Genomic DNA, 55,733 nt, shown 5'->3' on the forward strand with positions numbered 1-55,733 from the left:
TCGATGGCCGCCTGGAACGTCGCGGGCCGGAACCCGCCGCCGGGGCGACAGTCGGCCGCGCGGTTCCCGGCGCACCAGGTCGTACCCTCCGGAAAGACCGCGACCGACCGGCCGGCGCGCAGCGCGTCGGCGACCCGGCGCACGGTGGCCGGCAGCGCCCGCGGCCGGGACCGGTCCACGAAGACCGTCCCCGCCGCCGCCGCGAGCAGGCCCACCACCGGCCAGGAGCGGATCTCCCGCTTCGCCACCATCCGGCTCGGCGCGACCGCCAGCACCGCGAGGACGTCCAGCCACGAGACATGGTTGGCGACCAGCAGCGCGCGCCGCCGGGGCAGTCGGCCCCGGATCACCAGCCGGACGCCGAAGGCGCGTGCGGTGCCTCGGGCCCAGCCGCGGACCGCCGCCCGCCTCTCCGGTGCCGGCAGCACGGGCAGCAGCACCACCAGGCCCGCCCCGGCCAGCAGCATGCCGGCGGCGGCGACCAACCGGAGCACCCGGCGGGCCGCCGACACCGTGGGCACCTCGCCGGCAGCCGGCAGGCACCCCTCGTCGCAGCCGGACGAGGGCCGCCAGAGGTCGTGCGGCGCGGCGGTCACCGCTCCTCCCCGCCCAGGAAGTGCCGCAGGTAGCGCGGGTTCATCCGGTCCAGCGAGAACAGCACGTAGAAGTCCGCGACCCCGAAGTCGGGGTCGTACGACGGCTCGCCGCAGATCCACGCGCCGAGCCGGAGGTAGCCACGCAACAGCGGCGGCACCGCGGCGCGGCCGGCCGGATCGGAGGCGGCCACCGGGCCGGCGGCGACGGCCGACTCCGCGAACCACGGCCGCAGCGGGCGGACCCGCAGCGGAGGCGGCGCCAGGTGCCGGGCCCGGGCCTGCGCCCACACCTCGGCCACCGCCCGGCCGCCGTCGGCCACCGGCACGGAGGCGCAGCCGCCGAGCCAGCGTGAGCCGCGCAGGTGCAGGTACCGGGTGATGCCGGCCCACATCAGGTTGATCACCGCGCCCGAGCGGTGATCCGGGTGCACGCAGGAGCGGCCCGCCTCGACCAGGTCGTCGCGGAGCGGGTCGAGCGCGCCGAGGTCGAACTCGTCCTCGGCGTACCGCCGGTTGGTGCGGCCGGGCGGCAGCAGCCGGTACGTACCGACCACCTCGCCGGTGCTCTCCTGGCGGACGATCAGGTGGTCACAGTGTGCGTCGAAGGGGTCCACGTCCAGCCCGGCCTCGCCAGGGCGGAGGGTGGCGCCGAGCTCGGTGGCGAACACCTCGTGACGCAGGCGTTGCGCGGCCGCGACCTGGGTCGGGTCGTCGGCGATCAGCAGGGTGTATCCGCTGGTCGTTAGGGGTGCGCCAGCGGCATGCAGAACGGCCATGGGATCTGTGTAGTGCCCGGGGTTGCCATCGGCGGTGACCCCCGGTGTCGATCGGGTGAACGCCGGCCGGCGGATGCGCCCGACAGCGGCCGTGCGAGGCTGCCGGACGGACCCGGCGACGGCGCCGGCACGCCCCACCGGAGGTCGACGATGCGCATCGAGTCCCGCTACAACGGGCCGTCCGGCTCCGGCAACGGCGGCTGGAGCGCCGGAATCTTCGCCGCCGCGGCGGGCGGCCCCGGCCCGGTCGAGGTGACGCTGCGCCGGCCACCACCGCTGGACACGGCGCTGAGCATGGTCGACGGCGAGGTCCGTGACCCGGCCGGCGAACTGGTGGCCGAGGTGCGCCCGGCCGAGGCGGTGGACGCCGTCGTACCGCCGGTCGACCGGGACACCGCGATCGACGCCGCAACCCGCTACCCCGGCCTGGTCGAGCACCCGTTCCCCGACTGCTACGTCTGCGGTCCGCACCGAGCCGACGGGTTGCGGATCTTTCCTGGCCGCCTGCCGGACGGCCGGACCGCTGCGCCGTTCCGTGCGCCCGCGCAGGTCAGCGACGCCACGGTCTGGGCGGCGCTGGACTGTCCGGGCGGCTGGACGGTGCTCGCGCCCGGCCGCCCGTACCTGCTGGGCCGGATCGCCGCCGTGGTCACCGCGCTGCCGTCACCCGGCGACGAGTGCGTGGTGACCGGTGCGCTGATCCGTGCCGATGGGCGCAAGGCCCTCGTGCACACCAGCCTGTACGGACCGGACGGCGCGCTGCTCGGCGCGGCCCGGGCCACCTGGATCTCCCGCTGACCCCGCCGTCGTCCGCAGGGAGGAGCCGCCTCCGCCCCGAGACGGACCGCGTCGTACGGACCGCGCCTGATTGACCTTGTTGCCCCGGGCCGTCACGCTGTGCCACGGCGTACCTCGACGCCACACCCGGGAGGAGAACGATGACTGACGGGCAGCGAAGCCCCACCAACGACGATCAGATCGTGGTGTCCGGTCTGACGAAGCAGTACAAGAACGTCCGGGCGGTGAACAACCTGTCCTTCACCGTGGCGCCGGGGCGGGTGACCGGCTTCCTCGGCCCGAACGGTGCCGGCAAGACCACCACGCTGCGCATGCTGCTGAATCTGGTCACGCCGACTGCCGGTACGGCCACCATCAGCGGCCAGCGGTACGCCGACCTCTCCGACCCGTTGCGGCACGTCGGCGCGATCCTGGAGGCGTCCAGCGCGCACAAGGGCCGCACCGGCATCAACCACCTGCGGGTGATCTGCGCGGCGGCCGGTCTGCCCAAGCAGCGGGCCGACGAGGCGCTCGCCCTGGTCGGGTTGACCCCGGCGGCGAAGCGCAAGTTCAAGGGCTACTCGCTGGGCATGAAGCAGCGGCTCGGGATCGCCGCCGCGATGCTCGGCGACCCCCGGGTGCTGATCCTGGACGAGCCGGCCAACGGGCTCGACCCGGAGGGCATCCGGTGGATGCGGGGATTCCTCAAGAACCTCGCCCACGAGGGCCGGACAGTGCTGGTCTCCAGCCACCTGCTGTCGGAGATGCAGTTGCTCGCCGACGACGTGGTGATCATCGCGGCGGGGCAGCTGGTCCGGCAGGGGCCGGTCGACCAGGTCCTCGGGTCGATGGCACAGAGCGCCCTGGTCCGGGTCCGCACCCCGCACGTCGAGGCGCTGACCGCCGCGCTGAAGGCGCAGTCGGCCACCGTCGACACCGACGAGCACGGCGTCCTCCTGGTCGGCGGGGTGGACGCTCCGACGATCGGCCGCGCCGCCCTGGCCGCTGGGGTCGAGCTGCACGAACTGACCACCGAACGGCCCGACCTGGAACGGGTCTTCCTGGAGCTGACGGCCGGAAAGGCGGGCATCCGATGAACCTGGTCCGAGCCGAACTGCTCAAGATCCGTACCACCAACACCTGGTGGATCTTCGCGCTCATCAGCCTGCCACTCTGGGCGCTCACCCTGCTCATCAACTGGTTGCAGGCCGATGCCCTGACCAGCAACGCCGTCACGGACCTGTCGTCCGAGCAGGCGGCCCAGTTCGAGGCCGCGGCCAGTCCGGACGCGCTCTCGTCGAACCTGTTCACCACCGGGCAGTTCTTCGGCCTGCTGATCGTGATGCTGCTCGGCATCATCGTGGTGACCAGCGAGTTCTTCCACCAGACGGTGACCACCACGTTCCTCACCACGCCGCACCGCACCGCGGTGATGAGCGCCAAGCTGGCCGCGGCGAGTGTGCTGGCGCTGCTGTTCTGGCTGGTCACCACCGCGTTCAACCTGATCGCCGGTGCGGCGGTGCTGAACGCGGTCGGGGTGGGCTCGCAACTGGGCAACGACGCGGCCTGGCGGGCGATCGGGTTGAACCTGCTCGCGTACCTGCTCTGGGCCGTGTTCGGCGTCGGCATCGGGGTGCTGATCCGCAGCCAGATCGGCGCCACCGTGACCGGCATCCTGCTCTACCTGGGTGGCTCGATCGGCGCCATCGTGGTGATCAGCATCCTGGCCGCCCGGTGGGGAGACTGGATCAACAACCTGCAACTGCTGGTGCCGTCGCTCGCCTCGTCGCTGATGGTCACCGGGGCGGACATCCCCGGCAACCCGCCGCGCTGGGCGGGCGCCGTCGTGCTGATCGGGTACGCGGTGATCACCGGCCTGGTCGGCACCCTGCTGATGCGCCGGCGCGACATCTCCTGACCCGTAGCGTCCCGGGGTGGCGGCGGCTCGGTCGCCACCCCGGGGCGTCCCGGTCCCCCGGCCGCCCGGCTCCGACTTCGTCGCCTCACCCGCCCGGGCAGCCCCGGCCGCCGCTGGTCGGGACGCAGTGGCCGACCGGCGGGGCCGACTCCTGGTCGGCCGGGGTGTGGCCGATCAGGGTGCTGGTCGCCATGCTGCCGAAGAGCGCCACCGCCAGATAGAGCAGCGCCATCCCGCCGAGCGACCAGCCGAAGTGCCGCCGCCAGCCCCGCTCACCGGCCCACCCGGCGAGCAGCAGGCCGGCCAGCGGCAGCGCCGCGTTCAGCACGAGGCCGGCGGTCAGCAGGGCGTCGGTCGTCGCGCCGAACGCCCGCGCCACGTCCGGGGTCGGCGTGTACGGCGTGGACGTCCGCCGGATCAGGCCCACCACCAGCAGGAACGGCCCCCCGTAGAGCCAGGCGAAGAAGAGCACGCCCAGGCCGAGCCGCTTCACGATCGGCCCAGATAGGCGGCGGCCACTACGGCGCAGACCGCGCCGCTGACCGCCACGGACAGGGTGCCGGCCAGCACCGCCGAGGTGATCCGGTGGACGACCAGCGCGTTGACCACCGCCGTGACAATCAGCAACCCGACGAGCACCGGCCCGCCCCAGACCAGCCCGGCCAGCGCCAGCGACTCCAGCGGAGAGAGACAACTGAACATTGCCGAACAGTCCTGCCGTGGCGCGCTCGGCACGCTGGTCGTACCCACCACCACCGCCGCGATCGCCGTGGCGTACCAACCGAACGCGACCGCCATGCTCCTGCCGTACCGCTCCCGTGCCCCCGTGCCATCCATGCGGCCGATCCTGCCGAGGAGCGCCCGGGCGGACATCCGTACCCGTACTCAATCGCCGGCGCCGGCCGCCTACCAGCCTTCGGACGCACCCGCAGCAACTGCTGAACTTCTGGCATCTTCTGTGAAACGGACCACGCGACCGAGGCGGAAATGCCTCTGGGATCCGTACGGCGTAGCCTGGGAGCCGTCCTGTCCGTGCTCCGAACCGGGCGCGACGGACACCGCGTGACACACAAACCCGCGTGAAAGAGGCGATTACCGGCCGTGTCGACCCAGCAGACTTCGCAGGATAACCCACTGGCGGGTTTCGGCCCGAACGAGTGGATCGTCGAGGACATGTACCAGCGCTACCTCGCCGACCCAACGAGTGTCGATTCGGCCTGGCACGACTTCTTCGCCGACTACCGACCGGCGCCGGGCGCCGCCACCCCACGCGGCGGTGAGTCGGCGGGCACGCCGGCCGCAACGCCGGAGCCGGACGGCCAGCCGGAGGCGGCCGCCTCGGTCAGCCAGCCCAGCGCCGCGACGAAGCCGGCGGCAGCCAGCAAGCCGGCCGCCTCGCAGCCGGCACCGGCCAAGCCCGCCGCCGCGGCACCCGCCCCGGCGAAGGCCGCCGCGCCGGCGAAGGCCGCCCCGGCCAAGCCGGCCGCGAAGGCTGCCGCGCCGAGCGCCGAGGGCCCGCAGACCACCCCGCTGCGCGGGGTCGCCGCGAAGATCGTCCAGAACATGGACGCCTCGCTGAGCGTGCCCACCGCGACCAGCGTCCGCGCGGTCCCGGCCAAGCTGCTGGTGGACAACCGCATCGTGATCAACAACCACCTCGCCCGCGGGCGCGGTGGCAAGGTCAGCTTCACCCACCTGGTCGGCTACGCGATGGTCCGGGCGCTGGTCCAGCACCCGGAGATGAACAACTCCTTCGCCGAGGCCAACGGCAAGCCCGCCGTGGTCCGCCCGGCGCACGTCAACCTCGGCATCGCGATCGACCTGACCAAGCCGGACGGCACCCGCAACCTGGTGGTCCCCTCCATCAAGGGCTGCGAGCAGATGGACTTCCGGCAGTTCTGGCAGGCGTACGAGGACGTGGTCCGGCGGGCGCGGCGCAACGAGCTGACCATGGAGGACTACTCCGGCACCACGATCTCGCTGACCAACCCGGGCGGCATCGGCACCGTGCACTCGATGCCGCGGCTGATGCAGGGGCAGAGCGCGATCATCGGCGTCGGCGCGATGGAGTACCCGGCCCCCTACCAGGGCATGTCCGAGGCCACCCTGGCCGAGCTGGCGGTCAGCAAGATCATCACGCTGACCAGCACGTACGACCACCGGATCATCCAGGGCGCGCAGTCCGGCGAGTTCCTCAAGGTGATGCACGAGCTGATCCTGGGCGAGCACGGCTTCTACGACGAGATCTTCACCTCGCTGCGGATCCCGTACGAGCCGGTCCGCTGGGTACGCGACGTCGCGGTCAACTCCGAGGGCCAGATCAACAAGACCGCGCGGGTGCACGAGCTGATCCACGCCTACCGGGTGCGCGGGCACCTGATGGCCGACACCGACCCGCTCGAGTTCAAGATCCGCAAGCACCCCGACCTGGACGTCCTCCAGCACGGGCTGACCCTGTGGGACCTCGACCGCGAGTTCCCGGTGAACGGCTTCGCCGGCCGGCAGCGGATGAAGCTGCGCGAGATCCTCGGCGTGCTGCGCGACTCGTACTGCCGCCGCGTCGGCATCGAGTACATGCACATCCAGGACCCGGAGGAGCGGCGCTGGATCCAGGAGCGGATCGAGCGCAAGTACGAGAAGCCCTCCCCGGACGAGCAGAAGCACGTGCTCAACCGGCTCAACGCCGCCGAGGCGTTCGAGACCTTCCTGCAGACCAAGTACGTCGGCCAGAAGCGCTTCTCGCTGGAGGGTGGCGAGTCGCTGATCCCGCTGCTCGGCGAGGTGCTGGAGTCCTCCGCCGAGAGCGGGCTGGACGAGGTCGTCATCGGCATGGCCCACCGGGGTCGGCTCAACGTGCTGGCCAACATCGTCGGCAAGCCGTACGAGAAGATTTTCTCCGAGTTCGAGGGGCACCTGGACCCGCGCTCGACGCAGGGCTCCGGCGACGTGAAGTACCACCTCGGCCAGAACGGCAAGTTCACCACCCCCGACGGCGGCCACGCGGTCAAGGTGTCCGTGGTGGCCAACCCGTCACACCTGGAGGCCGTCGACCCGGTGCTGGAGGGCATCGTCCGGGCCAAGCAGGACCGGATCGACCTCAAGCTGGAGGGCTACACCGTGCTGCCGCTGGCGGTGCACGGTGACGCCGCGTTCGCCGGGCAGGGCGTGGTCGCCGAGACGCTCAACCTGTCGCAGCTGCGCGGCTACCGCACCGGCGGCACCGTGCACGTGGTGGTCAACAACCAGGTCGGCTTCACCACCGCCCCGGAGTACAGCCGGTCCAGCCTCTACAGCACCGACGTGGCCCGGATGATCCAGGCGCCGATCTTCCACGTCAACGGCGACGACCCGGAGGCCGTGGTCCGGGTAGCCCGGCTGGCCTTCGAGTACCGGCAGGCGTTCAACAAGGACGTCGTGATCGACATGGTCTGCTACCGCCGGCGCGGGCACAACGAGGGCGACGACCCGTCGATGTCCAACCCCCAGATGTACAAGATCATTGATTCCAAGCGCTCGGTCCGCAAGCTCTACACCGAGGAGCTGATCGGTCGCGGCGACATCACCGTGGAGGACGCGGAGGAGCTGCTACGCGACTACCAGTCGCAGCTGGAGCGGGTCTTCAAGGCCACTCGGGATGCCGCCTCGGCGCCGCGCCAGCTCAACCGGCCGCGCCGCGAGGAGGAGCCGGAGCCGCAGGTCGACACCGCCACCGACGCCGCCGTGGTGAAGGCGATCGGCGAGGCGCACATCAACCTGCCGGAGGGATTCACCCCGCACAAGCGGATCCAGCAACTGCTCGACCGGCGGGCCAAGATGTCCGTCGAGGGCAACATCGACTGGGGCTTCGGCGAGATCATCGCGCTCGGGGCGCTGCTGCACGACGGGGTCACCGTCCGGCTGGCCGGTCAGGACTCCCGCCGCGGCACCTTCGTCCAGCGGCACGCCTCGGTGGTCGACGCCCGTACCGGCGACGACTACCTGCCGCTGAAGTCACTCACCGGCGACGGCGAGCGCTCCCGGTTCTTCGTGCACGACTCGCTGCTCAGCGAGTACGCCGCGATGGGCTTCGAGTACGGCTACTCGGTGGAGAACATCAACGCGCTGGTCGCCTGGGAGGCCCAGTTCGGTGACTTCGTCAACGGCGCCCAGTCCGTGATCGACGAGTTCATCTCCTCCGGTGAGGTGAAGTGGGGTCAGCGCTCGGCGGTCACCCTGCTGCTGCCGCACGGCCACGAGGGTCAGGGCCCGGACCACACCTCCGGCCGCCCGGAGCGGTTCCTGCAGATGTGCGCCGAGGACAACATGCGGGTCGCCATCCCGACCACCCCGGCGAACTACTTCCACCTGCTGCGCCGCCAGGCCCTGTCGCCGAAGCGCAAGCCGCTGGTGGTCTTCACGCCGAAGTCGCTGCTGCGGCACAAGCTCTGCGTCTCGTCGGTGGAGGACTTCACCACCGGCACCTTCCAGCCGGTGCTGCGCGACACGGCCGCCCCGGCGCCGGAGGCGGTGAAGCGGGTGCTGCTCTGCTCGGGCAAGATCTACTACGACCTGTTCCAGGCCCGGCAGGAGCGCGGCGTCACCGACACCGCGATCATCCGGATCGAGCAGCTGTACCCGCTGGCGGTGGAGGAGATCCGGGCCGCCCTGGCGCAGTACCCGAACGCGGAGGACTTCGCCTGGGTGCAGGAGGAGCCGGCCAACCAGGGCGCCTGGTCGTTCGTCGCGCTCAACCTCCTGGAGCACCTCACGGACGTTCGGCTGCGGCGGATCTCCCGCCCGGCCGCGGCCGCCCCGGCGGTCGGCTCGGCCAAGACGCACGAGGTCGAGCAGAACGCCCTGATCGAGGCGGCACTCCCCCGCCCCTGAGCTCCACCCATCCCTGCGACACCCCCGGTCCCGCCCGCTCCCCGCGGGCGGGACCGGCGCCCTGTCCCGCCGCCGCGATCTAGGGCTTATCGTCGTGAGTCGATCTCGGATCGCGACGATAAGCCCTAGATCGACGCACCAGAGACGCACGCGACAGCGACGCACGCATCAGCGAGGAGCGAGGACGTTCCGATGTACTTCACCGACCGTGGTATCGAGGAGCTGGTTGAGCGCCGGGGCGACGAGCAGGTGACCCTGGAATGGCTCGGCGAGCGCCTGCGTGATTTCGTGGACCTCAACCCCGACTTCGAAACCCCCATCGAGCGCCTGGCCACCTACCTGGCCCGCCTCGACGACCCCGACGACGAGTAACGCCCCCGCCCCGCCCCCGCCCCCACCCTCGTGATCATGAAGTTGTTGCGCGTGTCGCCGGCGAGTCGCGGCAACAACTTCATGATCAAAGGAGAAGGTGCCGGGGGTGGGAGGGCGGAGGGCCCGGGTTGGAGGGTGCGCGATCTTCTAGGGTGGGGACGTGGCCCGGAGTGTGTATCTGACGAGTGTGGGATCGGGCGGGGGTAAGTCGACCGTCGCCCTCGGGCTGGCCGAGTTGCTGTCCCGCCAGGTCGGGCGGATCGGCGTGTTCCGGCCACTGGTCGCCGACACCGGCCCGGACCCGATCCTCGCCCTGCTCAGCGAGCGTTACCGGATCGAGCAGCCGCTCGCCGAGCTGGCCGGGATGAGCTATGCCGAAGCCACCGCACTTGTCGCCGACGGTCGGCGGGAGGAGCTGATCTCCGCCGTCGTCGAGCGCTACCGGGCGGTGGAGCGGCAGTGCCCGGCGGTGGTCGTGGTGGGCAGCGACTTCGACGACCCGGGCGACCCGGCCCGCCCCCGGGAGCTGGCCTTCAACGCCCGGCTGGCCACCGAGTTCGGCAGCGTGGTGGTGCCGGTGGTGGACGGCTTCGGGCAGGAGCCGGCGGCCGTCGCGGCCGCCGTGCGGGGGGCGTACCACGATCTGGCCGACCTGGGCGCAACCGTGCTCGCGGTGATCGCCAACCGGGTGCCCGGGCCGATGACCCTGCCCGACCTGCCGGTGCCGGCGTACGCCATCCCGGAGGTGCCCAGCGTGTCGGCGCCAACGGTGGCCGAGGTGGCGGCGGCGCTCGGCGCCACCCTGCTCGCCGGGGACGACGCGGCGCTCGGGCGGGACGTGCTGGACTTCGTGGTCGGCGCCGCACACGTGCCCACGCTGCTGGACCACCTCACCGATGGCGCCCTGGTGATCACCCCCGGGGACCGCGCCGACCTGCTCGTCGCCGCCAGCGCCGCGCACGTGGCCGGGCAGGTGTCGGTGGCCGGGCTGGTGCTGACCCTCGGCGAGCAGCCCGACCCGCGGGTGATGCGGCTGGTGGAGGGGATGAACACCGGGTTGGCGGTGCTCTCCGTACGCAGTGACAGCTACGACACGGTGGCCGCGTCCAGCCGGATCGAGGGCCGGCCCAGCGCCGCCAATCCGCGCAAGGTGGAGGCCGCGCTCGGCGCGTTCGAGCGCTGCGTGGACACCGACGACCTTGCCCGCCGGCTGCGCGTCAGCCGGTCGACCCGGGTCACCCCCCTGATGTTCGAGAACGAGCTGATCGACCGGGCCCGGTCGCAACGCCGGCACCTGGTGCTGCCGGAGGGCGCCGACGAGCGGATCCTGCGCGCGGCGGAGATCCTGCTCCGTCGGGGGGTGGTCGAGCTGACCCTGCTCGGCCGGCCGGACGACATCGCCCGGCGTACCCGTGAGCTGGGCATCGACCTCGGCGACGCGCACCTGGTCGACCCGGTCACCAGCGCGTGGCGGGACGACTTCGCGGCCGAGTACGCCCAACTGCGCGCCCACCGGGGCGTCACCGCCGAGTTGGCGCACGACATCGTCGCCCAACCCAACTACTTCGGCACCCTGATGGTGTCCACCGGGCGGGCCGACGGCATGGTGTCCGGCGCGACGCAAACCACCGCCGCCACCATCCGACCGGCGTTCGAGATCATCCGAACCCTGCCGGAGGTCTCGGTGGCCTCCAGCGTCTTCTTCATGCTGCTCGCCGACCGGGTGCTGGTCTACGGCGACTGCGCGGTCAACCGCGACCCGGACGCCGCCCAGCTCGCCGACATCGCGATCTCGTCCGCCGACACCGCCGCCCGGTTCGGCATCGAGCCCCGGGTGGCGATGCTGTCGTACTCCACCGGCAGCTCCGGGGCCGGCGCGGACGTGGAGAAGGTCGCCGCGGCCACCGCGCTGGTCCGGGAGCGCCGGCCAGACCTGCTGGTCGAGGGTCCGATCCAGTACGACGCGGCGATCGACCCGGCGGTGGCGGCGACCAAGCTGCCGGGCAGCCCGGTCGCCGGCCGGGCCACGGTCTTCATCTTTCCGGACCTGAACACGGGCAACAACACGTACAAGGCGGTGCAGCGCTCCGCCGGGGCGGTCGCCGTCGGCCCGGTGATGCAGGGCCTGCGCCGGCCGGTGAACGACCTGTCCCGGGGCGCAACCGTGCCGGACATCGTCAACACGGTGGCGATCACCGCCATCCAGGCGGCCACCGAGGAGGCCTCGTGAGTCGGGTGCTGGTGCTCAACTGCGGGTCGTCATCGGTCAAGTGGCGCCGCTACGACGGTGAACGGGTGCTCGACCAGGGCACCGTCGAGCGGGTCGGTGAACCCGGTGGCGGGCCGGCGGACCACACCACCGCCGTCCGGCAGATCCTGGCCGGGCAGGACCTGAGCGGGCTGGCGGCGGTCGGGCACCGGGTGGTGCACGGCGGCCGGACGTTCACCACGCCGGTCCTGGTCGACGACGCGGTGCTGGCCGCGATCCGGGACCTGGTCCCGCTCGCCCCGCTGCACAACCCGGCCAACCTGGCCGGCATCGAGGTGGCCCGGGAGATGCTGCCGAACGTTCCGCAGGTCGCCGTCTTCGACACCGCGTTCCACCACACCCTGCCGGAGGCCGCCACCACCTACGCGATCGACCGGGACACCGCCGAGCGGTACGCGATCCGCCGGTACGGCTTCCACGGCACCTCACACGCGTACGTCTCCCGGCGCACCGCCGAACTGCTGGGCCGCCCGTACGAGCAGCTCAGAACCATCACCCTGCACCTCGGCAACGGGGCCAGCGCCTGCGCGGTGGCGGACGGCCGCAGCGTCGCCACCTCGATGGGCATGTCCCCGCTGGAGGGGCTGGTGATGGGGACCCGCAGCGGCGACCTGGACCCGGCCGTGATCTTCCACCTGCGCCGGGAGGGTGGGCTGTCGGTGGACGAGATCGACGACCTGCTGAACCACCGCAGCGGCCTGCTCGGGCTGACCGGCGTCAACGACATGCGCGAGGTGCTCCAGCGCCGGGCGGCCGGGGACCAGGCCGCGGAGCTGGCCTTCGACGTGTACTGCCGGCGGATCACCGGCTATGTGGGCGCGTACTACGCGTTGCTCGGCCGGGTCGACGCGATCGCCTTCACCGCCGGGGTGGGCGAGCACGCGGCGCCGGTCCGGGCCGCCGCGCTGGCCGGACTGGACCGGCTCGGCATCGCCGTGGACCCGGACCGCAACGCGGGGAAGGGTGACCGGGTGATCTCGCCCGAGGACGCCGAGGTGACCGTCTGCGTCATTCGCACCGACGAGGAACGGGAGATCGCCCGGCAGGCCCGGGCCGTGGTCGGAGCCGGCTGACGCCATCCCGGCGGCCCGTCACAGAGGCCGCCGCTCGGCGCCGGTCAGCGCCCGGGCCACACCGGCCGGCTCCGGCTCAGCGCAGCGCGAGCCAGGCGACGATGGCCACCAGCAGCACGACGACCACCGCCGCACCGATGATCAGCGGCAGGCGCGACGGGGACTCCGCCGGCGCGGTGGCCTCCGGCGTCTGGGTGAACGCGCGGAACGCCTCGGTGTTGCCGCTGGGGTCGGTGTAGTTCTCAGGCATGCCGGTGACCCTAGCGAAACCGGTCGCGGCGCACCGCCCCCGCCCATCCCGCCCGGCGTGTCGACCCGGCCGGCGGAGCTGACCCGACCCGGCCGGTGGGTGCAGCCGGGCCGGACGGCGGGGTCGCTGCCCACACCCGGGCACCTACCGTGGAACGATGGGGGCGGGTCGGCTGATCGCCGTACTGGTGACAGCGCTGCTGGCCGGCTGCGCGCCGGCCACCGCCGTGGCGGACGGGTCCACCGCCGCCCCGGACGGGCCGCCGTCGGCGCGCCGGGCGCCCGAGGGGTCGTACGTCGTCGGCGTGCGTACGCTCACCCTCGATCCCCGCTCGGCGCGCCCCCTGCCGGTGACCATCTGGTACCCGGCATCGCCCGGCGGGGTGGCCGCCGGGCGGTTTCCGGTGGTCATCTACAGCCACGGCCTGGACAGCCTGCCCGGGCTGCACGCCGAGCTGACCACCCGCTGGGCGGCGGCCGGTTTCGTGGTGGCCGCTCCGGCGTTCCCGCACACCCGGCGCGGTGCCGCCCGGTTCACCCGGGCCGACGTCCGCAACCAGCCGGCCGACTGCTGGCGGCTCATTCGGCACCTGAGCGGCCTCGACACCGACCCCGGTGACCCGCTCGCCGGCCATCTGGACCTGGCGTCGATCGCCGCCGCCGGCCACTCGGCCGGCGGCTTCACCACGGCCGGCATGTTCACCGAGGGGCACCCGGCCCGGCTGCGCGCCGGGATCGTGATCGCCGGGGGCGGCCTGCCCGGCAGTTTCGCCGGACCGGTCGCGCCCCTGCTCTTCGTGCACGGCACGGCCGACCCGGTGGTGCCGGTCGCGGTCGGCCGGGCCGCGTACGGGCGCACCCGCGGGCCGGCCGCCTTTCTCAGCCTGCTCGGCCAGGACCACGGCGCGTACCTCACCCCGGGCAGTCCGGGGTTCGCCCCGGTCCTCGCCAGCACCACCGACTTCCTTCGCTGGACCCTCTACGACAACAGCGCGGCCGGCGCCCGCCTCCCCGCCGACGCCCGCGCCCCCACCCTGACCCACTACGAGTCCCGCCCGGCCCGCTGACGCCCCTGCCAGGCACGCAGAAGACTGAGCGCTGGGTCACCGCCCGGCCACGCCACGTCAAACCCGGCCAGGCGGGTCAGCAGGGCAAGGCACAATTGGATTCATGTCCCGTCGCGTCACCCCCGCGCTGCTGGCCAGCGCCCTGCTCACGGCCGGCCTGGTCGGCTGCTCCGCGGACGCCCGGAAGGCCGAGAGCGGGCAGGCGCCGGTCGCGCCCTCCTCCGTCGCCTCGGCGACCCCGCGGGTACCCGCCGGGAGCGCGCCACAGCGAGCCTTCGCCGTCGGCGTACGCCAGCTCAAGCTGAACCGGGACGGCCGGGCGCTGCCGGTGACGCTCTGGTACCCGGCGACCGGGGATGCCGGCGGCGCGGCCAAGCGGTCGGCGGCGGCCGCGGAGGGCCGGTTCCCCGTGGTGATGTTCAGTCACGGCCTGGGCGGGCGGCCCGACGACTACGCCACGCTGCTGACCCGGTGGGCGGCGGCGGGCTTCGTGGTGGCCGCGCCGGCCTTCCCGCACACCGCCCGGGGCGGCGACGGCAACGTCCTCGACGTGCTCAACCAGCCGGCCGACGTCTCCTACGCGCTGACACAGGTGCTGGCGCTCGACGGCACGGCCGGCGACCCGTTGCGCGGCCGGCTGGACGCCGACCGGGTGGCTGCCGCCGGGCACTCGGCCGGCGGGGTGACCACCATCGGTCTCTTCACCGCCAGCCGGGACGAACGGCTGGACGCCGGCGTGGTGTTCGCCGGCACGGCGCTCGGCGTGGGTACGGCGTTCGCCGGCGCGGCCGCGCCCCAGCTGTTCGTGCACGGCGAGCTGGACGAGGTGGTCGACTACGCGGCGGGCCGGGCCGCGTACGACAAGGTGCCGTGGCCGAAGGCGATGCTGAGCCTGCCGAAGGGCGACCACGGGCGGGCCCTGCTCAACGACGGCGCGGCGCTGCGGGTGGTCTCGGACACCTCCGTCGAGTTCCTCCGCTGGACGCTCTACGGCGACCCGGCGGCCAAGGGCCGCATCTCCACCGACGCCACCCGCGGCGACATCGCCACCTTCGACGATCACCTCTGACCGTCCGAGCCGCAGGGGGCGCCCGGTGTCAGGCGGTGTGGTCGACGACGACCTTGCCGAAGGCGTGACCGGAGTGCAACCGGGCGAAGGCGTCCCCGACCCGGCTGAACGGGACCACGCTGTCCACCACCGGGCGCACGCCGCTGTCGGCGCAGAACGCCAGCAGCTCGTACAGCTCGCCGGGCGTGCCCATCGAGGTGCCCAGGATCTCCAGCTGCATGGCGAAGACCCGGCGGAGGTTGACCGACGGCTCGTGACCGGCGGTGGCGCCGGACACCACGATCCGGGCCATCGGCGCGGCCGACTTCATCGAGTGGTCGAAGGTTGCCGCGCCGACCGTCTCGATCACCACGTCGACCCGTTCCGGCAGCCGGGCACCGGGTTCCACGGCGGTGGCGCCGAGCGCGGTGATCCGATCCCGTTTGGTGGCGTCGCGGCTGGTCGCGTACACCCGCTTGCCCATCGCGACGGCGAGCGCGACGGCCGCGGTGGCCACGCCGCCGCCCGCGCCCTGCACCAGCACGCTGTCGGCGTCCTCGACGCGGCCCTTGGTGGTCAGCATCCGCCACGCGGTCAGCCAGGCCGTGGGCAGGCAGGCCGCGTCGGTCGCCGGCATCCCGTCGGGCAGCGGGACCAGGTTCGACCGGGGTACGGCGACCCGCTCGGCGAGGGTCCCGGGGAAGTGCTCGGAGAGGATGGAGACCCCGCGCGGGTCACCCTGGGTGACCACCACCGGGTAGACGACCACCTCGTTGCCCTCCGGGTCCACACCGACCGCGTCGCAGCCGAGGATCATCGGCAGCTGAGCCTCGGTGAGCCCCACCCCGCGCAGTGACCAGAGGTCGTGGTGGTTGAGCGAGGTGGCCCGCACCTGCACGGTCACCCAGTCGTCGGCCGGGTGGGTCGGCTCGGGCCGCTCACCGACAGTCAGGGCGGCGAGCGGATCGGCGTCGTCGAAGCGGGAGGCGAAGGCAGCACGCATGATCGGCACGGTAACAAGCTGAGCGCTGGTTAAGAAGGGGCCTCCCCCGGCACGGGATGTCAGGAAGGGCCTGTTCCTATGCAGCAGGCGTCAACAAGGTGCCCTTCCTTACCGGCGGGCGACACCGTCGCGGCGGGCGGCTTCGGCGACGGCCGCGGCGACGGCCGGCGCGACGCGCGGGTCCAGCGGCGACGGGACGATCGCCTCGGCGGTCAGCGACTCGGCCACCACCGCGGCGATGGCGTCCGCGGCGGCGACCTTCATTCCCTCGGTGATCCGGGTGGCCCGCGCGTCCAGCGCGCCCCGGAACACACCGGGGAAGGCGAGCACGTTGTTGATCTGATTGGGGTAGTCGCTGCGCCCGGTGGCGACCACCGCGACGTGCCGGGCGGCCACCTCGGGGTGCACCTCCGGGGTCGGGTTGGCCAGCGCGAACACGATTCCGCCGGGCGCCATGCCGGCGACCGCGGCCTCCGGGATCTGCCCGCCGGACACGCCGATCAGCACGTCCGCGCCGCGCAGCGCTTCGGTGATGTCGCCGCGGCGGCCGTCGGCGTTGGTGGTCGCGGCCAGCTCGGCCTTGGTGCCGGTCAGCTCGGTGCGGTGCCGGCCGATGATCCCCTTGGAGTCGCAGACCACCACCTGATCAGGGTTGACGCCCCCGGCGACCAGCATCTTCGTCACGGCCACGCCGGCCGCGCCGGCGCCGCTCACCGCGACCCGCAGGTCACCGAGCTTGCGGTTGAGCAGGGTGGCCGCGTTGCGCAGCGCGGCGAGCACCACGATCGCGGTGCCGTGCTGGTCGTCGTGGAAGACCGGGATGTCCAGCGCCTCGTCGAGCCGGCGCTCCACCTCGAAGCAGCGCGGCGCGCTGATGTCCTCCAGGTTGATTCCGCCGAACGAGGGGGCCAGCGCCCGCACCACCGCGACGATCTCGTCCACGTCCTGGGTGTCCAGACAGACCGGCACCGCGTCGACCCCGGCGAACTGCTTGAACAGCACCGCCTTGCCCTCCATCACCGGCAGCGCGGCACGCGGGCCGATGTTGCCGAGCCCGAGCACCGCCGACCCGTCGGTGACCACCGCGACGGTGTGCGACACCCAGGTGTAGTCGTCGACCAGGCCGGGGTCGGCGGCGATCGCCTCGCACACCCGGGCCACCCCCGGGGTGTACGCGAGGGAGAGGTCCTCCCGGCTGGTGAGCGGCACCGTCGAGGTGACGGCCATCTTGCCGCCCCGGTGCAGCTGGAAGACGGGATCAGCGGGGTCCACGGTGGACGAAGACATGGTGGTGACTCCAGGATCTGTCGAGCAGACGGGGCGGCCGGCCCGGCCGCGAGGTGGGCGGCGAGCGGTGGCACGCGGTGCGGGGGGTCACCCGGGCACTTTCCGAGCATAGTGTCGACACTGCCACTCGGATGTGAGCAGGGTCATAACAGTCGACGCGGGACCCGCCCGGGGCGCGGCCAGTAGCGGGCCACCACGCGTCCCCGCACGTCGGCCACCCCGTACGCGCGGGAGTCGTCGGTGACCAGGTCGTTGTCCCCGCGTAGCCACCAGCCGCCGTCCTGCGGTCGGACCGCCCGCTTCACCACCAGCAGCTCGGGACGGGTCCGGAAGACCGCGACCACCACGTCACCGGGGCGGATCGGGCGACCCCGGGGGCGCACCAGCACCGCGTCGCCGTGCCGCAGCGTCGGCGCCATGGACGGGCCGGTCACCAGGACAGCGGTCAGCGGCCTCCGCAGCCGGGGCGCCTCCGCCGGGTGATCGGGCCGCACTGGTTTCACCTCCATCCGCTTCGGGGAGCATTCCCAGGAGTAATGTCGCCTTTGATCATCGCAAACTTCCCATGGAGGATCCCGATGCGACTTCCGCGCATCCTTGCGCCCCGCGTCACCGCGAGCGCTCACTGCGACCTGCCGTGCGGCGTCTACGACCCGGCTCAGGCCCGGATCGAGGCCGAGTCGGTCAAAATGATCTGCGAGAAGTACCAGGCGAACACGGACCCGGAGTTCCGCACCCGGGCGATCATCATCAAGGAGCAGCGCGCCGAGCTGGTCAAGCACCACCTGTGGGTGCTCTGGACCGACTACTTCAAGGCCACGCACTTCGAGAAGTACCCGCAGCTGCACCAGCTGTTCAACGAGGCCACCAAGCTCGCCGGCTCCGGTGGGGTCAAGGGCAGCCTCGACCCGGCCACCGCCGACAAGCTGCTGCAGAAGATCGACGACATCTCGAAGATCTTCTGGGAGACCAAGAAGGCGTGACCTCACCCGTCACTCCGACGATCCGGCCGGCACGTCCCCAGGATGTGCCGGCCGTCGTCGCCATGGTCCACGAGCTGGCGGAGTACGAACGCGCTCCCGACCAGTGCCACCTCACCACCGAGCAGTTGACCTCCGCCCTGTTCGGGGCCGCGCCGGCGCTCTTCGGCCACGTCGCGGTCGACGAGCACGACCAGCCGATCGGCTTCGCGCTGTGGTTCCTCAACTTCTCCACCTGGGCCGGGCTGCACGGCATCTACCTGGAGGACCTCTACGTCCGACCGGCCGCCCGGGGCACCGGCGCGGGTCGGCTGCTGCTCGCCACCCTGGCCGACATCTGCGTACGACGCGGATACCGGCGACTGGAGTGGTTGATGATCGACTGGAACCCGGCGGCCGGGTTCTACGCCTCGATCGGCGCGGAGCAGATGAACGAGTGGGTCCCCTACCGGCTCAGCGGCGACGCACTGCACGACCTCGCCAGCCAGGCCACCGCCGCCGGCACGCGTCCGGGCGGCTGACCGGGTAGAGTCCCCGACCGGGGGGATGAGGCGTGACTCAACTGACCGGCCAGCCAGCGACCGACGACGACGTGGTGCACCTCACGGTGCCCGCCGACGGCGGTTACCTCGGCGTGCTCCGTACCGCCACCGCCGGTCTCGCGGCCCGGTTGCAGTTCGCGCTCGACGAGATCGAGGATCTGCGGATCGCGGTCGACGAGGCATGCGCCATGCTGCTCGCGATCGCCACCCGCGACGCCGAGCTGGAGTGCCGGTTCTCGGTCACCGAGGACGCGCTGACCGTCGAGGTGACCGTGCCGACCGTGCGCGGCGCGACGCTCCCCGCCGAGTCGTCCTTCGCCTGGAAGGTGCTCACCGCGCTGACCACGTCGGCGTCCGCCACGGCCGCCGACGGCCGGGCGACGATCTCGCTGCTCACCCGCCGCTCCAGCGGCTACTGACCGACCCGCCGCCTCGGCACGCGCCGAGCGCGGTCACTCGAAACCGAGCGCCCGGGTCGTCGGGGGGCTGACCAACAGCCAGCTGACGCCCAGGCCCAGTGCCATCAGCGGCACGCCGAGCCAGCCCAGCCCGGCCTGGATCATGAACCACCCGATCGGCAGCAGCATCAGCTGGAGCACGATGGCGGGAGCACGCGCACCGGCCTGACGGCGCAGCAGCGCGCGGCCCAGTGCCCAGAGCGCGGCCGCCGCCCCGACGGCGAACGCGGTCACCAGCAGCGCCGACAGCAGATCGCTGGTGGCGGCGGTGAGATCGGCCCAGACCAGCCAGGCGGCGATCAGCCCGACGGCGACGGCCTCCGCCCACAGCAGTCGGACCGCCCAGCGGAGCGTGACGGGAATCGGGGCCGAGTCGATGGTCACGCGCGCCACGATACCCGGGCTACCGGGAGGTACAGTGCCGCCCATGCGGGCCGTCCTGGTGGTCAATCCGAAGGCCACCACCACCAGCGAACGCAGCCGGGACGTGCTTGTCCGGGCGCTGCGCAGCGAAGTCGACCTCAGCGTGCGCTACACCCGCCGGCGTGGGCACGCCATGGCGCTGGCCCGGGAGGCCGCCGCGGAGGGGGTCGACCTCGTCGTCACCCTGGGTGGCGACGGCACCGTCAACGAGGTGGTGAACGGCCTGATGACGGCCGAGCCGCCCGCCGGCGCCGATGGGGCCACGCTGGCGGAGCGGCTGCCCGCGCTGGCGACCGTTCCGGGTGGCTCGACGAACGTGTTCGCCCGGGCGCTGGGCCTGCCCCGGGAGTGGCCGGAGGGGACCAGCATGATCCTCGAAGGCGTGCGGCTGGGTCGGCACCGGACGATCGGGCTGGGTCGCGCGGACGACCGCTACTTCACCTTCTGCGCGGGGTTCGGCCTGGACGCCGCCGTGATCCACCGGGTGGAGCAGGCCCGCCGTCGGGGGCGCGTCTCCACGCCGAGCCTCTACCTGCGCTCGATCATGAACCAGTACTTCCTCGCCTCGGACCGGCGGCACCCGGCGATCACGTTGGAGCGTCCCGGCGAGCCGGCGGAGGGCGAGCTCGCCACCGTCATCATCCAGAACACCGCGCCGTGGACGTACCTGGGCGATCGGGAGATCAACCCGAACCCGGAGGCGTCGTTCGATCTCGGGCTGGACGTGCTGGCGTTGCGTCAGCTCCGGGTTGCCAGTACGACACGGACGGTGACCCAGTTCTTGTCTCGGCGGCCGGATCCACGCGGCCGGCAGGTGTTACGACTCCATGACACAGCGGAGTTCACCCTGCTCTCCAGCCGCCCGCAGGCGTTCCAGCTGGACGGCGACTACCTGGGCGAGCGGGAGAAAGTCAGATTCACATCCGTTCCCGCCGCACTGAGAGTAATCTGCTAGGTCTCGGGTACTGCCCTAGGTCGACGCGGCCGCCACAACTGCATCGACGCGGTCGCCGCCACACCGAGGGGCAGGTGCCGGAAATGTCAGCAATGTCACGCGGACTGTACTATATTGATCCTCGGCAGTGGCACGGCGGGTAACCAGGAAGGCACTGGAACCCGGACAAATGGGTTGTGGGCTTGCTCACCGCCCGGAGTTTTTCCGAGCGTCACCCTTGACATCGCGAGTGTTCGTGAAAGTATTCACAAGCGAACTTGAGTTACCGGGACATTGCCTGGATATGCTCGTCAGGTTGAGCTGTTCCAGCAGGTCCCCAGGGCTAACTGCCTGCTCACGCACTGCCGAATGGACCGACGCGAACTGTCACCATCGGCACTGCGGATGCATATAGGAAAAGCACTACAAGCAATAATTGCCACCCCATCCAGAATGAGGAGTGTTGCCGCCATGGACTGGCGTCACCATGCTGTCTGCCGCGACGAGGACCCGGAGCTGTTCTTCCCTATCGGGACGTCCGGACCGGCTCTCCTGCAGGTCGAGCAGGCCAAGGCCGTCTGCAGGCGCTGCTCCGTGACCGACCAGTGCCTGCAGTGGGCGCTCGAGTCGGGTCAGGACGCCGGCGTCTGGGGCGGAATGAGCGAGGAGGAGCGGCGCGCTGTCAAGCGTCGCGGCGGCCTCCGCGTGCTGCGCGCTCACTCCGCCTGATCCCACGACACAGCTGTACGCCCCGGCGGGTCCGCCCGCCGGGGCGTTCCGCTGTTCTGCGCCGCTGACGCGCCACACCGCACACCTCGGCGCGAGCTCACGCACCTCACCTGCCGAACCGATCGCGACGTCCACCGACCACGGATACCCGCTGCCCCGCACTCTGATCATTCGCGGCCAGCGACCTCGGTCACACCGCCGACGCCGGGACGCACCGACCGGACCGCTCGTCGACCCGCCGCAGCACCAGCTCGACCAGCTCCGGGGCGTCGGTCAACGGGTCGGCCACCGCCACCGCGCCGGCCGCCCGGGCCGCCTCGGCCACCGCGTCGTGAAAGAGACCCGGTGCCAGGAAGTACCCGGCAACCGCCACCCGGCGAGCGCCGGCCGCCCGTAGCCGGGCCACCGCGACACCGGTCGCCGGCGGGGCCGCCGAGGCGTACGACACCCGGCAGGGCACCCCGAACTCCGCGCCGAGCGCGTCCGCCACCAGGCCCACCGAGCCACGCGCCCGCGCGTCCCGGGTGCCCGCCGCGGCCAGCACCAGCGCGTCGAAGCGACCCGTACACGACTCGCCGAGCCGGCGCCGCAGCCCGGCCACCAGATCCCGGTCCACCGTCCCGTCCGCCGGGCCGAGCACGTCGGTCACCCCTACCGCCAGCGGAGGCCCGGTCTGCGCCGCGGCGGCGACGGCCGCCGGGATGTCGACCCGATGGTGGTACGCGGCGGTCAGCAGCAGCGGCACCAGCACCGCGCGGCGGTGGCCGGCCGCCGCCAACCCACGCAGCACCTCGGTCGGCCCCGGCTCGGTGTGGTCCAGCCAGCTCGTCCACACCGGGGTGCCCGGACGGGCTGCCGACACCGCCCGGCCCAGCGCCCGGGTGGCCTCGGCCGCTCGGGGATCACGGCTGCCGTGCGCGACCAGCACCACCGGGTCCGCCCCGCCGGCCGTGCGGAGGCCGGTCGGGGTCGTCAACGGGGAGGTCAGACGTGCAGTCCGCACTCGGTCTTCTCGAACATGGCCCACCGGCCGGCCCGCGCGTCCTCGCCGGCCTTCGTCCGACGGGTGCACGGCCAGCAGCCGATCGAGCCGTAGCCCTGCTTGAACAGCTCGTTGACCGGCACGTTCCAGCGGGCGATGTAGGCGTCCACGTCGCCCTGCGACCAGGCCGCGATCGGGTTGACCTTGACCTTGCCGCGCCGCCCGTCGAAGGTCACCACCGGCGTGTTGGCCCGGGTCGGCGACTCGTCCCGACGCAGGCCGGCGGCCCAGGCGTCGTACCCGGTCAGTGCCCGCTCCAGCGGCTCCACCTTGCGCAGCTGGCAGCAGTCGTCGGGCGACTTGTTGAACAGCCGAGGACCGTACTGGCCGTCCTGCTGACCGACGGTGAGCCGAGGCCGGATCGACCGGACGTTCACCGGGAGCGTCCGTGCCACCTCGTCCCGCACCCGGAGGGTCTCCGGGAAGTGCAGGCCGGTGTCGAGGAAGACCACGTCCACCCCCGGGGCCACCCGGGACACCAGGTGAGCCAGCACGGCGTCGGCCATCGAGCTGGTGACGCAGAACCGGTCGCCGAAGGTCTGTGCCGCCCAACGGGCGATCTCCAGCGCCGGGGCGCCCTCCAGTTCCCGACCCGCCTGCTCGGCCAGCGCCCGCAGCTCGTCGGGGCTGCGTCGGACCGGATCGGCCGGCGTCGGACCGCCCGGACCGACCAGGCCCAGGCCTGCGGCGGAGACGAGGCTCATTGGATCACCGCCCGGGACAGCAGCCCGGTGAACTTCACCGAGAAGACCCGGGTGCAGGCGTGGCACTCCCAGGCGCCGTGCCCCGCCTCGTGCGGCCGCAGATCCTCCTCGCCGCAGTACGGGCAGTACAGGGGTGCCGCTCGGTTCTCACTGCTCATCGCAGGTCCTCCTCGTCGACTCTGATCACCCAGTTGGCGAACGTCTCGCCCTCGCTCCGGCCGGCCAGGTAGCGGCGGGCCAGTCGTTCCACGTACTCCGGAAGCTCCTCGGCGGTGGTCTTCAGGCCGCGCAGCTTGCGCCCGAAGCCGGCGGTCTGCCCCTGCGCCATGCCCAGGCCGCCACCCAGGTGCACCTGGAAGCCCTCGACGTGCCGCCCGTCCGGGCCGACCACCAGCTGGCCCTTGAGCCCGATGTCGGCCACCTGGGTGCGCGCGCAGGCGTTCGGGCAGCCGTTGATGTGGATCGAGATGTCGGCGTCGAAGTCGCGCAGCCGCTGCTCCAGCCGAGCCACCAGCTCCTCGCCGCGGGCCTTCGTCTCGACGATGGCGAGCTTGCAGTACTCGATGCCGGTGCACGCCATGGTGCCGCGCCGCCAGGCCGACGGCCGGGCCTCCAGGCCGATCCCCCGCAGAGCGTCCACCAACGACTCGGTCCGCTCCGACGGCACGTCGAGCACCAGCAGCTTCTGGTACGGGGTGAGCCGCACCCGATCGCTGCCGTGCGCCTCGACCACGTCGGCGAGCTGGGCGAGCTGCCCACCGGAGACCCGCCCGACCACCGGGGCGGCCCCGACGTAGTGCCGCCCGTCAGCCTGCTCGTGCACCCCCACGTGGTCGATCGGCTTCGCCGGCAGGTCCGGCGCCGGGCCGTCGAGCAGCGTCCGGCCGAGATAGTCCTTCTCCAGGACCTCGCGGAAGCGCTCCACGCCCCAGTCGGCCACCAGGAACTTCAGTCGGGCCCGGTTGCGCAGCCGCCGGTAGCCGTAGTCGCGGAAGATCCCGACCACGCCGGCCCACACGTCGGGGACCTCGGCCAGCGGCACCCAGACGCCGAGTCGCTGGGCCAGCATCGGGTTGGTGGAGAGGCCACCACCGACCCAGACGTCGAAGCCGGGGCCGTGCTCCGGGTGGTCGACGCCGAGGAAGGCGATGTCGTTCGACTCGTACGGGGTGTCCACCAGCCAGGAGATCGACGTCTTGAACTTGCGGGGCAGGTTGGAGAACTGCTTGTCACCGATGTACCGGGCGACGATCTCGTCGATCGCCGGCGTCGGGTCGACCAGCTCGTCGCGGGCCACCCCGGCGACCGGGCTGCCCAGCACGATTCGGGGGCAGTCGCCGCACGCCTCGGTGGTCTGCAGGCCGACCGACTCCAGTCGGTGCCAGATCTCCGGCATGTCCTCGACCCGGATCCAGTGGTACTGGATGTTCTGCCGGTCGGTGATGTCAGCGGTGTCCCGGGCGAACTCCCGGGAGATGTCCGCGATGACCCGCAGCTGGGCCAGGCTGAGCTGACCGGCGTCGATGCGGACCCGGAGCATGAAGAACTCGTCCTCCAGCTCGTGCGGCTCCAGCACGGCGGTGCGCCCACCGTCGATGCCCGCCTTGCGCTGGGTGTAGAGGCCCCACCAGCGGAACCGGCCGCGCAGGTCCTGCGGGTCGATGGAGGCGAAGCCGCCGTGCGCGTAGATGGTCTCGATCCGCGCCCGGACGTTGAGCGGGTCGTCGTCCTTCTTGATCCGCTCGTTGGGGTTGAGCGGCTCGCGGTGGCCGAGCGCCCACTGACCCTCACCCCGTGGCCGGCGCGTCGCCGCCCGGGCAGCGCTGGCCGTCGGGTCCTCGGAACGGGCCGGGATGCTGCTGACCGCCATCGCGGCGTCCTCCGTTGTCTGCTGTGCCTCGGGGCGGGCGCGGGGCGCGGCAGCCGGCCCGTCGAGAGCGGGCGGGACAACGGTGTCTGAGACAGCCGGCGCGGAGCGCGCCCGAGACAGATGGGTCGGGCGTCGTCAGTGGGCCGGACAGATCGCGCTGCGCACGCGGCCGTAATCGACGTGGCGACGAGCCACGAAGCGGCGGACGACAGCGGCGGTCATGGGCTCATGCTGCCACACCGCATGGGGGCCGGCCAATGTGCGCGTGCCGGATCCCACATCACGGGCCGGGCCGGCCTGACAGGCTCGGGCCGTGGGCATGTTGTCCGAAAGGTCGACCGGGGCGGCGCGGGCCCGGCTGCGCCGCGTTCCGGTCTGGCTGCCCCCGGCGGTGCTGACCCTGGTGGTCACCGGCGCCGGGCTGGGCTCGGCCCAGCTCTGGCGTGACGAGTTGGCCACCTGGAGCGCCGCCACCCGGTCACCCGGCGACCTGGCCCGGCTGGCCGGCACCATCGACGCCGCCACCGGCCCGTACTACCTGCTGATGCACGGCTGGCTCGCGGTCGTCGGTGACTCCACGGTGGCGCTGCGCGCGCCGGCCGCGCTGGCGATGACCGTCGCCGCCGGGCTGCTCGCCGTGCTCGGGGCTCAGCTCGTCGACCGGCGTACCGGTCTGTTCGCCGGGCTTCTCTTCGCGCTGCTGCCCGGCACCTCCCGCTACGGGCAGGAGGCCCGCCCGTACGCCCTCGCCACCATGCTCGCGGTGCTCGCCACCCTGCTGCTGGTGGGCGCCCTGCACCGGCCGGGCTGGGCCCGCTGGGCCGGTTACGCCGCCGCCGTGGCCGCGCTCGGGCTCACCCATCTGATCGCGCTCACCCTGCTCGTCGCGCACGCGCTGGTGGTGCTGGTCGCCTGGTGGCGGGGCCCCAAGGCCGAGTCGGGCGGTCCCGGCGACGCGGATCGGCCGGACCGGCGGGTGTGGCGGTGGGTGGTCGCGGTGGTGCCGGCCGCGCTGCTGGTGAGCCCGCTGTTGCTGAAGGCCGGCACACAGCGTTCCCGACAGTTGGACTGGGTCGCATCGGCCCGCCTGGACGACCTGAGCGCGCTGCCCGGTGGGGTGGCCCAGAGTTCCGTGGTGGGTGGGCTGCTGGTCGGGATCGCCGCGCTGGGCGCGGCCCGCATCGGGCGACGGGCCCTGCTGCCGGGGAGCGCGGTGCTGCTGCCCGTCCTGCTGCTCTTCGCCGCCGGCACGGTCGTGCCGCTGTGGGTGCCCCGGTACCTGGTCTTCGTGGTGCCCTTCGCCTGCCTGCTGGCCGGCGCGGCGCTGGCCGGGGTGACCGCGCCGACCGCGCTCGCCGTGGTGGTCCTCGCTGGGCTGCTCGGCCTGCCGGACCAGGCGGCGCTGCGGCGGACCCACGAGTGGCCGCGCAGCGCCCGGGTGGACTATGCGGGCGCCGCCCGGGTGATCGCCGACGGCCAACGACCCGGGGACGCCGTGGTCTACTCGCCCCGGCAGAGCTGGCTCTTCCTGGACCTGGGCGTCCAGTACCACCTCGGCGACCCGCCGCGGGACGTGCTTGTGACCGAGGACGAGGTCCGTCGGGGCGACCTGTGGGCCGCCGAGTGCCCGCGACCGGCGCAGTGCCTGGCCGGCACGCCACGGGTCTGGCTGGTCGTCGCAGGGCGGCACGCCGAGCCACTGGCCACCGTGCCCGGCGCCAAGGGCGACGCGCTGCGCGCGGACTTCACCGTCGCACGTGTCTGGAAGCGCTCCGGCCTGACCGTCGCCCTGCTGACCGGCCGTCCCGGCCGCTGACCTGACCGCCCGTCGGGCGGGCGCGCCGGCTGCGGGCCGGTCGGCTGCGGGCCCTGTGGGCCCGTCGGGTCACGGCCGGCTGGGTGAGCGTTATACGTATAACCCTCATCCGCACATCTGCGCCCGGAGCCGACCCGCCCGAGCGGAACTCCGGCGCCGGCGGGGAGGCGCGGGTCAGGATTGCGAGCGACCCTCGGGCGCGCTGCGAGCCAGCGGGACGACCAGCACCGCCTCGGTGCCGCCGTTGGCACCGGCGCGCAGCTCGATGGTGCCGCGCAACTCCCCGGTGACCAGCGCCCGGACGATCTGGAGGCCGAGCCGGCTGCCACGTTCGGCGTCGAAGTCGGGCGGTAGCCCCCGTCCGTTGTCCGCGACCGAGACGTGCAGCATCTTGCGGAACCGGTGCGCCGAGACCACCACCTCCGGGCGGGCCGACGGATCGGTACCGGGAACGACGGCGGGCGCCACGTCGGGAACGTCCCCCTCGTCGGCTGGCGGGAAACCGTGCTCGACGGCGTTGAGCAGCAACTCGTTGAGGACCATCACCAGCGAGGTGGCGATCTCCGCCGGCAGCACGCCGAAGCTGCCCCGCCGGCGCATGCCGACGCTCACCTCGGTCGCCGCGACCTCGGTCGCCGCGCTCGCCACCCGGTCGACGATGCCGTCGAACTCGACCGCCTCGTCGCTGGACATGGAGAGCGTCTCGTGCACCAGGGCGATCGAGGCGACCCGGCGGACCGACTCCTCCAGGGCGACCCGGGCCTCCGGCATGGACACCCGGCGGGCCTGCAACCGCAGCAGCGCGGCAACCGTCTGGAGGTTGTTCTTCACCCGGTGGTGGATCTCCCGGATGGTGGCGTCCTTGGTGATCAGTGCCCGGTCCCGGCGGCGGACCTCGGTGATGTCCCGGACCAGCACCAGCGCACCGATCGGCACCCCGGCGGGCATCAGCGGCAGCGCCCGGGTGAGCATCGTCGCGCCACGCGCGTCGATCTCCCGCCGGGGCGGCGCCTCGCCGCGCAGCGCGGCCAGGATGCCGTTTGCCGCCTCGGTGCCGTCCAGCGGGTCGCCGGCCAGCCGGCGGTGCAGCGCGGCCAGATCCTCCCCCACCAGGTGGGAGGCGTAGCCCAACCGGCGGTACGCGGACTGCGCGTTCGGGCTGGCGTAGGTCACCTTGCCGCCGGCGTCGAGCCGGACCAGCCCGTCGCCGACCCGGGGCGCGGAGGTGGTCTCGCCCGGGTGCCGGGGCGGCGGGAAGGTGCCGTCGGCGATCATCTGGGCCAGGTCGTCGGCCGTGGTCAGGTAGTTGAGCTCCAGCTGGCTGGGGGTACGCGCGGTGGAGAGGTTGGTATCCCGGCCGACCACGGCGATCACCTCGCCGGCCTCCCCCTCGGCGGTGCGCAGCCGGACCGGGATCGCCTCGTGCCGGGCCGGCACGTCGCCGTACCAGACCGGGTCGCCCTCCCGCCAGATCCGGCCCTGGGAGTAGGCCACACCCAGGTGGGCCACCTCCGGCCCGCCGACGATCCGCCCCACCTGGTCGTCCTGGTACGCGGTGGGCGCGGTCGTCGGGCGGACCTGGGCGACGCAGAGGAACGTGCCGTCCGCGTCGACCGGCACCCAGAGCAGCAGGTCGGCGAAGGACAGGTCGGAGAGCAGCTGCCAGTCGCCGGCGATCCGGTGCAGGTGGTCGATGTCGGCCGGACGGAGATGGGTGTGCTCCTCGGCGAGGTCGCGCAGCGTGGACACGGTGACCAGCGTGCCACGCCGCGTCTCACATCGTCGCGGTGACCTTCTTCAGCCCGCGCGGCGCGTCCGGGTCTTCGCCCCGGGTCAGCGCCAACGCCAACGCCAGCCGCTGCAACGGCAGGATGTCCAGCAGCGGGGCGTACCGCTCGTCGACCTCGGGAACGGCGAGCCGGGTGGCGCCGGGCACGTCGGCGGAGCCGACCACCACCACGTCGGCGCGGCGCTCGCCGAGGCGGGGCAGCACCTCCCCCATCGAGCGGCCACCCGGGCCGGAGCCGACCACGGCGAGCACCGGGACCTCCGGGTCGGTCATCGCGAGCGGACCGTGCAGCAGGTCGGCGCCGGAGAAGGCGAGAGCCGGCAGGTACGAGGTCTCCATCAGCTTCAGGGCGGCCTCCCGTGCGGTCGGGTAGGCGTACCCGCGCCCGGTGGTGACCAGTTGGCGGGCGAAGCGGTAGCGCGGAGCGAGCTGGGCCGGGGTGTCGTCGGCCAGGGTTCGGCTGGCCAGGTCGGGCAGCGCGGCGAGCGCCTCCCGCTCGGCCGCCGGGAGCACACCGTCGCCGGCACGGATCCCCTCGACGAGCATCAGCAGAGCGAGCAGCTCGGCGGTGTACGTCTTGGTGGCGGCCACCGCCCGCTCGTGCCCGGCGGCGATGTCGATGCTCAGCTCGGCCACCTCGGCCAGCGGGGACCCTGGGGCGTTGGTCACCGCGAGGGTCAGCGCGCCGGAGGCCCGCGCGGCGCGCAGCACCTCGGCCAGGTCGGGCGACCCGCCGCTCTGGCTGACCCCGACGACCAGCGCGTCGGACAGGTCGGGGCGGGCGCCGAACAGGGTGACCACGCTGGGCGAGGCGAGCCCGGCGGGCAGCCCGAGCCGGATCTCGGCCAGGTACGCCCCGTAGAGGGCCGCGTGGTCGGAGGTGCCCCGGGCGGTGAAGACCACGTGCCGCGGCCGGCGCTCGGCGACCGCAGCCGCCACCCGGGCGATCTCCCCGGCGTTGACGGTGGAGAGCAGGCGCGCGTAGCCGGCCGGCTGCTCCTCGATGTCGGCGGCCATCCCGGCCCCTGCACGCGTCACGGACACTCCCCTCTTGCGCGATTGCCGCGCGTTTCCTGCTCAGTCTTGCACCATTGATCTGAGTGGAGCAATCGAACGAGCAGCAGTGCGCAGTTGATCACCGAAGCGCCCCAATATCAACTACGCTTGTCCCGCTTTACCCGGTGTCGCTGCGACGAGAGGACGATGTGCCCGAGGGAAGGGACGACCCCGCGCTCTCCGCGACGGAGGAGCTGGCCCTGGCCCGGCTGGCACTGGACGAGGGCGACCTCCACCACGCCGCCGGCCACCTGGCCGGCGCGCTGGCCCGGGCGCCGACCCTGCCGGAGGTGCACGAGACGTTGGCCCGGCTGGCCGCGGTCGGCGGGGGCGGCGGCCTCGACCTCTTCCCGATCAACCACCACACCTTCGTCGGCGCGGTCGTCGCCCGCGCCCATCTGCTGGCCGCAGCCGGTCGTCCGGCCGAGGGGCTGGAACTGCTGGCCGCGGCCACCGGGTACGCGCCCGGAACGGAGTGGGCCGGTGTGCCGTGGGTGATCGCACCCGAGCTGGCCGAACGGCTGGACGCGGAGCACATCGCCCGGGTCCTCATGCAGGTCTGCGCCGCGTTGCCCGACCCGGTGCCGCGCGTCGGCCGGGGCGCGCTGGCGCCGTACCTCACGCTGGCCCGCAACGCGATCACCGTCCGCCCCGAGCACGGTCTGCTGCTGGGCGCGGCGTCCGCGCTGGCCAGGCGGCTCGGCGAGGTCACGCTGGCGATCCGCTGGGCCACCCGAGGTGTACGGTCCCAGCCGTCCAAGATGGGCGAGGTCTGGCTCGGGTACGCGTACCGCAGCGCTGGCCGCACCCGCGAGGCCCTCGCGGCGCTCGGCCGGGCCGTCGCCTTGGACCCCGACGACCTGGCCATCTACGCCGACATCGCCGGCACCCTGGCCGAGTCCGGCCGGCTGGACGAGGCGCTGGAGTGGACCGAGCGGGCGCTCGCCCGGGACCCGTCGTTCGACTGCGCGGTGCACACCGCCCACCGCCTGCGGCACCTGCGCGACGGCGACCTCGCCCACCTGGTCGCGCTCGCGGACTTCGTCCGTGACCACCCGGACGACAGTCACGAGCACGGCGATCTGGCCCAGTGCTGCCGGGGTCGGCCCTGGCTCGGCCAACTGACGCCGGCCGGCGGCCCGCTGCTGGACGCTCTGCGCCAGGCGGTGGCCGACGACGACAACGGTCTCGGCAGCGCCGTACGCCTTCCGGCGGTAGCTCCGCCGAGCGCGGTGCGGACGGCCACGTCGGTGGCGCCCGGGCTGCGGATCGAGGTCGCGGGCACGCCGGAGCCGGACCCGCGGGAACCGCGGCGGGCGTCCACGCGGCGGCTGTGGCACTACGCGGACAGCGTCCCGACGCCCGCGCTGCCGGCACCCTCGGCGGCGGCGGTCGAGCGGATCGGGCAGGTCGCCCATCCGGCGTGGCCGCACCCGCCGGCGGCCTACGACGCGGCGGTGGGCCTGGCCGGCCTGGACGTGGCCGACCTGCTCGGGCTGCTGGTGCATCCGCCGGCGGCGCCGGCCAACGCGCTGGGCCGGCTCCTGGCTGCCCAGGACCCGTCGGTCTGGGTACGCGGCGTGCAGGTGTGGGCCTGCCTGGGGCTGCTGCACCACCGCACCGATGAGCCGTGGGCGGACTCGACCCGGCGCCGAGTGCTCGTGGACCTCATCTGGGGCGTGGAGGACTGGGTCACCGAGGCGGCACTGTTCGCCCTGGTCACCGCCGCCTGGGTGGACCCGGCGGTGCGATCGGACGTGGCCCGGGTGGTGGCCGAGCGGCTGGCTGACGCGGCCGCGGTGGCCCGGACCCGGCCGGTCCCGATCGCCGTCTCTCTGGCCCACCTGGCGTTGGCCGCCCCGGCACTGGACCCGGCCACCGCCGCGCTCGCCACCGAGTTGCTCGGCGACCCGCCGCCCCGGCTCCCGCGTCCCCGCAACCCGCTCCGGCGTTTCTGGCGACGCCTCACCGCCGCACGCCGCCGCCCCTGACCTCCAGCGCCGCGACCTCGTGAACGACGCGCCGCGCCGTCCCTGGAGGGAACGACGCGGCGCGGGTGGTGTCGGGGTCAGGCGACCGGGGCCTTGCCGAGAGCGATCTCGGCCTCCTCCTCGGGGGTGGCCTGTGCCGGCGCCTCGTTCGCGGTGCGCAGTGGGATCTCCTTGATGAACCAGGCGAGCACCGGGATCGCGATGGTGAACAGCACGGCCCAGAGGAAGACGTGCGAGATCGCGTCGGCGAGACCGCCGAGCACCAGCTCGCGCGCCTGGGCGGGCAGTTCCTTGAGCTTCACCAGGTCCATCGCGCCGCCCTCGCCGCCGCCGAAGGCACCGCCGGCGGTGGAGTCGGCCAACCGGCTGGCGAAGATCGCGCCGAACAGCGAGATGCCGAATGAACCGCCGATCGACCGGAAGAAGGTGGCCGCGCCGCTGGCCGCACCGAGGTCCTTCTGCTCCACGCTGTTCTGCGCGATCAGCATGGAGGTCTGCATGAGGAAGCCCATGCCGGCACCGAGCACGACCATGTACAGCGAGGACTGCAGCTTGCTGGTGTGGGTGTCGAGCAGGGTCAGCAGTGCCATGCCCGTGGTCATCACCACGCCACCGATGATCGGGTACGCCCGGTAGCGGCCGGTCTTCGTGATCGCCCGCCCGATGACCAGGGAGACGACCAGCATGCCGAACATCAGCGGCAGCAGCAGCAGGCCGCTGTTGGTCGCCGAGGCCCCCTGCACCGTCTGCTGGTAGAGCGGCAGGAAGTTCATCGCGCCGAACATCGCGAAGCCGAGCAGGAAACCGATCAGCGAGATCAGCGCGAAGTTGCGGTTGGCGAAGAGCGCCAGCGGAAGGATCGGCTCCGGGACCCGGCGTTCCACCAGGCCGAACGCCACCAGCGCGAGCACGGACAGCACGGCCAGGGCGAGGATCTGCGGGGACGTCCAGTCGTACTCGTTGCCGCCCCAGGTGGTGATCAGCACGATCGCGGTGATGCCGACCGAGAGCAGCCCGGCGCCGAGCCAGTCGATCCGGTGCTCGGTGCGGTACTTCGGCAGGTGCATGGTGGTGATCAGCAGAAGCAGCGCGACGCCACCCAGCGGCAGGTTCACGTAGAACGCCCAGCGCCAGGAGAGGTGGTCGGTGATGAAGCCGCCGACCAGCGGGCCGGCCACCATGGCGATGGCCATGATCCCGGCGATCATGCCCTGGTAGCGCCCGCGCTCGCGGGGCGGGACCAGGTCGCCGATGATCGCCATCACGCCGACCATGAGGCCACCGGCGCCGAGACCCTGCACGGCGCGGAAGGCGATGAGTTGCACCATGCCGTCCTGGGGACCGCCCAACATGCCCGAGCCGGCCATGCCGCAGAGCGCGGAGCCGAGCAGGAAGATGCCGACCGAGGTCAGGAAGACCGACTTGCGCCCGTAGAGGTCACCGAGCTTGCCCCAGATCGGGGTGGAGACGGTGGTGCCGAGGACGTACGCGGTGACCACCCAGGTGAAGTGGTCGAGGCCGCCGAACTCGCCCACGATGCGCGGCAGTGCGGTGCTGACGATCATGTTGTCGAGCATCGCGAGCATCATCGCGATCATCAGCCCGAACAGCACGACCCGTACGTTGGGTCGCGCGCCGGCCTGGGTTGCCTGAGTCATGGGTAAGCTCCCCCCGAGGATTGCCTTACTTACTTGCCGCCCGGCTAGTCACCTTACTAGCCGCACGGTAAGTTGGGCACCAACTGACGGTCAAGCCAATTGGGGGGCGTGGGTGAGGGAGAGCACAGGCGGCACCCGCGAGCGGATCAAGGCCGTCGCGCTGGAGCTCTTCACCGAGCAGGGGTACGAGAAGACCTCGCTGCGCGAGATCGCCGAGCGCCTGAACGTCACCAAGGCGGCGCTCTACTACCACTTCAAGAGCAAGGACGACATCGTCGCCAGCTTCGTCGAGGACCGGCTGGAGCGGATGGACGCGCTGACCGCCTGGGCCTCGTCGCAGCCGGCGACCCTGGCCACCCGGCGCGCGCTGATCTCCCGGTACGCCGACACGATGTTCGCTGGCGACCAGCCGTCCGTGATGCGTTTCTTCGAGCAGAACCAGACCGTGCTCAAGAGTCTCGCCGCCGGCCAGCAGATGCGCGGCCGGATGATGGAGCTGGCCAACGCGCTCTGCCGGGGCGACGACTCGCCCGCCGCCCAACTGCGCGCCGCGCTGTCGCTGTTCGCGGTGCACAGCAGCTGGTTCGCGGTCCGGGCGCCGCACATCACCGACGACGAGCGCCGCCGGATCGCCCTGGAGGTGGCCGACGAGCTGCTGGCCGCCATCGGCGCGCAGCCCGACGAGAGTGCGACCGCGGCCGCCGCGGAGAGCCCGCAGGGCTGACCGACCGGCGGCTCAGCCCCGGGGCAGCTCCAGCCGCAGGCCGAGCAGGTCCACGCCCGCCACCGGCGCCCAGTCCTTCTCCGGATAGCGGACGAAGCCGAGCCGCTCGTACAGCCGGTGCGCCGAGACGGCCATCCCCGCCCGGACGCAGATCACCACGGCCGCGCAGCCCAGCTCGGCCGCGCGGTCGACGCACGCCTGAGCCAGCGCCGCGCCAACGCCCCGGCCCTGCGCGGCCGGGTCGACCGCGAGCATCCGGAACTCCGCCTCACCGGGCCCGGACAGCTCGGCGAACGGGGTGCCCGGCAGCACGAAGGTGACCGAGCCGAGCACCGCGCCGGTCGCCTCGTCCACCGCGACCAGCACCTCACCACTGGTCGCTCGGGTCGACACGTCGGCCAGCACCGCGCCGTACCCGTGCTCACCCTTGAGCTGGCCGTCCGCCTCGTACGCGGCCACGGTCAGCCGGGCCACCGCCGGGAAGTCGCCCGGGTCGGCGCGCCGGACCAGCAGGCCGCTCAATCGATCACCGCGATGAGGTCGCCGTCCTGCACGACATCGCCCTCGTTGACGGCGAGCTGCTTGACCACACCGTCGGCCTCGGCGATGACCGGGATCTCCATCTTCATCGACTCGAGGATCACCAGGGTGTCGCCCTCGGACACGGTGTCGCCGGCCGACGCGACGACCTTCCAGACGTTCGCCACCATCTCGGCGCGGATCTCCTCGGCCATGTCCAGGCCCTCCCTTTTCCCGATGTGCCTGCCGACGTATCCAATCATGCGGCGGCGGACCGTGGGCGTGGAGCGGCGCGGCCCGGGCGCCGCGACCCGCCCCGCCGCAAGGCGTCGGGTGCCGGCCGCACTACCATCAGCGGGTCGGACCCGACGCCGGGCCGCCGGTAGCCGCACCGGCGCGAGGTCGTGCGCAGGGCGGATCCGACCCATCACGAGGAGGTCAGCATGGCGAAGAAGTCCCGGAAGAAGAAGGCACGGAAGAAGAACGCCGCGAACCACGGCAAGCGTCCCAACTCCTGAACGGGCCGACGGGCCGACGGCCCGTCACCGGTCAGACCCACCCGGTGGACGCCGGGAACGCCGGTGGCCCGGGTCGAGATCGACCCGGGCCACCGGTTTTGTCCGTTCGGTACGCCGACGTCAGTCGGCCAGTTCGCGGGCATCGCTGGTCTCGAAGACCACCAGCTCGGTGAGCTTGACCCGCAGCCTCTCGCGCAGCTCGTCCGGCGCGGTCTCGTTGCCGCAGCAACGCGCCACCAGCGCCCGCACCTCCTGCTCGAGCCCGTACTCGCGCAGGCACGGCCCGCACTCGTCGAGGTGGTGCCGGATCAGCGAGCGCCGCTCGTCGGCGCACTCCAGATCCAGGTAGAGGTAGACCTCCGCGAGCACCTCACGGCAGTCCGTCTCGTGCGGCTCTCCACAGCTCACGTCACACCTCCCGGCCGGCAGCGGCAGCGGTCGAGCCCTTCGAGGAGCGGGCCGCACTGAAGCCACGCTCCCCGGCGTACTGCTCGAGCAGTTTGCGCAGATTACGACGGCCCCGGTGCAGACGCGACATCACGGTGCCGATCGGCGTGCCCATGATGTCGGCGACCTCCTTGTAGGAGAAGCCCTCGACGTCGGTGAGGTAGACGGCGAGCCGGAACTCCTCCGGCAACTGCTGGAGGGCCTCCTTGACGTCGCTGTCCGGCAGGCGGTCCAGAGCCTCGGTCTCCGCCGAGCGCAGCCCACTGGAGGTGTGCGACTCGGCCTCGGCGAGCTGCCAGTCGGTGATCTCCTCGGTCGGCGCCTGGATCGGCTGGCGCTGCCGCTTGCGGTAGGAGTTGATGTAGGTGTTGGTCAGGATCCGGTAGAGCCAGGCCTTCAGGTTGGTGCCCTGCTCGAACTGGTGGAAGGCGGCGTACGCCTTCAGGTACGTCTCCTGGACCAGATCCTCGGCATCCGCCGGGTTACGCGTCATCCGTAGCCCAGCAGCGTAGAGCTGATCGACGAATGGCATCGCGTCCCGCTCGAAGCGGGCCCTGCGCTCGTCCGTCTTCTCGGTGGTCAACCGCACATCCCCTCGCGTCGGATGCTTTCCCGCCGAGGATACGCGCACGGACCTGCCCACAGATTCACTTCCGGTCGGTGTGCCCGTGCTCACCACACCCGCCCCGCCCGGTCCCGCCGTCGCGGGCCAGTCCGGGCCATCCAGCAGCTGCTTCAGCTGCCGGGCTTCCCGCTCGTCCCGTTCCCGGCTCCGTGTTTCGGTCGGCACCGGCCACCCCCTCGCAGAAAAGTCGTCCGCGGGTAGTAACGCGTCGAGACGGGTGGGGCATTCCGGCCCTCCCGTTCCTGGTCCCGGCCCCGACGACGGCCGGCGCTGGGACCAGGAAGGGCCTGGGAGGATTTGGTCTCGCCTGTCCGAATCCGGTAGGCGGCACCATCGGATGCAACGACCCGCGCCCGGCACCGGACACGGTTCGCCCGGGTCGCCGGATCAGCCGGCCGCCCAGCCCTGGGCGCGCAGCCAGTCCAGCACCACGGCTGCCGTGCCGGCCGGATCCCTGCGCAGGTCGTGCGTCTCCCCCGGCCGGGTCACCACACGCACGGCCGGCCCCGGCTCCGGCACCCCGAACGGGTCCCGGTCGCCGTTGACCACCAGCGTCGGCAGCCCGGTGTCCAGCTCGGCGGCCCGGGAGCGCTCCGGCCGCCCGGGCGGGTGCAGCGGAAAGGCCAGCGCGAGCACGCCGGCGGCGCCCACCGCGCGGGCCGTCCGGCAGGCCACCCGGGCGCCGCTGGAGCGACCGCCGACCAGCAGTGTCGGGACGTCGGGCTGCCGGTCGCGCAACCCGCCGAGCACCGCCGTCCAGGCCTCGTCGAGGTGCCCGGCGGGAGCCGGCGCACGGCGGCCGGCGACCCGGTAGGGCTGGGTCACCCGCACCACCGCCAGACCGGCCGCGACGGCCGCGTCGCGCACCGCGAGCAGGTCGGGCGCGTCCACGCTGCCGCCCGCACCGTGCCCGAGCACGAGCAGGGCGGCGGCCGGCCCGACCGGCAGGTCGGTGTCGATCCGGGCCGGACCGCGCGGGGTATCGATCTCGTCGCTGGGCAGCACCGACCCATTCTGCGCTGCCCCGTCCCGCACCCGGGGCGGGACCGGGCCAGGGGTCAGCTCAGCGGAACCAGGGTGAGCAGACGGTCCCGCACCGGCGGGCCGGCCTCGTCCACGGCGTCCGGATCCGGTTCGACCTGGCCGCGCCAGGCCACCAGCATCGCCCGCCGCTCGCGGGGCGTCGTGGCGCCCCAGACGCCGTGGCAGTCACCCACCTCCAGCGCCCAGGCCAGGCAGGACCCTTGGACGTCGCAGCTGCGGCACAGCGCGACGGCGGCGTCCGCCGGCTCGTTCGGTGCCGGAAAGAAGGTCTCCGGATCAACGCTCTGGCATGTCCCTCTGGTGCGCCACGCGTCATCTTCTCGACGTTCCCGCAGGGCCCGCAGCAGTCGCGGATCTCGCCGCGCCGCGGCCACCTCGTGCGGGCGGGGCATACGCGCCCGTGTCATCCACCCACCTCCCCCGTGGGACCGGCAAGATCGGTGGATGTCGTCCGCCCCGTGCGAATCGACACCCACTACCGGCGCTGTGTTCTATCGCACTTCCGCACGTCGAGACAAGGGCCTGCCGGGAAGATGACTGAACGGCCAGGCGACGAACACGCGCAACCCCGGCAAATCGGCGCCCGACGATGCGCATAGGCGTCAGAACAGGGTCAGCTCCTGCGGTGCCACCGTCGGTGCCAGCGGCACCCGGGCGATCAACTGCGGCCCGTCGTTGCGGACATCACCCACTGCCGGCCCCACCGGACGGATCTCCAACCCGGCCAGTTGGTCGGCCGCTGGCGGGGCGAGCAGCCGGCCCGGCTCCCCGGTCGGTGCCAGCCACGACGACCACCGCTCGGGCGACAGCAGCACCGGCATCCGGTCGTGCACCTCGGCCAGCTCGCCGAGCGCCGCAGTGGTCAGCACGCTGAAGGTGAGCCGGGTGTCGGCCCCGGACTCCCAGAGCGACCAGATTCCGGCCAGAGCCAGCACCGAGCCGTCGGTGGGGGTCATGAAGTACGCCTGCCGTCCGCCGTCGGGCTGCCGGACCCACTCGTACCAGCCGTTGGCCGGGACCAGGCAGCGGCGACGGGCGAACGCGCCGGCGTACGCCCGGCTGGTGGCGACCGTCTCCGCCCGCGCGTTGATCATGCGAGCCGCGCCGGCGACCGACCGCGACCAGTGCGGCAGGAGGCCCCAGCGGCCGACACAGAGGCTGCGGTGCCCCTCGGGGGTGACCCGGACCAGTGGCACCGGGTCGGTCGGCGCGACGTTGTGGTCCGGCCGGATCTGGCCGTCGGTGTCGTCGGACGACTCGAACAGCGCGCTCAGCTCGCCGGAGCTCCGGGTCGTCGCGTACCTGCCGCACATGGGCACACGCTAACCCGTCGACGACCCGCCGGCTGTCCCGCCAACCGGGAGTAGGACCGCCGGTCGCCGCCGCCCACCGGCCGACACGGCAGAATGTAACCGTGGGGAACCTGACCGCGACCCGGCCGCCTCAGCCGTGGACCGCACCGACCGCCTCCGACCCGGTGGCGGCCACGCTGCGCCTGCCCGGGTCCAAGTCGATGACCGCGCGCGCCCTGGTGCTCAGCGCGCTGGCCGCCGGCCCGTCGACACTGGCCGGGCCGCTGCGCGCCCGGGACACCGAGCTGATGGCTGCCGGCCTCCGGGCGATGGGCGCGCACGTGTCGATCGGCGACGACGAGCGCTGGCTGGTCCGGCCGCACCCGCTGGTCGGCCCGGCGCACGTGGACGTGGGGCTGGCCGGCACGGTGATGCGATTCGTGCCACCGGTGGCGGGGCTGGCCGACGGCCGGATCACCTTCGACGGCGACCCGCACGCCCGCACCCGGCCACTCGGCCCACTGATCGGCGCGCTGCGCTCGCTGGGCGTCCGGATCGACGTCACCGGCTCGGGCAGCCTGCCGCTGACCGTGCTCGGCGCCGGTCGGATCAGCGGCGGTGAGGTGGTGATCGACGCCTCCGCCTCCAGCCAACTGGTCTCCGGGCTGCTGCTGGCCGCCCCGCGCTTCGACCGGGGTGTCGTGGTGCGGCACGTCGGCCCGCCGGTGCCGTCCGCGCCGCACCTGCGGATGACGGTGCAGATGCTGCGCGCCGCCGGCGCGGCCGTCGACGACACCACCCCCGACGTGTGGACCGTCGAGCCCGGCCCGCTCACCGGTCGCGGTTGGGAGATCGAGCCGGACCTCTCCGGCGCGGTGCCGTTCTTCGCCGCCGCGCTGGTCACCGGCGGCGAGGTCACCCTCCAGGGCTGGCCGCGCAGCAGCGCGCAGCCGGTCGAGCAGCTGCGCTCACTGCTGCACCGGATGGGCGGCGAGGTCACCCTCTCCACCACCGGGCTGACCGTCCGGGGCTCGGGCGTGGTGCACGGCCTGACCGCCGACCTCTCCGACGTGAGCGAGCTGACCCCGGCGCTGACCGCGCTGGCCATGCTGGCCGACTCGCCGTCGGTCTTCACCGGCATCGGGCACATCCGCGGCCACGAGACCGACCGGCTGACCGCGCTGGCGCGGGAGTTCGCCGCGCTCGGCGCCGACGTCACCGAGGCGCCGGACGGGCTGGAGATCCGGCCCCGGCCGCTGCGCGGGGGCGTGTTCCACACCTACCACGACCACCGGATGGCACACGCCGCCGCGGTGGCCGGGCTGGCCGTGCCGGGCATCGAGGTCGACGACGTCGGCTGTACCTCCAAGACCATGCCCGAGTTCCCGGCACTATGGTCAGCGATGGTGACCGGCAAGAGCTGACGCGACGGAGGACGGGTCCTGGCGACCAGACGGCGGGAGTACGACGAGGACGACGTACGGGTCCGGCCCGGGAAGTCCTCGCGTCCACGTACGCGTACCCGGCCCCAGCACGCCGACGCGGTGGACGGCTTCGTCATCGCCGTCGACCGGGGGCGCTACACCTGTGTGCTGGCCGGGGCCGAGCACGGCGTCGCCGCGGCCGAGCTGCCCATGGTCACCGCGATGCGGGCCCGTGAGCTGGGTCGTAAGTCGGTAGTGGTGGGCGACCGGGTCGGTCTCGTCGGGGACACCTCCGGCGCGGAGGGCGCTCTCGCCCGCATCGTCCGGATCACCGAGCGCCGCTCGGTGCTGCGCCGCACCGCCGACGACGACGAGACCACCGCCGAGGGCCGGCTGGAGCGGGTGGTGGTGGCCAACGCCGACCAGATGGTGATCGTCAGCGCGCTGGCCGACCCGCCGCCACGCACCGGGTTCATCGACCGCTGCCTGGTGGCCGCGTACGACGCCGACGTCGAGCCCCTGCTCTGCCTCACCAAGGCCGATCTGGCCGGCCCGGAGGAGGTGCTGGGTTACTACACCGAGCTGGAGCTGCCGTACGTGCTCAACCGCCCCGACTCCGACCTGGGCGCTCTGCGCGCGCTGCTCGCCGGCCGGGTGTCGGTGCTGGTCGGGCACTCCGGGGTGGGCAAGTCGACGCTGGTCAACCGCCTCGTCCCGGCCGCCGCGCGGGCGGTCGGCGTGGTCAGCGCGATCGGTCGTGGCCGGCACACCTCCACCAGCGCGGTGGCGCTGCGGCTGCCAGCGATATCCGGCATCGAGACCGACCCGGGCTGGATCATCGACACCCCGGGGATCCGCAGCTTCGGGCTGGCCCACGTCTCCGCCGACAGCCTGCTGCACGGCTTTCCCGACCTGGTCGAGGGGACCGTCAACTGCCCACCCAACTGTCCGCACACGTCCGACGCGGCCGACTGCGGGCTGGACGCCTGGGTGGCCGCCGGCAGGGCCGACCCGCGCCGGCTGGCCTCGTACCGCCGGTTGCTCGCCTCCCGGGCGGGCGAGGGCGACCAGCGCGGCGAGACCGACCAGCGCGGTCCCGGCGAGGGCGACCGGCGCGGCCCGGACGAGTGAGCCGCCGGGCGTCGGCTAGGTTGCCGGCATGACCGGGTACGCCGATGACCTCGACCTCGCCCACCTGCTCGCCGACCGGGCCGACGCCATCGCCACGGCCCGGTTCCGCGCGCTCGACCTGCGGGTCGAGGCGAAGCCCGACCTGACCCCGGTCTCCGACGCGGACACGGCCGTGGAGCGGGAGATCCGGGCGCTGCTGGCCGAGCACCGTCCGGTCGACGGGCTGCTCGGCGAGGAGTACGGCGACCGGCCGGCCAGTGCCCCGGACGGCCGGCGGTGGATCGTCGACCCGATCGACGGCACCAAGAACTTCGTGCGCGGGGTGCCGGTCTGGGCCACCCTGATCGCGCTCTTCGACGCGGACCGGCCGGTGGTCGGCTTGGTGTCCGCCCCGGCGCTGGGCCGACGCTGGTGGGCGAGCCTCGGCGCCGGCGCGTACGCCGGGCCGGGCCCCGCCGCCGGCGAGCGGATCGGGGTCTCCGCCGTGCGGCGGCTCGCCGACGCCAGCTTCTGCTACTCGTCCCTGACGGGATGGGAGCGCGCCGGGCGGCTCGACGCAATGCTCGACCTGATGCGCACCAGTTGGCGCAGCCGCGCGTACGGCGACTTCTACGGCTACATGCTGTTGGCCGAGGGCGCACTGGACGTGATGGTCGAGCCGGAGCTGTCGCTGTGGGACATGGCGGCGCTGGTTCCCATCATCACGGAGGCGGGTGGCACGGTCACGGATCTGGCCGGTCGACCGGCTCCGGCCGGCGAGCCGGGCACCGAGAGCAGCCTGGTGGCCACCAACGGTGTGCTGCACGCCGACATCCTCGCCCGGCTCGATCGACCAGCCGAGCGCTGACCCTCGGCAGCCTCTATCCTCGCCAGGTGGTCTCCTCCGGCTGGTGCTTCCTCGCGGCGATGATCGTCGCGTACGGCGTCGCCAACCTGCTTCAGTCGGTGGCCGCGGCCCGCACCACGGTGCACCACACCTTCGATCCGGGCCTGCTGCTGCGGCTGGCCGGGCACCGGACGTATCTGGTGGGGCTGAGCTGCCAGATCGGCGGCTTCGTGCTCGCCTTCCTGGCCCGACGTGACCTGCCGCTGTTCCTGGTCCAGGCCAGCGTGGCCGCCGGGCTCGGGGTGACCGCCATCCTCGGTGTGCTGGTGTTGAAGTGGCGGTTACCGGTGGCCGAGGTGGCGCTGCTGGCCCTGCTCTTCGGCGGGATCACCGCGCTGGTGCTGGCCGCCCGGCCGGCGCCGTCCCGGCAGCTCGGCACCGCCGGCTCGGTCGCCCTGCTGGCGGCGCTCGGCGTGATCGCGGTGCTCGGCTTCTTCGCCGTCCGGTTGCACGGGGCGCCCGGTTCGGTGGCCCTCGGCTCGCTGGCCGGGCTGGCGTTCTCCTCGGCCGCGGTGGCGGCCCGGCCACTGGCCTCGGCGCCGTCCGCCGAGGCGTTCCTCGCCGACCCGCTGCTCTACCTGCTCATCGTCCACTCGATCGTCGGTCAGCTGCTGCTCGGCCTGGCGATGCAGCGCGGCTCCACCACCGCCGCGGTCGCCGCGATGGACGCCGCCGGGGCGGTGCCGGCGGCGATCGTCGGCCTCCTGCTGCTCAACGACAAGATCTGGCCGGGTCGGGAGTGGCTGGCCGCGGTCGGCTTCCTGGTCACCCTCGCCTCGGTGATCGGGCTGACGCGGTACGCGGAGCCGCAGCACCACCACGCGAAGGCGCGCCGCCGCGACCGAGCCATGGTGGGCGTCGGTCAGCCCGGCTAACCAGCACCCGGCGCCGCCGCGCGGCGCCCCGCTCAGGCTTCGACCGGTTTGCGGCGGCTCACCACCCGCTCGTAGAGGCGCTCCAGCGCGCCGGCGGTCCGTTCCCACGTGTAGCTGCTGCGGACCCGGTCCACCGCGGCGTGGCCGTACGCGAACCGCCCGGCGTTGTCGGCGAGCAGCCGGCGCAGGGAGACCCCGAGTGCCCGCACGTCGCCGGGCGGCACCAGCCTTCCGGTGACCTCGTCGACGACGGCATCCGCCAGACCGCCCATCGCGTAGCCGACCACCGGCACCCCGCAGGCCATCGCCTCGAGCGAGACCCGCCCGGCCGACGAGTAGTGCGGCGTGCAGGCCACCACGTCCGCCGACCGGTACCAGGTGGCCATCTGGTCGTGCGGCACCGCACCGACGAGCCGTACCTGGTCGGCCACCCCGACCTGTTCGGCCAGCTCGCGCAGCCGGCGCGCCTCCGTGTGGCTGGCCAACTGGTCGACCAGCGGCCCGCCGGCGATCACCAGCTCGGCGTCGCCGACCAGGCGCATCGCCCGGATCAGGTCCTCCTGGCCGTGGCCCGGGGAGAGCCCGCCGACGGAGAGGATCCGCGCCCGCTGCTCGCGGGGCGCCGCCTCACCGTCGGGGTGGAACTGCTCGGTGTCCACCCCCGCCGGCACCATCGCCACCGAGCTGCGTTGCAGGCCCATCCGGGTCAGCTCGTCCACCTCGTCGTTGGACTGGGCGACCGCGATGTCCACCGCCCGGGTCAGCGCGCGTTCCAGCGGGATCCGCTCCCCCGGCCCGTCGTATCGGCCGCCCAGGTGGCGCAACTGCTCGACGCCGAGCGAGTGGAAGGTCTGCACCACCGGGATGTCGGTCTCCCGGACCGCGTGCGCGGCGGCCAGGCCGCCGATCCAGTAGTGCCCGTGCACCACCTCGGGCCGCCAGGCGCCGCCCCACTCGTCGGTCAGCCAACGGCCGAACTCCGTCACGTGTGGGATCAGCTCGGCGGTGGGCAGCGGCGTGGGCGGGCCGGCTGGCACCCGATGCACCTGGTAGCCGTCGACGTCCGCCGTCACCGGCAGCCCCGGATCGTCCCGGCGCTCGTAGAGCCGGACGTCGTGGCCTCGGCAGGTCAGCTCGGCGGCGACCCGTGCGATGTGCTGTCGAGTGCCGACCGGCGGGCCGTCGGCGTGCCGGTACGAGCTGGTGTGCGCGCAGACGAGGCCGACGCGCATGGGTCACCTCCCTGCGATCTTTCCTCGGCAGTGGTCCTCCCGGTCAGAGCGTCCCATTAACCGGGTGACCGGGAGCCGAAACCTGGCAGATCGGGAACAGTCACCGCAGGTGCCACCGACACTTGCGCCACGGCAATCACGAGAGCCCCGGCGCGGCCCTGTCCCGCGGCGATTCCGCGATGATCGACAACCGGCCGGTGGTATGACCAGGCCTCACCGGGGGTACCGCTCAGGAATGCCGCTGACCCGCAGTCTCGACGATTCGACCGTGGTGATCACCGGCGCCTCCAGCGGGATCGGCACGGCCACCGCGTACGCGCTGGCCCGTCGGGGCGCCGCCGTCGTGCTGGCCGCCCGCAGTGAGCCAGCGCTGCGGCAGGTCGCACAACACTGCCGGCAACTGGGCGGCCGGGCGCTGGCCGTGCCGACCGACGTGACCGATCTGGAGTCGGTGCAGCAGCTGGCCGACCGGGCGGCGGCCGAGTTCGGGCGGATCGACGCGTGGGTGAACAACGCCGCGGTGGGCGTCGTGGGGCTGTTCGACGAGATCCCGGTCGCCGAGTTCCGCCGGGTGGTGGAGGTGAACCTGCTCGGCACGGTGCACGGCATCAAGGCCGCGCTGCCGCACCTCGGCGCGGCCGGCGGAGGGGTGCTGGTCAACAATGCTTCGGTGCTGGCCGAGGTGGCGATGCCGTACCAGTCGGCGTACAACGCCACCAAGCACGGCATCCGAGGGCTGGCCGACACCGTCCGGCAGGAACTGCGGGTCACCGGCCGGGGGCAGATCTCCATCTGCACCGTGCTGCCGGCAACCATGGACACCCCGTTCTTCCGGCACGCGGCGAACCACAGCGGCCGCGAGCTGCTGCCACCACCGCCGGTCTACCCGCCGGAGTTGGTCGCCGAGACCATCGTCCGGCTGCTGCGCCGGCCACGCCGCGAGGCGTACGCCGGCGGCGCCGCCCGGCTGCTCGGCCTGCAGTGGCGGCTGGCACCGGCGCTGGTGGAGCGCACCCTCGGCTGGTACGCCCACCGGACCCAGTTCGGCCCCGGCGCGCGGGTGGACAGCAGCGGCAGCGTGTTCCACGCCGATGCGGAGGGCCGCCGGAACGGCGGCTGGCACGGTCGGCGGCGGCAGTTGGTACGAATGACCGCCGCGTTCGGCCTCGCCGCCGCCGGCACCGCGGTCGGCACGATGGCGGCGATCACCCGCCGGTCCCGGCTGGCCCGCTGATGACGTTCATCGGCCGCCCGGATGCGACCTTCGTCACCCGGGAGCACAATGGGGCGATCATGCCGACCGACGTGCGTTGTCTGGTGGAGATCGACGAGTCGTCCGGGGTGGTCCGGCTGACCGGAGTGCTCGACGCTGCGGGCGCCGACACGGTCCGGGCCGCGCTGCTGGCAGTACTCTGCGACCGACCCGGCCCGGTGGTGGCCGACGTGAGCGGGTTGCGGGTCGCCGACCAGGTCGGGCAGGGGGTCTTCGCCGAGATCCGCCGGGAGGTCGCCGACTGGCCCGCGGCGGACGTGCTGCTCTGCGACCCGTCGGTCTCCGCGTCCGGCGGTGCGGACGCCGCACTGGCCGGCGTCCCGGCCTGGCCCACCCTGGACGGCGCGCTGGCCGCGGCGCCGCTGGCGGCGGTCCTCACCGCCGAGCTGGCCCCGACCGTTGGCGCCGCCCGGCAGGCCCGCGAGCTGGTCACCACCGGCTGCCAGCACTGGGACGTGCGGACGCTGGCCGAACCGGCGAGCATCGCGATCACCGAGATGGTCAACAACGTGGTGGCGCACGCCCGGACTCCGATGACCATCCGGCTGGCTCCCCAGGCCGGCACCCTGCGCGTGGCGGTTCGCGACCACTCCCCCCTCCGCCCCGCGTTCGCCGGGGTGGCACCGCCGACCCGGGCCGGCGGGCGCGGCCTGCTGCTGATCGACATGGTGGCCCGCCGCTGGGGCAGCAGCCCGGTACCGGACGGCAAGGTCGTCTGGTGCGTGCTGCACCCCGAGGACGAAAGCGCCCCCCTCGTCTGACGGGCCGTTCCCGCCCTGATGTCCGGCTCACCGGCACACGGCCGCCGCCCGCCGGTTATGGCGGCAGGGCAGCGGGTAGTGATCAGACATGCGCGACAACGAGTACCCGACCCCCGTATCCGACACCGAGGCGGAGGGGCTGCCCGACACCGCCGACGACGACTCGACCGCCAAGGACGACGTGCTGACCGGGCGCGAGGCGGACGGCCCTGAGCCGGCCCAGCTGCCCGGCGACCGGACCCCGGTGGCGGTGGACCGGTTCGGGACCACCGCCGAGGAACAGCTCGACGGTGAGTCGTTGGACTACAAGCTCCAGCGGGAGAGCTTCGAACGCCCGGTGGACGACCCGCTGGCCGGCCCGGTCGACCCGAAGATCGCTTTCGAGGCGGACAACGAGGCGGCCGCGGCGGAGGCCCAGCTGGACGCCGACGTGATGGACCCCGGTCCGACCTCGGACCCGAAGTCGCCGGTCTCCCTCTACGACCACGGCCGGCTCGGCACGGTGGCCGACGCCACGGTGGGTCGGCTGGTGGAACCGGACGAGGGGGCGCACACCGACCAGGAGACCGACTCCGTGGCGTACGACGCCGGTTCGGCCGGCGGTGGGGCGACCGCCGAGGAGCTGGCCATCCACGAGACGGAGCCGCCGCGCTCGGTCTGACCGGGGTCAGTCGTCCAGGCCACGCTCGATGGCGTACCGGGTCAGCTCGACCCGGTTGTGCAGTTGCAGCTTGCCCAGGGTGTTCTGCACGTGGTTCTGCACCGTGCGGTGCGACAGCCCGAGCCGCTGCGCGATCTGCTTGTAGGACAACCCCTTGGCCACCAGGCGCAGCACCTCCGTCTCCCGGTCGGTGAGGCGCGGCGCCCCGGGTTCCGCGCCGCTGGTCGACCCGGCGTCCGACCCCGGCCCGGCGGCCAGCCGGCGGTACTCGCCGAGGACCAGCCCGGCCAGGCCGGGGGTGAACACCGGATCGCCGGCCGCCGTGCGGCGCACCGCATCGAGGAACTCGGCCGGCGCGGTCGACTTCACCAGGTACCCGGTGGCCCCCGCCTTGACCGCGTCCAGCACGCTCTGCTGCTCGCCGCTGGCGCTGAGCATCAGCACCCGCACGTCGGGCAGCGCCGCACGCAGCCCGACGACCACCTCGACGCCGGAGACATCCGGTAGTTGCAGGTCGAGGACGACCACGTCCGGACGGGCGGCGGGGGCCACCCGGATCGCCTGCCGCCCCTCGCCGCTGGTGGCCACCACCAGGAAACCGGCCTCGGTCAGGTCTCGGGCCACTCCCTCCCGCCACATCGGATGGTCGTCGACCACCATCACCCGCACCGGGGTCACGGTTCCGCCCTCGGCACGGTCAGCTCGATCTCGGTGCCGGCCTCGGGGGCCGACACGATCCGGACGGTTCCGCCCAGGTCCGCCATCCGGCCCCGGATCGACTGGGTCACGCCGAGCCGCCCCTGGGCGGCAGCCTCCGCCAGTCGGCCGTCCGGGATGCCCGGCCCCTCGTCACGGATCGACACGGTCACGGTCGCCCCCTCGTCCTCGATCAGCACCCAGGCCCGCCCGGCGGCGTGCCGTCCCACGTTGTCCAGCGCCGCGCCGGTCGCGGCGGCCAGTTCCCCAGCCACCCGCCTGGGCAGCGGCACCGGGGTGGCCGGCGCGGAGAGCGACACCGCCGGTGAGGCGTACCGGCCGAGCAGCATCCGAAGATCCACCGTGCCGGCCGCGTCCGGGGCGGTGGCGCCGGCCGGGGCGGTGCCGGCGATCAGTGCGCGCAGCGCGGCCTCCTGCTCGCCGGCCAGCCGGGCCAGCTCGCCCGCCTCGCCGGGCAGGTCGGCGCCGCGCCGCTGCACCAGCGCCAGCACCTGGAGAACCGAGTCGTGGATGCCCCGGGCCAGCCGCTCCCGCTCCCGGGTGGCCGCCTCCAGCTCCACCGCGCGTTGCAGCCGTTCCTCGGCGGTCGCCGCGAGCCGGGCCACGTGCCCGACCACCAGCCCGGCGAGCAGCATCAGGATCACCCCGGTGAACGAGGACTGGCCGATCCGCTCCCGGGTGGCCAGGTCCGCGCCGGCGACCAGCAGCGCGGCCACGGTGCCCCGACGCCGGCCGCCGGATACGGCCCAGGCCAGGACCGGGCCCGCCATCCAGGCGACCCCCATGGTGGGCACGCCGGCGGCGAGCGCCGCCCGGCCGACGACCCACGGGGTGGCCAGCACGATGGCCATCACAACCCCGAGGTCGGCCAGCAGCAGCGGCCAGCGCCGCCAGGCCGGGCGGGCGTAGCCGATCGCGGTCGCCACCGTCCAGGCGATCATCACCAGGACCAGGGCCGCGACGGCGAACGGGTGGGCGTACCGGTCGGCGTCGCGCACCGCGAGCACGCAGACGTACGCCAGGGACGCGAACCGGAACACCGCGAGCGCCCGCCACAGCGGCACCTCGAATCCACCCGACGGTGACGGCATGGCGGTCAGGATGCCACAGTCGGAAGCCGGGCGGCCGGCAGCGAGTGCGGTTCGAGAAACCCTGACGTACGGTGGAAAAGCCGCGAAATTCTCCGAGATCCGCCGCCGGGACAGGGCCATGACGAATGCAGATCCGCACGCACCGCGTACGGTTGTGCCCATCGAACCTGCGCTCCTCATCGCCGCGGCCTTCGACCAGGCCCAGGTGACCGAGATCCGGCACTCGGTCACCTCCTGCGCGACCGCCTCCGGGCTGGTCGGCCAGCGGCTGGACGACTTCGTGCTGGCGGTCAACGAGCTGATCACCAACGCCGTGCGGCACGGCGGCGGGCGAGGATGGCTGCGGCTCTGGCAGGAGCCGGGGATGCTGGTCTGCGAGGTTGCCGACCACGGGCACGGAATCAGCGCGCAGCGGCTGGGCGATCGCCGCCGGCCGGCCCCGGACACCGCCGGCGGCTGGGGCCTCTGGCTGGCCCGCGAGCTGACCGACGCCATGGAGGTCATCACCGGCACCGCCGGCACCACCGTCCGCATCACCTCGGTCCTCACCATCCGCGACCACACCTCGCACTGACCCCCGCCCCCTCGGTGGCGGATTCAGGCGAAGAGCGCGGAGACGGATTCGCCGTTGTGGATCCGCCGCATCGCCTCGGCCAGGGCCGGTGCCACCGAGAGGACCTGCAGTTTGGGGACCCGCTTGGCGGTCGGGATGGGCACCGTGTTGGTACAGACGATCTCCAGTACGCCGTCCTGGTCGCTGAGTCGCTGAAGCGCGTCGCCGGAGAAGAGGCCGTGCGTGCAGGCCAGCCGGATCGAGCGGACCTTCAGGCCACGCAGGTGCTCCATCAACTCGACGACCGTGCTGCCCTTGGCGATCTCGTCGTCCAGCACGATGACGTCCTTGTCGGTCACCTCGCCGATCACCGCACTGATCTTGACCAGGTCGTCGCTGAACCGCTGCTTCGCCCCCGCCGCGACCGGCGTGCCGAGCAGCCGGGCGAAGGCGGCGGCCTCCTTGGCGTTACCCAGGTCGGGCGAGACGACCACGGTGTTGCCGAGGTCGTAGCGCCGGAAGTGGGTGGCCAGCTCGCGCAGCGCGTGCAGGTGGTCCACGGGGACGCTGAAGAAGCCGTGCACCTGGGGCGAGTGCAGGGTCATCGCGAGCACCCGGTCGGCCCCGGCCGAGGTGAGCAGGTCGGCGACGAGCCGGGCGCCGATCGAGATCCGCGGCGCGTCCTTCTTGTCCGAGCGGGCGTACGCGTAGTGCGCCAGCACCACCGTGATCCGGCCAGCGGACGCGCCCCGGGCGGCGTCGATCATCAGCAGCAACTCGACCAGGTGCTCCTGCACCGGCGGCACCAGCGGCTGGATCAGGAAGACGTCCCGCTCCCGGCAGTTGGCCTGCAGTTGCACTTCCAGGCAGTCGTTGGCGAACCGGGAGACCCGCACCGGATGCAGCGGCACCCCCAGGTGGGCGCAGATCTCGGCGGCGAGGTCGGGATGGGCGGTTCCACTGAAAACGGCGATGTCACGCACGTTCGCACATCGTAGGCGAAGCGGTCGGCGCCGGACGGCTGCGGGCCGCGACCGACCGTGACGCCGGTCGCACCGCGCGGCGGCTCCGGGTACGGTGCTGCCGTGACCCCCCAGTACGTCGCCGCCATCGATCAGGGCACCACCTCCTCGCGGTGCATCGTCTTCGACCGGGCCGGGGAGATCGTCGCCGTGGCCCAGCGCGAGCACCGGCAGATCTTTCCCCGACCGGGCTGGGTGGAACACGACGCCGAGGAGATCTGGAACAACGTCCAGCAGGTGGTCCAGGAGGCGTTACGGGCGGCCGGCACCGACACGGCCGGGCTGGCCGCGGTCGGCATCACGAACCAGCGGGAGACGACCGTGGTCTGGGACCGGGCCACCGGCCGCCCGGTGGCCAACGCGGTGGTCTGGCAGGACACCCGGACCGGGCCGCTGCTGCGCGAGCTGGCGGCGGCGTACGGCGAGGAGTGGTTCCGGACCCGCGCTGGCCTGCCGCTGGCCACCTACTTCGCCGGGCCGAAGCTGCGCTGGCTGCTCGACGAGGTGGACGGCCTGCGCGAGCGCGCCGAGCGCGGCGAGGTGCTCTTCGGCACCATGGACAGCTGGCTGATCTGGAAACTCACCGGCGAGCACGTCACGGACGTGACCAACGCCAGCCGGACGATGCTGATGGACCTCGCCACCCTGGCCTGGGCCCCGGAGCTGCTGGACGCGATGGGCGTGCCGGCGGCCATGCTGCCGGAGATCCGCAGCTCCGCCGAGGTGTACGGCACCGCCACCGGTGTGTTGGCCGGAGTGCCGGTGGCCAGCGCGCTCGGCGACCAGCAGGCTGCCCTGTTCGGCCAGACCTGTTTCCAGCCGGGCGAGGCGAAGTGCACCTACGGCACCGGTAGCTTCCTGCTGCTCAACACCGGGGCCAGCCCGGTCCCGTCGACGCACGGCCTGCTCACCACGGTCGCCTACCGGATCGACGGCCAGCCGGCGGCGTACGCGCTGGAGGGCGCGATCGCGGTGACCGGGTCGCTGGTGCAGTGGCTCCGGGACAACCTCGGGTTGATCTCGACCGCCGCAGAGGTGGAGGAGCTTGCCCGCACCGTCGACGACAACGGTGGCTGCTACGTGGTGCCGGCGTTCTCCGGGCTCTTCGCGCCGCACTGGCGCAGCGACGCACGCGGTGTGATCGCCGGCCTGACCGGCTACATCACCAAGGGGCACCTGGCGCGGGCGGTGCTGGAGGCGTCGGCGTGGCAGACCCGCGAGGTGGTGGACGCGATGAACGCCGACTCCGACGTGGCGCTGCGCCGGCTCCGGGTGGACGGCGGGATGACCGCGAACCAGCTGCTCATGCAGTTCCTCGCCGACGTGCTCGACGTGCCGGTGGTCCGCTCCCGGATCACCGAGACCACCTGCCTCGGCGCCGCGTACGCGGCCGGTCTCGCGGTCGGCTTCTGGCCGGACCTGACCACCCTGCGCGAGCAGTGGCGCTCGGACGCGCAGTGGGAGCCGGCCATGGCCCCCGAGCTGCGCGATCGGGAGCTGCACAGCTGGCGCAAGGCCGTGCGGCGCACCCTCGACTGGGTGGAGTGAGCCGTGCCGGTGACCAGTCCCTGGCTGGGCGGCCCAGCGAGACCGGTGCTGGGGCGCCTCCCCCGGCTCAGCTCCAGCGGTTGCCGGTGAGCTTCTCGTAGACCTCGACGTAGCGGGCCCGGGTCGCCTCGACCACCTCGGCCGGCATGTCCGGCGCCGGGCCCTGCTTGTCCCAGCCGCTGCCGGTGGCCCAGTCCCGCACGTACTGCTTGTCGTAGGAGAACTGCACCCGCCCCGGCTGGTACGACTCGGCCGGCCAGAACCGGGACGAGTCGGAGGTGAGCAGCTCGTCGGCGAGGACCAGGGTGCCATCCGGCGCCCAGCCCAGCTCGATCTTGGTGTCGGCGACCAGGATGCCCCGGTCGGCGGCCAGTTCCGCCCCGTGCCGGTAGATGTCGATGGTGATCTGCCGCAGCCGCTCGGCGGTGGCCTGGCCCACCTTGTCCACCACGTCGGCGAACGTGATCGGCTCGTCGTGCTCACCCATTGGCGCCTTGCTCGACGGCGTGAAGATCGGCTCGGGCAGGATCGACGCCTCGCCGAGCCCCCGGGGCAGCGGCACGCCGGAGACCGCGCCGGTGCGCTCGTACTCCCGCAGGCCGCCGCCGGTGAGGTAGCCGCGGGCGACGCACTCGACCGGGACCATGTCCAGCCGCTGGCAGCGGATCGCACGCCCGGCGAACTCGGCCGGCACGTCGGTGGCCGAGATGACGTGATTCGGCACCAGGTCGCCGAGCTGCTCGAACCACCACAGTGAGAGCGCGGTGAGCAGGCGACCCTTGTCCGGAATCGGCGTCGGCAGCGCGACGTCGTAGATCGAGATGCGGTCCGAGGCGACCAGGATCAGGTCGTCGCCGTCGGCGTAGACGTCCCGGACCTTGCCCGAGTGCAGAAGTTCCACGCGCCCTAGTACACCACGCGGCACCGGGGGGCCCGCTTCGACCACCCGCTCCGCCGTCGAGGGCAGGGTGCCCGGACGGACGTTGACACCTTCCCGCGCCGCCTGCGTGAATGGTCCGACCGCCGCCGCCCGCAGGTGCCAGGAGACCCCGTGCCCGCTGTTCGACCCTCGATCGACCGCCTCGGTGCCGACCCCGGCCGGCGCCGAGTGCTGGGCGCGCTGCTCGGTGCTCCCCTGCTGGCCGCCGGCGGGCTGGCCGGATGCAGCGACGGCCCCGCCGCATCGACCGACGAGGGGCCGGTCGAGCTGTCGGTCTTCTGGTGGGGCGGGACCAAGCGGGCCGAGCTGACCGAGAAGGTGCTGCGGCTCTACTCGGAGCGCAACCCCCGGGTCACCTTCCGCGTCACCTGGCAGGGCGCCGACGGCTACTACGACCGGCTGGCCACCCAGGCGGCCGGCGGCAACGTGCCGGACCTGATCCAGCTCGACGACGCCGTGCTGACCGAGTACGCCCAACGCCAGATCGTCCTCGACCTCAGCGAGCGGGTCGCCGACCACCGGTTGGACCTGCGCGGCCTGCCGGAGAGCCTGATCCGCTACGGCACCGTGGACGGGCGGACGATGGCGGTGGCCGGTGGGCAGACCCTCGCGGCGGTGGTCTTCAACCGGGACCTGCTGCGGGAGCTGCGGGTGCCGGAGCCACGCGGCGGGATGTCCTGGGCGGACTACATCGCCTGGGCGGAGCAGGTCACCGAGGCCAGCGACGGCCGGGTGGCCGGCACCATGGACCCGTCCGGCGACTACCGCGCGCTCTGGCTCTGGCTGCGCGCGCAGGGCGGCGAGTTCTACCGGGGGCGCCAGCTCGGCTTCGGCGCGGAGGAGCTGATCGGCTGGTTCGAGCTGTGGCAGCGCGCCCGGGGCGGGCGGGCCACGCCGGGCGCGGCACTGGTCGAGCAGGCCGACAGCGGGGAGCCTGCCCGGCAACTGGTGGTCAGCGGGTTGACCGCCGCGTCCTTCGCCTGGTCCCATCAGCTACCGGAGTTGCAGCGGCTTACCGAGGCAGAGCTGGGTGTGGTCGGCTTTCCGGGCCCGTCGGGTGCGCAGTGGGCGCGGGCGTCGATGTACTGGGCGGGATTCCGCGGCACCCGCCATCCGGACACCGTCGTCGACGTCATCAACTTTCTGACCACGAACGGCGAGGCGGGCACCGTCCTCGGCCACGAGCGGGGCCTCAACGCCAGCATCCCCGTCCGCCGCTACGCCGAGGGCAGCATCACCGACCCGGCTCAGCAACGGGCCGCCGCGTTCAGCGCCAGCATCGCCGAACAGCTCGGGCCCGCGCCGGCGCCACCACCGAAGGGGCACGCCAAGGTGCGTACCCTGCTCGTCGCCGCCGCGGAGAGCATCCGCTCCGGGCGCGCCGGCACCCGCGCGGCCACCTCCCGTTTCATCGCCCAGGCCAACGCGGCCCTGGCGGCGTGACCACCGTCGCCGCGGCAGCGCCCTGGTCAGCGCGGCGGGCCGCCCCGGCGGTTGCGCATCAGCCGCAGCACCAGGAAGACGATGACCGCCACCACCACCAGGCAGCAGAGCAGGCCGAGGAAACCGAAGCCGCCGCCGCCACGCCGCCGCCGGGCGGCCTCCACCACCAGTTCGCCGGTGCCCGTGGACGCCCAGGCCGCGACGGGCACGAACACCGCCAGCACGACCGCACCAAGGACCGCGCTGAGCCGGCCCCACCACTTGCCGAATGAAGACATGTCCTCATCCTCGCCGAAGGGCGCAACCTCGGCACGTTGGTCCACGCCGAATCATGGAACCGAGATCAGGCGGACGTCGGCCGGCGGACGGCAGGGAATCAGAAAGCCCGGCCCCATGATCTGGGAGCCGGGCTTCGACGTGCACTTTCAGTTGTAGCGGGGACAGGATTTGAACCTGCGACCTCTGGGTTATGAGCCCAGCGAGCTACCGAGCTGCTCCACCCCGCGTCGACTGGTTAACCCTAACCCATCCGCCCGGGCGATGATCGGCGGGGTCGTCATCCCCTCGCGCGCAGGTGGGTGTCGGGGTCTCCGGTGCCGGCCCGCGAGGCGCGCCACCCAGCGCGCACGGGGCGCACGTCGCCATGACCACCAGCCCCGCTGCCGGCACGTGCCCCACAACGTCGACAGCCCGCCTCCGGCGAACCGGAAACGGGCTGTCGATCTGGTGTGTCTCTCGTAGCGGGGACAGGATTTGAACCTGCGACCTCTGGGTTATGAGCCCAGCGAGCTACCGAGCTGCTCCACCCCGCGTCGGCTCGATAACCGTAGCGCACCGACCGGGGGCACCGCAAAGCGACCCACATCCCGCCACCGACTCGCCCGCCGGGGCCGCCGTCAGTCGAGCCAGTCCTCGATCGCCGCCACCGCCCGCCGGGTGTCGGCGTCGACCTGGCCGCGTTCGGCGGAGGTGCCCTCCCAGCCCTGTTCCCAGAGCACCGTCACCACGTCGTTGATCCGGACCGCCCGGACCAACCGGACCTCCTCACCGGACGGTTTGCCGTTGACGTCCAGGAACGGGGCTCGCATCTCGAACAGCACCGACTCGTCCCCGTACCTCCCCGGGTCCAGCAGCCGCTGCCGCCAGGTCCTCTCGCCGTCGTCCGGCAGCTCCTGCCTGGGGCAGTCGCGGACGGCCTGCCGCAGCTCCCGCAGGGCGTCGTCGGCGCGGCCCGTGCGGTAGATGGTGATGGTGTGCCGGTAGCTGCCGTCCGGCACGTACCCCTTCGGGGTTTCCGGCCGCTTGTAGGCCAGGTACCGGCCGCGGCGCTGCACCACGGCGGACTCGCTGGGATAGCGGGCCGCGCAGAGCACCGGCAGCGCCGGCCCCTCGATCCGCGATTCCTGGCCGGTCTGGTTCGAGGCCGCCAGGACGAAGAAGGCGCGGTCCGGGATCGAGGTTGGCGGCCGGGGAGTCGCCGCGCCCGTCGTGGGTGCCGGCGGCGTACCGCTCGGCGTGCTGCGCGATGGCGGTGGAGACGGTGGCGACGGAGAAAGGGACGGGGGTGGAGTCGACCCGGTCGGCACCGGGCCGGGGGTGTCGGCGGGCGGTGGCAGCGGTGTGGCCCCGTCCGCCGACAACGCCAGCCGGCCACCGACGGCCACCCCGCCGAGCAGCACCGCCACCGCGAGCGCGGTGCCGGCGACCCGGACGT

56 protein-coding genes, 2 tRNA genes and 2 pseudogenes (2 of these 60 cut by a window edge) are annotated in these 55,733 nt (G+C 73.1%); 28 read left to right on the forward strand and 32 right to left on the reverse strand.

What is annotated here, in order from left to right:
* On the reverse strand, positions 1-596 hold the 5' portion of the coding sequence (locus BUS84_RS18345; protein WP_074314153.1) for a lysophospholipid acyltransferase family protein. The gene continues 343 nt to the left of window position 1, outside the view; the window shows 596 of its 939 coding nt (coding positions 1-596); its start codon is at positions 594-596; the stop codon falls past the left edge of the window.
* Entirely contained in the window at positions 593-1,372 is a 780-nt protein-coding gene (locus BUS84_RS18350; protein WP_074318915.1) for a GNAT family N-acetyltransferase, read from the reverse strand. Before BUS84_RS18350 ends, BUS84_RS18345 begins: the two co-directional genes overlap by 4 nt.
* A gap of 150 nt (positions 1,373-1,522) precedes the next feature.
* Between BUS84_RS18350 and BUS84_RS18355 the strand changes: the two genes are divergently transcribed.
* From BUS84_RS18355 to BUS84_RS18365, 3 genes are all read left to right on the forward strand, one after another.
* On the forward strand, positions 1,523-2,170 hold the full coding sequence (locus tag BUS84_RS18355) for a hypothetical protein (RefSeq protein ID WP_074314155.1): 648 nt from the start codon (positions 1,523-1,525) through the stop codon (positions 2,168-2,170).
* Between the two features lie 140 nt (positions 2,171-2,310).
* Entirely contained in the window at positions 2,311-3,246 is a 936-nt protein-coding gene (locus tag BUS84_RS18360; RefSeq protein ID WP_074314157.1) for an ABC transporter ATP-binding protein, read from the forward strand.
* Positions 3,243-4,067: an ABC transporter permease gene (locus BUS84_RS18365; RefSeq protein WP_074314159.1), complete on the forward strand. Its 825-nt coding sequence runs from the start codon at positions 3,243-3,245 to the stop codon at positions 4,065-4,067. The genes BUS84_RS18360 and BUS84_RS18365 overlap by 4 nt, the downstream gene beginning before the upstream one ends.
* Positions 4,068-4,152: 85 nt before the next feature.
* Here BUS84_RS18365 and BUS84_RS18370 read toward each other — a convergent pair whose 3' ends face one another.
* Together BUS84_RS18370 and BUS84_RS18375 are read right to left on the reverse strand one after the other, a co-directional pair.
* Positions 4,153-4,560, reverse strand: coding sequence for a hypothetical protein (locus BUS84_RS18370; RefSeq protein ID WP_074314161.1), 408 nt, complete (start codon positions 4,558-4,560; stop codon positions 4,153-4,155).
* Positions 4,557-4,904 (reverse strand): hypothetical protein, encoded by a 348-nt coding sequence (locus BUS84_RS18375; protein WP_143728456.1) that lies wholly within the window; start codon positions 4,902-4,904, stop codon positions 4,557-4,559. The genes BUS84_RS18370 and BUS84_RS18375 overlap by 4 nt, the downstream gene beginning before the upstream one ends.
* A 264-nt stretch (positions 4,905-5,168) precedes the next feature.
* Between BUS84_RS18375 and BUS84_RS18380 the strand changes: the two genes are divergently transcribed.
* The 4 genes from BUS84_RS18380 to BUS84_RS18395 all read left to right on the forward strand — a co-directional run bounded on the left by BUS84_RS18380 (position 5,169) and on the right by BUS84_RS18395 (position 12,647).
* Positions 5,169-8,933, forward strand: coding sequence for a multifunctional oxoglutarate decarboxylase/oxoglutarate dehydrogenase thiamine pyrophosphate-binding subunit/dihydrolipoyllysine-residue succinyltransferase subunit (locus BUS84_RS18380; RefSeq protein WP_074314164.1), 3,765 nt, complete (start codon positions 5,169-5,171; stop codon positions 8,931-8,933).
* Positions 8,934-9,125: 192 nt separating this feature from the next.
* Positions 9,126-9,305, forward strand: coding sequence for a DUF6104 family protein (locus BUS84_RS18385; RefSeq protein WP_074314166.1), 180 nt, complete (start codon positions 9,126-9,128; stop codon positions 9,303-9,305).
* Between the two features lie 160 nt (positions 9,306-9,465).
* Complete coding sequence (pta, locus tag BUS84_RS18390; protein WP_074314168.1) at positions 9,466-11,535, forward strand: phosphate acetyltransferase; 2,070 nt, start codon at positions 9,466-9,468, stop codon at positions 11,533-11,535.
* The gene (locus tag BUS84_RS18395) at positions 11,532-12,647 is read left to right on the forward strand and encodes an acetate/propionate family kinase (protein ID WP_074314170.1); all 1,116 of its coding nucleotides are present in this window, start codon (positions 11,532-11,534) and stop codon (positions 12,645-12,647) included. Before pta ends, BUS84_RS18395 begins: the two co-directional genes overlap by 4 nt.
* Before the next feature lie 76 nt (positions 12,648-12,723).
* On the opposite strand, the gene BUS84_RS38665 is transcribed toward BUS84_RS18395, so the two are convergent.
* Positions 12,724-12,897 (reverse strand): hypothetical protein, encoded by a 174-nt coding sequence (locus BUS84_RS38665; protein WP_167627072.1) that lies wholly within the window; start codon positions 12,895-12,897, stop codon positions 12,724-12,726.
* 157 nt (positions 12,898-13,054) lie between these two features.
* Between BUS84_RS38665 and BUS84_RS18400 the strand changes: the two genes are divergently transcribed.
* Both BUS84_RS18400 and BUS84_RS18405 read left to right on the forward strand, forming a co-directional pair.
* A complete protein-coding gene (locus tag BUS84_RS18400) occupies positions 13,055-13,963 on the forward strand; it encodes an alpha/beta hydrolase family protein (protein WP_074314172.1) in 909 nt (302 codons plus the stop codon).
* A 103-nt stretch (positions 13,964-14,066) separates the two neighbouring features.
* Entirely contained in the window at positions 14,067-15,032 is a 966-nt protein-coding gene (locus tag BUS84_RS18405; protein WP_074314174.1) for an alpha/beta hydrolase family protein, read from the forward strand.
* Positions 15,033-15,060: 28 nt separating this feature from the next.
* Here BUS84_RS18405 and BUS84_RS18410 read toward each other — a convergent pair whose 3' ends face one another.
* The 3 genes from BUS84_RS18410 to BUS84_RS18420 all read right to left on the reverse strand — a co-directional run bounded on the left by BUS84_RS18410 (position 15,061) and on the right by BUS84_RS18420 (position 17,810).
* Positions 15,061-16,023 carry a zinc-binding dehydrogenase gene (locus BUS84_RS18410; protein ID WP_074314177.1) on the reverse strand — a complete coding sequence of 321 codons (963 nt, stop codon included), beginning with the start codon at positions 16,021-16,023 and terminating at the stop codon, positions 15,061-15,063.
* A 99-nt stretch (positions 16,024-16,122) separates the two neighbouring features.
* Positions 16,123-17,301: an NAD(P)-dependent malic enzyme gene (locus tag BUS84_RS18415; protein WP_074314180.1), complete on the reverse strand. Its 1,179-nt coding sequence runs from the start codon at positions 17,299-17,301 to the stop codon at positions 16,123-16,125.
* 143 nt (positions 17,302-17,444) lie between these two features.
* Positions 17,445-17,810 carry a S24/S26 family peptidase gene (locus BUS84_RS18420; protein WP_074314183.1) on the reverse strand — a complete coding sequence of 122 codons (366 nt, stop codon included), beginning with the start codon at positions 17,808-17,810 and terminating at the stop codon, positions 17,445-17,447.
* 69 nt (positions 17,811-17,879) lie between these two features.
* Between BUS84_RS18420 and sodN the strand changes: the two genes are divergently transcribed.
* From sodN to BUS84_RS18435, 3 genes are read left to right on the forward strand one after another with little or no spacing between them, the layout of a single operon-like run.
* Positions 17,880-18,284 (forward strand): superoxide dismutase, Ni, encoded by a 405-nt coding sequence (gene sodN, locus BUS84_RS18425; RefSeq protein WP_074314186.1) that lies wholly within the window; start codon positions 17,880-17,882, stop codon positions 18,282-18,284.
* Positions 18,281-18,802, forward strand: a complete 522-nt coding sequence (locus tag BUS84_RS18430; RefSeq protein WP_074314188.1) for a GNAT family N-acetyltransferase — start codon at positions 18,281-18,283, stop codon at positions 18,800-18,802. Before sodN ends, BUS84_RS18430 begins: the two co-directional genes overlap by 4 nt.
* 32 nt (positions 18,803-18,834) lie before the next feature.
* Positions 18,835-19,242, forward strand: coding sequence for an ATP-binding protein (locus BUS84_RS18435; protein ID WP_074314190.1), 408 nt, complete (start codon positions 18,835-18,837; stop codon positions 19,240-19,242).
* Positions 19,243-19,275: 33 nt separating this feature from the next.
* Here the strand turns inward: BUS84_RS18435 and BUS84_RS18440 are convergent, their stop codons facing one another.
* Positions 19,276-19,665, reverse strand: a complete 390-nt coding sequence (locus tag BUS84_RS18440; RefSeq protein ID WP_074314192.1) for a hypothetical protein — start codon at positions 19,663-19,665, stop codon at positions 19,276-19,278.
* 43 nt (positions 19,666-19,708) lie between these two features.
* Here BUS84_RS18440 and BUS84_RS18445 point away from each other — a divergent pair, with 43 nt between their 5' ends.
* Positions 19,709-20,659 (forward strand): diacylglycerol/lipid kinase family protein, encoded by a 951-nt coding sequence (locus BUS84_RS18445; protein ID WP_074314193.1) that lies wholly within the window; start codon positions 19,709-19,711, stop codon positions 20,657-20,659.
* A gap of 450 nt (positions 20,660-21,109) precedes the next feature.
* Positions 21,110-21,367 carry a WhiB family transcriptional regulator gene (locus BUS84_RS18450; protein WP_007072794.1) on the forward strand — a complete coding sequence of 86 codons (258 nt, stop codon included), beginning with the start codon at positions 21,110-21,112 and terminating at the stop codon, positions 21,365-21,367.
* Positions 21,368-21,557: 190 nt separating this feature from the next.
* Here BUS84_RS18450 and BUS84_RS18455 read toward each other — a convergent pair whose 3' ends face one another.
* The 4 genes from BUS84_RS18455 to BUS84_RS18465 are packed head-to-tail and all read right to left on the reverse strand — an operon-like array spanning position 21,558 to position 24,983.
* On the reverse strand, positions 21,558-22,370 hold the full coding sequence (locus BUS84_RS18455; RefSeq protein WP_084757518.1) for a sirohydrochlorin chelatase: 813 nt from the start codon (positions 22,368-22,370) through the stop codon (positions 21,558-21,560).
* Complete coding sequence (locus tag BUS84_RS18460) at positions 22,352-23,113, reverse strand: phosphoadenylyl-sulfate reductase (RefSeq protein ID WP_074314196.1); 762 nt, start codon at positions 23,111-23,113, stop codon at positions 22,352-22,354. The genes BUS84_RS18455 and BUS84_RS18460 overlap by 19 nt, the downstream gene beginning before the upstream one ends.
* The gene (locus BUS84_RS38670) at positions 23,110-23,271 is read right to left on the reverse strand and encodes an IS1 family transposase (protein WP_143728457.1); all 162 of its coding nucleotides are present in this window, start codon (positions 23,269-23,271) and stop codon (positions 23,110-23,112) included. Before BUS84_RS38670 ends, BUS84_RS18460 begins: the two co-directional genes overlap by 4 nt.
* Complete coding sequence (locus BUS84_RS18465) at positions 23,268-24,983, reverse strand: nitrite/sulfite reductase (protein WP_074314198.1); 1,716 nt, start codon at positions 24,981-24,983, stop codon at positions 23,268-23,270. The genes BUS84_RS38670 and BUS84_RS18465 overlap by 4 nt, the downstream gene beginning before the upstream one ends.
* 319 nt (positions 24,984-25,302) lie before the next feature.
* Here BUS84_RS18465 and BUS84_RS18470 point away from each other — a divergent pair, with 319 nt between their 5' ends.
* Positions 25,303-26,799: a glycosyltransferase family 39 protein gene (locus tag BUS84_RS18470; RefSeq protein WP_074314200.1), complete on the forward strand. Its 1,497-nt coding sequence runs from the start codon at positions 25,303-25,305 to the stop codon at positions 26,797-26,799.
* A gap of 174 nt (positions 26,800-26,973) precedes the next feature.
* Here the strand turns inward: BUS84_RS18470 and BUS84_RS18475 are convergent, their stop codons facing one another.
* Complete coding sequence (locus BUS84_RS18475; RefSeq protein ID WP_074314202.1) at positions 26,974-28,548, reverse strand: sensor histidine kinase; 1,575 nt, start codon at positions 28,546-28,548, stop codon at positions 26,974-26,976.
* Positions 28,549-28,573: 25 nt separating this feature from the next.
* Positions 28,574-29,605, reverse strand: coding sequence for an SIS domain-containing protein (locus BUS84_RS18480; protein ID WP_074314204.1), 1,032 nt, complete (start codon positions 29,603-29,605; stop codon positions 28,574-28,576).
* Between the two features lie 188 nt (positions 29,606-29,793).
* Between BUS84_RS18480 and BUS84_RS18485 the strand changes: the two genes are divergently transcribed.
* The gene (locus BUS84_RS18485) at positions 29,794-31,635 is read left to right on the forward strand and encodes a tetratricopeptide repeat protein (RefSeq protein ID WP_074314206.1); all 1,842 of its coding nucleotides are present in this window, start codon (positions 29,794-29,796) and stop codon (positions 31,633-31,635) included.
* A gap of 77 nt (positions 31,636-31,712) precedes the next feature.
* Here the strand turns inward: BUS84_RS18485 and BUS84_RS18490 are convergent, their stop codons facing one another.
* Complete coding sequence (locus tag BUS84_RS18490) at positions 31,713-33,293, reverse strand: MDR family MFS transporter (protein WP_074314208.1); 1,581 nt, start codon at positions 33,291-33,293, stop codon at positions 31,713-31,715.
* Between the two features lie 112 nt (positions 33,294-33,405).
* On the opposite strand from BUS84_RS18490, the pseudogene BUS84_RS18495 reads away from it, so the two are divergent.
* Positions 33,406-34,105 (forward strand): annotated as a pseudogene (locus tag BUS84_RS18495) (TetR/AcrR family transcriptional regulator).
* Here BUS84_RS18495 and BUS84_RS18500 read toward each other — a convergent pair.
* Together BUS84_RS18500 and BUS84_RS18505 are read right to left on the reverse strand one after the other, a co-directional pair.
* Positions 34,030-34,539, reverse strand: coding sequence for a GNAT family N-acetyltransferase (locus BUS84_RS18500; protein WP_074314212.1), 510 nt, complete (start codon positions 34,537-34,539; stop codon positions 34,030-34,032). The pseudogene BUS84_RS18495 and the gene BUS84_RS18500 sit on opposite strands and share 76 nt — an antisense overlap.
* Positions 34,536-34,757, reverse strand: coding sequence for a biotin/lipoyl-binding carrier protein (locus tag BUS84_RS18505; RefSeq protein ID WP_208869872.1), 222 nt, complete (start codon positions 34,755-34,757; stop codon positions 34,536-34,538). The genes BUS84_RS18500 and BUS84_RS18505 overlap by 4 nt, the downstream gene beginning before the upstream one ends.
* Positions 34,758-34,979: 222 nt before the next feature.
* Between BUS84_RS18505 and BUS84_RS41275 the strand changes: the two genes are divergently transcribed.
* Positions 34,980-35,054 carry a 50S ribosomal protein bL37 gene (locus BUS84_RS41275; RefSeq protein WP_372433306.1) on the forward strand — a complete coding sequence of 25 codons (75 nt, stop codon included), beginning with the start codon at positions 34,980-34,982 and terminating at the stop codon, positions 35,052-35,054.
* Positions 35,055-35,174: 120 nt separating this feature from the next.
* Here BUS84_RS41275 and rsrA read toward each other — a convergent pair whose 3' ends face one another.
* The 5 genes from rsrA to BUS84_RS18535 form a co-directional block, all read right to left on the reverse strand.
* On the reverse strand, positions 35,175-35,462 hold the full coding sequence (gene rsrA / locus BUS84_RS18515; RefSeq protein WP_074314215.1) for a mycothiol system anti-sigma-R factor: 288 nt from the start codon (positions 35,460-35,462) through the stop codon (positions 35,175-35,177).
* 1 nt (position 35,463) lies between these two features.
* Positions 35,464-36,291, reverse strand: a complete 828-nt coding sequence (locus BUS84_RS18520; RefSeq protein WP_074314216.1) for a sigma-70 family RNA polymerase sigma factor — start codon at positions 36,289-36,291, stop codon at positions 35,464-35,466.
* 222 nt (positions 36,292-36,513) lie between these two features.
* On the reverse strand, positions 36,514-37,131 hold the full coding sequence (locus BUS84_RS18525) for an alpha/beta hydrolase family protein (RefSeq protein WP_074318916.1): 618 nt from the start codon (positions 37,129-37,131) through the stop codon (positions 36,514-36,516).
* Positions 37,132-37,184: 53 nt separating this feature from the next.
* Positions 37,185-37,577, reverse strand: coding sequence for a WhiB family transcriptional regulator (locus BUS84_RS18530; protein WP_074314218.1), 393 nt, complete (start codon positions 37,575-37,577; stop codon positions 37,185-37,187).
* Positions 37,578-37,772: 195 nt separating this feature from the next.
* Entirely contained in the window at positions 37,773-38,483 is a 711-nt protein-coding gene (locus BUS84_RS18535) for an SOS response-associated peptidase (RefSeq protein ID WP_074314220.1), read from the reverse strand.
* Positions 38,484-38,584: 101 nt separating this feature from the next.
* On the opposite strand from BUS84_RS18535, the gene aroA reads away from it, so the two are divergent.
* From aroA to BUS84_RS18555, 4 genes and pseudogenes are all read left to right on the forward strand, one after another.
* Positions 38,585-39,886 carry a 3-phosphoshikimate 1-carboxyvinyltransferase gene (aroA, locus tag BUS84_RS18540; RefSeq protein WP_074314222.1) on the forward strand — a complete coding sequence of 434 codons (1,302 nt, stop codon included), beginning with the start codon at positions 38,585-38,587 and terminating at the stop codon, positions 39,884-39,886.
* Between the two features lie 120 nt (positions 39,887-40,006).
* Positions 40,007-41,017 (forward strand): ribosome small subunit-dependent GTPase A, encoded by a 1,011-nt coding sequence (gene rsgA / locus BUS84_RS18545; RefSeq protein WP_074314223.1) that lies wholly within the window; start codon positions 40,007-40,009, stop codon positions 41,015-41,017.
* Positions 41,018-41,045: 28 nt separating this feature from the next.
* Positions 41,046-41,864, forward strand: coding sequence for a histidinol-phosphatase (hisN, locus tag BUS84_RS18550; protein ID WP_074314225.1), 819 nt, complete (start codon positions 41,046-41,048; stop codon positions 41,862-41,864).
* 59 nt (positions 41,865-41,923) lie between these two features.
* A pseudogene (locus BUS84_RS18555) lies at positions 41,924-42,853 on the forward strand (hypothetical protein).
* Here BUS84_RS18555 and BUS84_RS18560 read toward each other — a convergent pair.
* Positions 42,811-44,010, reverse strand: a complete 1,200-nt coding sequence (locus BUS84_RS18560; RefSeq protein WP_074314229.1) for a glycosyltransferase — start codon at positions 44,008-44,010, stop codon at positions 42,811-42,813. The pseudogene BUS84_RS18555 and the gene BUS84_RS18560 sit on opposite strands and share 43 nt — an antisense overlap.
* A 235-nt stretch (positions 44,011-44,245) precedes the next feature.
* On the opposite strand from BUS84_RS18560, the gene BUS84_RS18565 reads away from it, so the two are divergent.
* The 3 genes from BUS84_RS18565 (at position 44,246) to BUS84_RS18575 (ending at position 46,705) form a co-directional block, all read left to right on the forward strand.
* The gene (locus BUS84_RS18565) at positions 44,246-45,244 is read left to right on the forward strand and encodes an SDR family oxidoreductase (RefSeq protein ID WP_074314231.1); all 999 of its coding nucleotides are present in this window, start codon (positions 44,246-44,248) and stop codon (positions 45,242-45,244) included.
* Entirely contained in the window at positions 45,244-46,044 is an 801-nt protein-coding gene (locus tag BUS84_RS18570; RefSeq protein ID WP_074314233.1) for an ATP-binding protein, read from the forward strand. The genes BUS84_RS18565 and BUS84_RS18570 overlap by 1 nt, the downstream gene beginning before the upstream one ends.
* 88 nt (positions 46,045-46,132) lie before the next feature.
* Complete coding sequence (locus BUS84_RS18575) at positions 46,133-46,705, forward strand: DUF5709 domain-containing protein (protein WP_074314235.1); 573 nt, start codon at positions 46,133-46,135, stop codon at positions 46,703-46,705.
* 6 nt (positions 46,706-46,711) lie between these two features.
* On the opposite strand, the gene BUS84_RS18580 is transcribed toward BUS84_RS18575, so the two are convergent.
* The gene (locus tag BUS84_RS18580) at positions 46,712-47,365 is read right to left on the reverse strand and encodes a response regulator (RefSeq protein WP_074318917.1); all 654 of its coding nucleotides are present in this window, start codon (positions 47,363-47,365) and stop codon (positions 46,712-46,714) included.
* Between the two features lie 14 nt (positions 47,366-47,379).
* Entirely contained in the window at positions 47,380-48,513 is a 1,134-nt protein-coding gene (macS, locus tag BUS84_RS18585; RefSeq protein ID WP_074314237.1) for a MacS family sensor histidine kinase, read from the reverse strand.
* Positions 48,514-48,631: 118 nt separating this feature from the next.
* On the opposite strand from macS, the gene BUS84_RS18590 reads away from it, so the two are divergent.
* On the forward strand, positions 48,632-49,087 hold the full coding sequence (locus BUS84_RS18590; RefSeq protein WP_074314239.1) for an ATP-binding protein: 456 nt from the start codon (positions 48,632-48,634) through the stop codon (positions 49,085-49,087).
* 23 nt (positions 49,088-49,110) lie between these two features.
* Here BUS84_RS18590 and BUS84_RS18595 read toward each other — a convergent pair whose 3' ends face one another.
* Positions 49,111-50,049, reverse strand: coding sequence for a ribose-phosphate diphosphokinase (locus tag BUS84_RS18595; protein WP_074314241.1), 939 nt, complete (start codon positions 50,047-50,049; stop codon positions 49,111-49,113).
* Between the two features lie 102 nt (positions 50,050-50,151).
* Between BUS84_RS18595 and glpK the strand changes: the two genes are divergently transcribed.
* Positions 50,152-51,636, forward strand: a complete 1,485-nt coding sequence (gene glpK / locus BUS84_RS18600; protein ID WP_074318918.1) for a glycerol kinase GlpK — start codon at positions 50,152-50,154, stop codon at positions 51,634-51,636.
* Between the two features lie 67 nt (positions 51,637-51,703).
* Here glpK and BUS84_RS18605 read toward each other — a convergent pair whose 3' ends face one another.
* On the reverse strand, positions 51,704-52,537 hold the full coding sequence (locus BUS84_RS18605; RefSeq protein ID WP_074314243.1) for a phosphoribosylaminoimidazolesuccinocarboxamide synthase: 834 nt from the start codon (positions 52,535-52,537) through the stop codon (positions 51,704-51,706).
* A gap of 150 nt (positions 52,538-52,687) precedes the next feature.
* Between BUS84_RS18605 and BUS84_RS18610 the strand changes: the two genes are divergently transcribed.
* Positions 52,688-54,019 (forward strand): ABC transporter substrate-binding protein, encoded by a 1,332-nt coding sequence (locus BUS84_RS18610; protein WP_084757520.1) that lies wholly within the window; start codon positions 52,688-52,690, stop codon positions 54,017-54,019.
* Between the two features lie 26 nt (positions 54,020-54,045).
* On the opposite strand, the gene BUS84_RS18615 is transcribed toward BUS84_RS18610, so the two are convergent.
* From BUS84_RS18615 to BUS84_RS18630, 4 genes are all read right to left on the reverse strand, one after another.
* A complete protein-coding gene (locus tag BUS84_RS18615) occupies positions 54,046-54,297 on the reverse strand; it encodes a hypothetical protein (RefSeq protein WP_074318920.1) in 252 nt (83 codons plus the stop codon).
* A gap of 154 nt (positions 54,298-54,451) precedes the next feature.
* Positions 54,452-54,525, reverse strand: a tRNA-Met gene (locus tag BUS84_RS18620).
* A gap of 232 nt (positions 54,526-54,757) precedes the next feature.
* Positions 54,758-54,831: transfer RNA gene (locus BUS84_RS18625), tRNA-Met, on the reverse strand.
* An 84-nt stretch (positions 54,832-54,915) separates the two neighbouring features.
* Positions 54,916-55,733 carry the 3' portion of a hypothetical protein gene (locus BUS84_RS18630; protein ID WP_074314245.1) on the reverse strand. The gene runs 106 nt beyond the window's last position, so the window shows 818 of its 924 coding nt (coding positions 107-924); its start codon lies beyond the right edge, outside the window; it ends in the stop codon at positions 54,916-54,918.

Source organism: Micromonospora cremea, assembly GCF_900143515.1.
In the GTDB taxonomy this organism is placed as follows: domain Bacteria; phylum Actinomycetota; class Actinomycetes; order Mycobacteriales; family Micromonosporaceae; genus Micromonospora; species Micromonospora cremea.

Bases quoted from the DNA above. Each gene is read 5' to 3' on its own strand.
- BUS84_RS18350 (WP_074318915.1), bottom strand. From the start codon at position 1,372: ATGGCCGTTCTGCATGCCGCTGGCGCACCCCTAACGACCAGCGGATAC.
- BUS84_RS18355 (WP_074314155.1), top strand. From the start codon at position 1,523: ATGCGCATCGAGTCCCGCTACAACGGGCCGTCCGGCTCCGGCAACGGC.
- BUS84_RS18360 (WP_074314157.1), top strand. From the start codon at position 2,311: ATGACTGACGGGCAGCGAAGCCCCACCAACGACGATCAGATCGTGGTG.
- BUS84_RS18365 (WP_074314159.1), top strand. From the start codon at position 3,243: ATGAACCTGGTCCGAGCCGAACTGCTCAAGATCCGTACCACCAACACC.
- BUS84_RS18375 (WP_143728456.1), bottom strand. From the start codon at position 4,904: ATGGATGGCACGGGGGCACGGGAGCGGTACGGCAGGAGCATGGCGGTC.
- BUS84_RS18385 (WP_074314166.1), top strand. From the start codon at position 9,126: ATGTACTTCACCGACCGTGGTATCGAGGAGCTGGTTGAGCGCCGGGGC.
- BUS84_RS38665 (WP_167627072.1), bottom strand. From the start codon at position 12,897: ATGCCTGAGAACTACACCGACCCCAGCGGCAACACCGAGGCGTTCCGC.
- BUS84_RS18400 (WP_074314172.1), top strand. From the start codon at position 13,055: ATGGGGGCGGGTCGGCTGATCGCCGTACTGGTGACAGCGCTGCTGGCC.
- BUS84_RS18405 (WP_074314174.1), top strand. From the start codon at position 14,067: ATGTCCCGTCGCGTCACCCCCGCGCTGCTGGCCAGCGCCCTGCTCACG.
- BUS84_RS18415 (WP_074314180.1), bottom strand. From the start codon at position 17,301: ATGTCTTCGTCCACCGTGGACCCCGCTGATCCCGTCTTCCAGCTGCAC.
- BUS84_RS18420 (WP_074314183.1), bottom strand. From the start codon at position 17,810: ATGGAGGTGAAACCAGTGCGGCCCGATCACCCGGCGGAGGCGCCCCGG.
- sodN (WP_074314186.1), top strand. From the start codon at position 17,880: ATGCGACTTCCGCGCATCCTTGCGCCCCGCGTCACCGCGAGCGCTCAC.
- BUS84_RS18445 (WP_074314193.1), top strand. From the start codon at position 19,709: ATGCGGGCCGTCCTGGTGGTCAATCCGAAGGCCACCACCACCAGCGAA.
- BUS84_RS18450 (WP_007072794.1), top strand. From the start codon at position 21,110: ATGGACTGGCGTCACCATGCTGTCTGCCGCGACGAGGACCCGGAGCTG.
- BUS84_RS18460 (WP_074314196.1), bottom strand. From the start codon at position 23,113: ATGAGCCTCGTCTCCGCCGCAGGCCTGGGCCTGGTCGGTCCGGGCGGT.
- BUS84_RS38670 (WP_143728457.1), bottom strand. From the start codon at position 23,271: ATGAGCAGTGAGAACCGAGCGGCACCCCTGTACTGCCCGTACTGCGGC.
- BUS84_RS18465 (WP_074314198.1), bottom strand. From the start codon at position 24,983: ATGGCGGTCAGCAGCATCCCGGCCCGTTCCGAGGACCCGACGGCCAGC.
- BUS84_RS18470 (WP_074314200.1), top strand. From the start codon at position 25,303: ATGTTGTCCGAAAGGTCGACCGGGGCGGCGCGGGCCCGGCTGCGCCGC.
- BUS84_RS18480 (WP_074314204.1), bottom strand. From the start codon at position 29,605: ATGGCCGCCGACATCGAGGAGCAGCCGGCCGGCTACGCGCGCCTGCTC.
- BUS84_RS18490 (WP_074314208.1), bottom strand. From the start codon at position 33,293: ATGACTCAGGCAACCCAGGCCGGCGCGCGACCCAACGTACGGGTCGTG.
- BUS84_RS18530 (WP_074314218.1), bottom strand. From the start codon at position 37,577: ATGACACGGGCGCGTATGCCCCGCCCGCACGAGGTGGCCGCGGCGCGG.
- BUS84_RS18535 (WP_074314220.1), bottom strand. From the start codon at position 38,483: ATGTGCGGCAGGTACGCGACGACCCGGAGCTCCGGCGAGCTGAGCGCG.
- hisN (WP_074314225.1), top strand. From the start codon at position 41,046: ATGACCGGGTACGCCGATGACCTCGACCTCGCCCACCTGCTCGCCGAC.
- BUS84_RS18560 (WP_074314229.1), bottom strand. From the start codon at position 44,010: ATGCGCGTCGGCCTCGTCTGCGCGCACACCAGCTCGTACCGGCACGCC.
- BUS84_RS18565 (WP_074314231.1), top strand. From the start codon at position 44,246: ATGCCGCTGACCCGCAGTCTCGACGATTCGACCGTGGTGATCACCGGC.
- BUS84_RS18570 (WP_074314233.1), top strand. From the start codon at position 45,244: ATGACGTTCATCGGCCGCCCGGATGCGACCTTCGTCACCCGGGAGCAC.
- BUS84_RS18575 (WP_074314235.1), top strand. From the start codon at position 46,133: ATGCGCGACAACGAGTACCCGACCCCCGTATCCGACACCGAGGCGGAG.
- BUS84_RS18580 (WP_074318917.1), bottom strand. From the start codon at position 47,365: ATGGTGGTCGACGACCATCCGATGTGGCGGGAGGGAGTGGCCCGAGAC.
- macS (WP_074314237.1), bottom strand. From the start codon at position 48,513: ATGCCGTCACCGTCGGGTGGATTCGAGGTGCCGCTGTGGCGGGCGCTC.
- BUS84_RS18590 (WP_074314239.1), top strand. From the start codon at position 48,632: ATGACGAATGCAGATCCGCACGCACCGCGTACGGTTGTGCCCATCGAA.
- BUS84_RS18615 (WP_074318920.1), bottom strand. From the start codon at position 54,297: ATGTCTTCATTCGGCAAGTGGTGGGGCCGGCTCAGCGCGGTCCTTGGT.